This is a genomic window from uncultured Brachyspira sp., from assembly GCF_944388875.1.
In the GTDB taxonomy this organism is placed as follows: domain Bacteria; phylum Spirochaetota; class Brachyspiria; order Brachyspirales; family Brachyspiraceae; genus Brachyspira.
This window is the reverse complement of sequence record NZ_CALXKQ010000005.1, coordinates 57,672-115,342: the sequence shown is the minus strand read 5'-3', so window position 1 is coordinate 115,342 and position 57,671 is coordinate 57,672. Positions and strand designations below refer to the sequence as shown.

Below are 57,671 nucleotides of genomic sequence, written 5' to 3'. Positions count from 1 at the left end.
TAAAATAGCCTTTCCATTATCACGCTGCCTTATTAATTCTTTATGTATATACTCTATAGCCCCAACATCAAGTCCCCTTGTGGGCTGAACCGCTATAAGTAAGTCTGGATTTCTGTCTATCTCCCTTGCTATAATTACTTTCTGCTGATTTCCTCCAGACATGCTTCTTGCTATAGTTTTAGAGCCTTCAGCACTTCTTATATCAAATCTTTTTATTAATTCATCAGCATAATTACCTATTTCTTTAAACTTTAAAAATCCATTTTTTTGAAATCTATCTGTAAAATATGTTTGAAGTATAGTATTTTCAGCTAAAGTGTAATCAAGAACAAGTCCATGTTTATGTCTGTCCTCTGGAATATGTCCTATTCCGCTTAAAGTTTTTTTTCTTATAGATAAATTGGTAATATCTTTGCCGTTTAATGTAACAGTTCCGCTTGACATATCCATAAGTCCTGTAAGAGCATATATAAGCTCGCTTTGTCCGTTTCCGTCAATACCAGCAATGCATACTATCTCTCCAGCATGAACATCAAAAGAAACATTTTTTACTAAATTTTTTTCGCTTTTGTTATGATGAGATTTAACATTTAAATTCTTTACAGAAAGTATTATATCTTTAGGCTTAGCTTCAGTTTTTTCAACAATTAAAGAAACCTTCCTTCCCACCATCATTTCTGACATCTCTTCTTTGGTAGTGCTTTTTACATCAATAGTGCCTACATATTTTCCCTTACGAAGAACAGAACATCTATCCGCAGCTTCTTTTATTTCATTTAATTTATGCGTAATAAACAGTATAGATTTTCCTTCTTTTACTAATGACTTCATTATTTTTATAAGCTCTTCAATTTCATTTGGAGTAAGTACTGCAGTAGGCTCATCAAAAATAAGTATATCATTATTTCTATAAAGCATTTTTAATATTTCTACCCTCTGCTGCATGCCTACAGTTAAATCGCTTATAAGAGAGTCTGGATAAATTTCAAGCCCATAAGTTTTACTCAATTCCATTACTCTTTTTCTAGCATCATCAACTTGAAGTATTCCGTTTTTAACAGTTTCAACTCCAAGCATAATATTTTCCAAAGCAGTAAAATTATGAACAAGTTTAAAATGCTGATGAACCATTCCTATACCCAAAGCATTGGCAGTATTAGGATTATCAATATTTACCTCTTTTCCATTAACTTTAATGATTCCTTCTTCCTGCTTATAAAGTCCGAAAAGAACGCTCATCAAAGTAGATTTTCCAGCTCCATTTTCTCCAAGCAAAGCATGTATTTCACCTCGTTTTAACTGTATAGTGATATTATCATTAGCTGCTATACCTTTGAAGCGTTTTGTTATATTAAGCATTTCAACCACATATTGTGAGTTTTCCATAATTTAATTTAAGTCCTATTAAAAAATAGAGATACCGATTTTTATTCAGTATCTCTTTTATATAAAACAAATATTATTGTATAAAGTTAACTTTTACTATATCTAAAGGAAGATAAGTAACATCCTTAATTGTTTTTTCAGTAAGAACCTGTATTTCTCCTGCAACTAATTTTTGATATATAGTATCATAATCATTTTGATTAAATTTTTGGAATCTTGATGTTTCCATAGGAAGACCTATACCATTAACTTTAGCATCAAGTATTACAGATTTTCCTCCAGGGAACTTTCCATTATAAAAATCATCTATAGCATTATAAACAGATTCTCCAAGCATTTTCATAGCAGAAGTAATAACAGTTGAAGATTCAGTACTTTGATCTATATCAACACCAACAACTAAAGCATTATTTTGTTCAGCAGCACTCATAACAGAGTTTCCAGCTCCTCCTGCAGGGGCAAATATTACCTGTATTCCGCTTTGATACCAAGAATTAGCTAAAGTCTGATTTTCAGGAGTAGGATCAAAGTTTCCTAAATAAGTGTAATTTGCATTTATTGCTCCAACAGGCATATTCATCTCTTTAGCAGCATAATTAGCACCTTGTAAAAATCCGTATCCGAATCTCATAACAGCAGGTACAGCCATTCCAGCCATAACTCCTAAATTTGTATATCCTTCTTTTACTACAGCATATCCTGCTAAAAATCCAGCCTGTTCTTCAGCATAAAGCACAGAGTAAACATTAGTTTCTATTCTAAAATCGCTGTAAGTACCGTCCTGAGGAGTGCCGTCTAAAAGTACAAAACTAACATCTGGATGAGTGTCCTGTGCCTTATAGATTGCAGGCTCAAATAAATATCCTGGAGTTACTATTAATTTTGCACCTGCGGTAACTGCTAAATCTATAGCATCAATATAAGCATCTGTATTTTTTTGAGCAGGCTGATAGTATTTATGAGATATGCTTTTTTCTGATGCATATTTTGTTAATCCTTCCCAAGAACCTTGATTGAATGCTCTGTCATCTATAGTACTGACATCTGTAATCAATGCAAGCTCATATCCGCCAGATTTTTTATTTTTTAATCCGCATGATACAATAAATATCATAAAGATAGTAATTAAGATAAGAATTTTTTTCATTTTATCTCCTTTTTTAAATTATTTATTTTTTAATTAATATATTCAACTTTTACAATATTTAAAGGTAATTCTTTTACATCATTTACATCAGTATCTTTTAATATTTTTATTTTACCGCTTATAAGCTGATTATATATGTAATTATAGTCAGCTTCAGTAAAAGTATTGAACTTTGAAGTTTTTATCGGTAAGCCAACACCGTTTACTTTAGCATCCAATACAACATTTTTACCGCCGTAAAAATTATTATTATAATATGAAGCAACAGCGTTATAAACAGATTCCCTTATCATTTTTATAGCAGAAGTAATTACCGTAGGGGATTCAAAACTTTGATCTGCATCTACTCCCACAACTAATCCGTTATTATTTTCGGCAGCACTCATAACAGAATAGGCAGCAGCCCCAGCAGGTGCAAATATTACCTGCACTCCGCTTCTATACCAAGCTGTAGCCAAAGTTTGATTTTCAGGTGTAGCATCATAATTTCCAGTATAAGTATATTTTATATTTATGGAATCTTTAGGCATTTCCAATTCCATGGCTGCATAATCTGCTCCCTGAACAAATCCGTATCCGAATCTTACAACTGCAGGATGAGCAACACCGCCTATAACTCCTAAATTAGTGTAACCGTCTTTTACAACAGCATACCCTGCTAAAAATCCAGCTTCTTCCTCAGCATATAGAATTGCAATCGTATTATCTGCTGTTTTATAATTAGAATAAGTTCCGTCCTGAGGAGTACCGTCTATTAATATAAAATTTATATTAGTATACATATCCTGTGCCTTATAAACAACAGGTTCGAACATATATCCTGGAGTTACTATTAACTTAGCACCTCCTGTAACAGCAAGCTCAACAGTATTCATATATGAAGTTAAATCTTTGTCTGGAACTTTATAATATTTATGTGTTATTCCGTTTTTTTCTCCGTATTCTTTTGCTCCTTCCCAAGAACCCTGATTGAAAGATCGGTCATCAACAGGACCTAAATCTATTAAAACTGCTATTTCATAACCATTATCAGTTTCATCCTCACCATTGCCGCAGGAAAATAGAAATACTGACATTAAAAATAAAATAATAAGTTTTTTATTCATTATTTGCTCCTATTTTTATCATTATTTATTAAAATTTTAATAGTTTCTATTGTGAAATCTATAGCCTCTTCAATAGTACAGTTTTGATTATTGTTTTCTGATATTTTATGATTGTGCATAACAAAGAGAGCAGAACCAGTACGTACATTTTTAGAAGCTCCTACAGCAAAAATGGATGCAGATTCCATTTCTGATGCCAAAATATTATCTTTATATAATAGTTCTTTATCACTGTAAAGTGCATCCTTGCATTGAACAATACCAATATGAGTTTTTAATTTAGTTTTTTCACTTTCTTCTATCATTGCTTCAAGTATATCTATATTCGGCACGCAAGGAAATTCCTTAGGTATATAATTATCCATTGTACCTCCAATTTTTACAGCACCATTAACTATAATGATATCTCCTGCATGCACATTAATATTTGAAGTTCCGCATGTTCCTATTCTTATAAATGTATCTGCCCCCGCTTTTATGAGTTCTTCTAAAGCTATAGCAGCAGAAGGACCTCCTATTCCATGAGATACTACTGATATTTTTGTTTCGTTTATATATCCTGTATAGGTTATATATTCTCTGTAATCGGCTATTAGTTCAGCATTATCAAATTTATCAGCTATTTTTACGCATCTTTTAGGGTCCCCAGTGATTATAACATATTTACCTACATCGCCCTTTTTTATTTTAAGATGATGAACAAGATTTTCATTTTCCTGATAATAAGCCTTAGGAAACATCATTTATCCTTTTTGTTGTCTTTTTCATTCAATAATACTACAGCTTCTAATGCTGTTAATATCATATTTTCTATATTATCACTGTATTCTAAACGTGTACCCATTCTGTCTATCATAGTATTTTCAACAATATGCATTATTCCTCCAGCTCTGACTTTTCTTAATAAAGAGCATGAAAATATAGAAGCACATTCCATTTCAGATGCTATTGCACCGCATAATGTATAATATTTTAGATTGTTTTCAAATTTTTCTCTAAAAAATGAATTTTGAGGTTCAAGCTCTCCATAAAAACAATCTTTGCTATGAACCACTCCTATATGATAATTATGATTTCTTTTTCTAGCAGCATCTCTTAATGCAAACACTATATCTGTATTTGCAATTGCAGGATACTCTATAGGCATATACTCTCTTGAAGTTCCTTCATCTCTTATAGCAGCCTGTGCTATTGCCAAGTCATTAGGCTTTACTTTCAAACTTAATCCTCCTGCTGTACCTACACGTATAAAAGTATCAGCTCCAATTGTTATAAGCTCTTCAACGGCTATTGATGCAGAAGGTCCTCCTATTCCAGTAGAAGTTGCAGATACGCAGACATTTTTATATTTTCCCGTAGCTGTAACATATTCTCTGTAATCAGCTTTTAATTTAACATCATTTAAAAATTCAGCTATATATCCTACTCTTTTAGGATCTCCTGGAAGAAGCACATATCTTGCAGTATCGCCTTTTTTTAATTTTGTATGATATGTAAGCAGTCCTTTTCTTTCAGCTTCTTCATCATAAAATGCATTTGCCATAATATACTCCAAGCAGTTATAATTTATTGTTTTTCTGCTTTTACTATAGCAACGCCATTGCTTGTTCCAATTCTGTTTGCTCCTGCATTAATCATTTTTAGTGCATCATCATAAGTTTTTATTCCGCCTGAAGCCTTAACACCAAAGTCTTTGCCTACAGCCTCACGCATGATTTTTACATCATGTTCTTCAGCTCCTCCTTTAGAGAATCCTGTGGAAGTTTTAACAAAATCAGCACCGCATTCTTTAGCTATTTTGCATGCTAAAATTTTTTCTTCGTCTGTAAGAAGACATGTTTCTATTATAACTTTTAAAATGCTTGCAGAACATGCATCGCGTACTTTTTTTATATCACGTTCAAAAAGATCAATTTTTCTGCTTTTTAAAAATCCAATATTCATAACCATATCTATTTCATCAGCACCGCTGTCAACAGCAAATTTAGCCTCATAAGCCTTTGCCTCTTTCATCATAGCTCCCAAAGGAAAACCAACTACCGAGCATACTTTTACATTAGAATGAATTAGAAAATTATAAGCTACATTAACATAAGCAGAGTTTACGCATACTAAGTGAAACCCAAATTCTTTTGCCTCTATACATAATTTTCTTATTTCTTCTACTGAAGCCTCTGGTTTTAACATGGTATGATCAATTAATTTACTTATACTATTATTCATATATACACCTCATATTTTTATATGATATAAAAATATTTATAATTTGTCAAATTTATTTTTGAATTTGTGATTTTTTATCGTTTAATTAGGATTTTTTATGAAAATATGTTTTTACTAGATGGTATTTAATACCGTCTAGTAAAACAATTAAAAAGAATTATATGACTGTTTTTTATGCTATTAGATTAAATTTCTTTAAATCTTCATCAACGCTTCCTATTCCAGCAATTCCAAATTTTGAAACTAATATATTAACAACATTAGGTGATAAGAATCCTGGAACTGTAGGACCTAAATGTATATTTTTTACTCCCAAGTATAATAATGAGAGTAAAACTATAACAGCCTTCTGTTCATACCAAGCTATATTATAAACTATAGGCAAATCATTAATATCATCTAAACCGAATAAGTCTTTAAGTCCCAAAGCAATAACAGCTAATGAGTAGGAGTCATTACATTGTCCTGCATCTAATACTCTAGGTATGCCGTTAATATCTCCTAAATCTAATTTATTGTATCTGTATTTAGCACATCCTGCAGTTAATATTACAGTATCTTTAGGAAGTTTTTTTGCAAATTCAGTATAGTATTCTCTCTCTTTATGTCTTCCATCGCATCCGCCCATTACGATAAATCTTTTTATAGCACCAGATTTTACAGCTTCAGCAATTTTATCTTTAAGTGATAATACCTGATTATGAGCAAATCCTCCCACTATAAAACCGCTTTCTATTTCTTTAGGAGCTTCGCATTTTTTCGCATGCTCTATTATAGGAGTAAAATCTTTATCGCTTTCTTTTCCTGTATGGCTTTCTATATGTTTTAATCCTTCAAAACCTGCAGCTCCTGTTGTGTATACTCTGTCTTTATAACTTGCAAGAGGAGTTACTATACAGTTTGTAGTCATTAGTATAGGTCCGTTAAAACTTTCAAAATCTTTTCTTTGATCCCACCAAGCTCCGCCGTAATTGCCTACAAAATGCTTATATTTTTTTAATTCTGGGTAATAGTGAGCAGGAAGCATTTCAGAATGAGTATATACATCTACTCCTGTGCCTTCTGTTTGTTTTAATAATATTTCTATATCTTTTAAATCATGACCAGATACCAATATTCCAGGATTTTTTCCTACACCTATATTAACTTTTGTAATTTCAGGGTTACCGTAAGTAGAAGTATTAGCCTTATCAAGAAGTGCCATTCCATCAACACCGTTTTTGCCTGTTTCAAGTACCAAAGCTAAAAGTTCATCAGCGTTTATATCATTTCTTAATGTTTCATTCAAAGCTCTCTGTATAAAAGCATCAACCTCTTCATTCTCATAATCAAGCATATTAGCATGTCTGATATAAGCACTTAATCCTTTAATGCCGTATATAACAGTTTCTTTAAGGCTTCTTATATCTTCATTTTTCTCTTCTAATACGCCTACTGTTTTTGATTTAGCATCCATATCATCTTTGCTTTTAGGAGTCCATAAAGATTCTTCAATTATAAGCGATTTGTCTTTTACCTGATTTGCTAATTCATTACAAAGTTTTGAAGTGTATTCTATTCTTTTATAAAAAACTTCTTTATCAAAATTGGCATTTGTTATAGTAGTAAATAAATTGAATGTTACATCATGATTAACTTTTTTATCTACTTTACCGCCTTCTTTTCTTATAGCAGTTGTTATATTAGAAAGCCCTTTGGTTACATGAACTAGTAAGTCTTCTAAATAGGCTAAATCTGGTTTTTTACCGCATACGCCTGAAGTAACGCAGCCTGTATTATTCATTGTTTCCTGACATTGATAACAAAACATTTTATTGTCCATTTAATCCTCCATTTATTTTTTTTGTTTTGATTTTTTATCATCTGTTTTATTTATCTTGAAATCATCATCAAGCAGATAATGATCTTTGATTGTATGGCTTTCCATATAGTTTTTGAACTTTCTGTTTATATCATTAACTAAATCACCCATTATACAGTTTGAACAGTATTTATCGCATTTAGAATGAAATAAGCAGCTTCTTTGCCAATTTTTACCCTCTATAGTTTCATATATCTCCAAAAAAGAACTATTTTCTTTACCCTCAGCAATTTTAAATCCGCCTGCAGGTCCTTTTGATGAAGTAAGATATCCAGCCTTTACAAGTGCCTGAAGAACCTTTGATAAATGATTTGGTGATACTTCAAATCTTTCTGCTATATCTTTAAGAGAGGCAAACTCTTTAATAGATATATACACTGCAGAGTGAAGTGCTATAGCTGAGGCTTCTGATATTGGAATCATTTTTTATTCCTGTTATTACTAATTTAGTATATTGGTACTATAATACTAAATTAATTTTTTGTCAATAGTATTTTATTAAATATTTGTATCAATAATACTTTTTTATGATATAATTTTTTAATCATTTTTAGAAAATTAGGAGCGAAAAATGGATTATAATAAGCTGAATGATATTATAGTTTCTATGAGAAGAGATTTGCATAGAATACCAGAAGTTGGAACTGAGCTTCCTCAAACAAAAAATTATGTAATAAATAAATTAAAAGAGCTTGGACTTTCTTATAAAGAGTCATCTATAGATTCAGGACTTATTTGTGATATAGGAGATGCAGGCAGCGGAAATATAGTTGCTGTAAGGGCGGATATGGACGGACTTCCTATAGAGGAGGAAACGGGATTAGAATATGCTTCCAAAAATGGAAACATGCATGCATGCGGACATGATGCTCATACTGCATGTCTTTTAGGTGCTGCGTATTATTTGCTTGAAAATAGAGCAAAGATAAACGGATGTGTAAGATTAGTTTTTCAGGCTGCTGAAGAATTAGCTAGGGGGGCTCATAATATGCTTAATTCTGGATTACTTAATGGAGTTAAGGCTATAGTTGGTACTCATATAGGCACTTTAGCTTCAAATGTTCCAAGCGGTGAGTTTGTGCTTCAGGAGGGGGCTTTAATGGCTTCTAATGATAGAATTTTTATTAAGGTTATAGGGAAGGATGCACATGGAGCTTATCCTCATTTTTCAATAGACCCAATATTGACTGCAAGTCAGATAATACAGGGAATATATAATATAAAAAGCAGAGAGATACTTGCAACTGAACCTGTAATAATTTCAATATGCATGGTGCATGCAGGAAGTCAGTATAATATAATTCCTTCAGAGGTAAATATTGAAGGGACTTTCAGAACATTCAGCGAAAAAAATAGGGCATTTATAACAGAAAGAATAAAAGAAATAGCTCAGTCTATTGCTTGTGCTAATAGAGCAAAAGCAGAGGTTGTAATAAAAAGAAGAGGGGCACCTGTTATTAATGATAAAAAAATAGCTAAGCAGTTAAATGAAGTTTGTAGAGAACTTGGATTTAAAAAGCATGATAATCATGTTTTATCTATGGCTGGAGAAGATTTTGCTGATTATCTTGAAGAGATTAAAGGGGCATTTATATTATTTTCTACTATGACAGAGAAGAATATAGCTCATCATAACAGTAAATTTGAAATAGATGAATCTAAATTGTATCAGCCTTCTGTTTTAATGAGCGAATGGGCTATGAAATATTTGAATGAATTATAATTGTATTATTGCCTGAGTAATTTCAAGCATCATCGAAAATAGGTTTTTCAACTATTTCTATTGTCTTATTTAATTTGTCTGCCTTTCCGAAATAGGCATGCACATAAGGAATGGATACTATATTTCCGTTTTCTTTTAATTTTATATCAAATACATAATTTGATGGCAGACTGTAAACATCAACAATTTCTCCGTATAAATTATTATCTAAATCCATAACCTTATAGCCTATAATTTCTGCCTCATAAAAAGTATCATCATCAAGGTCTGGAAGATATGAAGAGTCAACAAATATATCTAAGCCTATCATCTCTTTTGCTTGTTCTATAGTGTTTATATTTTCAATAGCTAATACAAAAGCTTTATTTTTTTTCTTAACATTTGTAAGATTAAATGTTTTATTATTAATTATAATAGGTATATCTTTATTTAAAACAGGAAGAGAGGCAAAATAACTTTTATCAGCAAAAGCTATTTCAACCTCTCCTTTTAAACCATGTATACCTGTGATTTTTGCATAAAAAATAATCAATTGTCAATAATCTCAAGCATTACACGTTTACCACTTTTCATGGAAGCTGCAAAAAGAATAGTGCGTAATGCATGAGCAATACGACCTCTTTTACCTATAATTTTACCTATGTCGCTTTGGTTTACTTTCAATTCCAGAATCGTACTCTTCTCACCCTCAATAACCTTAACACTCACACCTTCAGGCTCATCAACCAATTTTTTAGCCAAATACTCAATAAGCTCTTTTTCTTCCGTCATAGCACACTCCTTTATATATTATAAGACGTAAATTAAGCCTCGCTTGCTTCAGGCTTAGCTTGTTTACGATGTTTGCGTCTTTTTTCAGGATTTTTTAATGCTTTTCTCTTTTTGCGTTCAAGAGGAGCACCTTTATCTTTCTCCATCAAACCTTCTTTCACAAGAATACTTTTTACTACATAAGTTGGCTGTGCTCCGTTAGAAAGCCATTTTTTTATACTGTCTACGTTTAACTTATATAGAACATCCTTAGCTTTAGGGTTAAACCAACCTAGCTCTTCAATAAAACGACCATCGCGTGGGAAACGAGCATCTGCTGCTACAATACGATAATGAGGCTCATGCTTGCGACCTATACGTTTTAATCTTAACTTTACCACCTTTTTTTTCCTCCAAACTTTTATTACATTAATTTATTTAAATCATCTATAGACATACCCATACCCTCTAGGGATTTTGCGAGCTTATCCATCTTTTTAGTGCTGCCCATCATGTTTTTCATCATAGTAAATTGTTTTATTAGCTGATTTACATCATAAACACTTTGACCGCTTCCTTTAGATATTCTCATTTTTCTTGAATTATTTAAAGGAAATAGGGCTAGTCTTTCTTTTTTAGTCATAGACTGTATAATGGCTTTATACTTTTTAAATTTTTCTTCTTCACGGCTTAATAATTCCGTATCTATATTAGCCATTCCTGGAATCATTGAAGTCATTTTAGTTATGCCGCCCATTTTGGCAGTAGCTTCTATTTGTTTGAGAAAATCATTATAGTCAAAATTATTTTCTATAACTTTTTGAAGCATTTCATGAGCTTCTTTTTCACTTATAGCAGCACGGGCTTTTTCTACAAGTTTTACAATATCTCCCATGCCTAGTATTTGACCTGCTACTCTTTTAGGATCAAATACATCTATATCATCCAAATGCTCACCGATACCCACAAATTTTACAGATGATCCTGTAGCATATCTAAGAGATAATGCAGCACCGCCTCTTGTACCTGAATCAAATTTAGTGAGTATTACTCCGTCTATTCCTATATTGCTTTGGAAATTTTTTGCAACATCATAAACGCTTTGACCTGCTGTAGAATCTACAACTAATAATTTTTCTGTAACATTAGCAGAGTTTACAACACGTCTAAGCTCAAGCATCATTTCATCGTCTATTTCCAAACGTCCTGCAGTATCAACAAGAATCATGTTGTACTGTTCTTTTTTGGCAATAGCAAGAGCTTTCTTGAGTATTTTATATGCTTTTTTTTCTTTGGTGTCTATATGATAAGGAACGCCTACCTCTTTAGCTAAAACGGCAAGCTGCTCCATAGCTGCAGGTCTGTGAACATCCAAACCTACCAACATAACGCGTCTTTTATCTTTATAGTATTTAGCTAATTTAGCAGAAGTTGTAGTTTTACCAGAACCTTGCAAACCAAAGAGGAGTGTGATAGTTGTTTTTTCTACAGGCTCTAATTTTAAGCCGCTTTCACCTTCGCCTATCATATTAACTAATGTATCATGTACATCTGCTATGAATTGATTGGCAGGGTCTACCCCTTCCAATTTTTCTTTTCCTATTGCTCTTTTTGTAGCTTCTTCTAGGAATTTATCAGCAGCTTCCAAAGATACATCAGCTGATAAAAGTGCTTCTTTAATAGTTATAAGACTGTCTGTTATATCTTTATCAGACAAAACTTTTTTATCACGTATTTTAGAGAATACATTAGATATAGATTTTGTTAAATTACCAAACACAATAAAAAAACAACCTTAAATATATTAATTCCAGACCATATTATACACAATATATTTAAAAAGTCAATATTTGCAAAATTATATTATTTATTTAACTTTTTATATAATATATCGAACTTTGTATTATTTAGTAGCACCTCCAGTCATGCCTCTAACCAGAAATTTTCTAAATATTATTGCAAGTAATGCAGGAGGGAATATAGCCAATAAACCTGCCGCTGTTGTTATGCCGTATTGTATACTGTCTTTAGAAACGAACTCAGATGCTACTATTGATATAGGCTTTGTAGCAGGAGAGCTTGCCAATATAAGCGGTATTTGAAATTGTCCCCAAGACATGAGAAAAACAAGCAGAAAAGCTGATAGAATAATAGGAGCTGATATAGGAAGCATTACTCTAAATAATACGTCCATTTCATTGCATCCGTCTATATAGGCGGCTTCTTCTATATCCACTGGTATTGTATCAAAATAATTTGATATCATCCAAGTATTGATAGGTAAAAATGATGTTACATATATTAAAGATAAGGAAAATAAATTATCAAGCAATGATAACAATGAGAACATTCTGTAAAGAGGTATAATTGTTGTAAATGCAGGTATTGCCATAGATACAAGTATTAAAGTTTTTACTATATTTCTGCCTTTAAATTTCATTTTTGATATTGCATAGGCACACATTACAGAACATGGTATGCATAAAAATATTGTTATGAATGCTGTTTTTATAGAGTTAATTATACCTATAAAAAACATTTTTGACTGTCTGTCAGATGCTGTAAATAGTTTGACATAATTATCTATTGTGGGATTTTTAGGCAGAAAAGTTGAAGTGTTTTTAAACATTTCATATTCTGGTGTAAAGCTTACAATTACAGCCCAAATGATAGGTCCTAAAATAATTATTACAAAAAATATTACTGATATGTAATACAAAAAATTTATTCTTTTGCTTCTTTTTTTATTTTTCATAATTTTATTACTTAACTTAATTTATTCTGTATTATCAATTTTATATATAATCAATCTTTTTGGACATAGCTCTTATATAAAGCATTCCCAAAGTTCCAGCTGCAAGCATAACTAAATATGTTAAAGAACTTCCCCTTCCAAAATCCAAAAATGAAAAAGTTATCATATAATCTTCAAGAAGTATAGTTTTTCCTAAATTACTGTATCCTGATATTGATACAACTTCATCAAATACATTAATAGCCGATATGGATGTAAATGTTAGTATTATACCGAATGCTGGCATTAATAGAGGCAATGTTATTCTCATAAACATTTGAAATCTATTAGCTCCGTCTATACTAGCGGCATCATATACAACATCAGGTATAGCTCTTATAGATGAAAGCAATACTATAGAACAAAAAGGTATATTACGCCATGCTATAACTATTCCTACAATAAGCATTAGAGAATATCTATTGGATAAGTATTGTATAGGCTCTTCTATAAGATTAAGATTATATAAAATTTTGTTCATAAAACCATATCCCGGATAAAATATCCATTTCCAAAGTATTCCATTTACAACAGGAGGTAATGCCCAAGGTATAACAGCAATAGCCATTAATATATTTTTTAATTTGCTGTCAGCATCTAAAATCACAGCTGAAAATAAGCCGAATAAAACACATACTACTATAACTATAATCATTATCATCATGCTGTTTTGAAGCGAATACCAAAAATCAAAAGATTTTAAAGTTGTGATATAATTATTAAATCCTATGAATGCTGTATCTTTTGGGGCGGTTAATTTCATTTTTCTTAAGCTGTAAAAAAATGTTACTATCACTGGATACAGCACGAAGACAGCCATAATAATAAATGCTGGCGATATTAGTATATAGGGTAAAATTTTACTCTTTTTCATAATCCAAAAATAATTTGTAATTGTCTATAAAATATAACTAAACTATTAAAATTTGTCAAATGAATTATTATTTTTATAAAATAGTTTTATTATACTTTTTTAAAATAGATTAATAAATATTTATACTATTTTATTTCTAGTATTTTTATAATTTTGTATTTCCAGCAAATTATTATTACATTCATAAATAACTAAGATTTGACAAAATAAAATTATATTAAATTAATTAAACAAAATATAAAAAGTTTCGAGAATTTTTACATAAAATGCATTTACGGACTTATTTATGAAAAAAGGTACTGTAAGAACTATACCAATGGTGTTTTTATTGAATATTGTTACTTGCGGTTGGTATTATATTTATTGGATATATCATACTTCATCTGAAATAAGAAATTTTACTGAAAGAGAAGATTTGAATCCAGCATTAGAAGTAATATTAGGTATAGTTACAGGAGGACTTTATTTTAAGTATTGGTATTATAAATATGGAAAGATAGTTTATAAAGAAATGCCTTTAAAAGTTGGTATGAATAATACTGAAGATAAAACAATGGTTCTTGTGATTATTGATATTTCAGTTGCTGTTATTTATTTTTTTAATATCTTCTTCAATATTATTATTTTATCATTAACATTAATCAGTTCTCCAGCAAAAATAGAAAATTTAATTATGCTTTTTACTCTTTTTCCAACTGGATTAATTTTTATAGTAAATATCTCTTCTCTTATAATGCAGGATAAACTTAATAATATTTGGAATAAAGCTCAGTAATTTTTATATATTAGACTTGTTTCAAAACTCAATTTCTTAATACTTACAGTTTTTTATTTAATATTTTTTTAATTATAGTTATGTCTTTTCCAAAACCCCACTGTAATTCTAGGAAGTGCATTTCGAAATGATTTGTAAGTTATGATTGGTATCAATCTATTTTATAACATAGCAGCTATGTTCTTTATCAATAACCTTTAATAAATTAAAGTCTAAAATATTAATAACTATAACCTGTTTAAAATCATTATATTTTTCATTATTTATCAAATTTGCAGTATAACATTTAGCTCAATAATATAAACTTCTATATACAAACGATTGATTTTCTACTCTTTGTATCTCATTTACAAATGCCAAAGTATAATTTTTGAAAATTATTTAGACTCCCGCCCTTTAAATTTTGATGCTTTATTTTGTATTTCTTATTTAATTTATTTTATTGCGTACAAAGAAAAATCACACCCGCCCAATGTTGTTTAAATTTAAAATCTTGATCACCGCACGCAGAATAGAATTTTGATATATAAACGAATTTGAATTCTAATTTTGATTGTATAAAAAAGCGTATTTTACGTGCGTTAAAATTAAAAAAATAAGGGCATTGCATTTTAGCAATACCCTTTTTTATATTTATTTGTTATCTAGCAGCTAATTCTTTTATTTTAGCATCCATTGCATCAAAAGCCTGTTCTGGAGTTTTTGCTCCAAGCACCATTTCATTAACCGCATTGAATATAGCAGTAGTCATTTCAGAATAATAGCTAGGAACACCTTTTGGGAATGGACTAGATATTAATTTTGACTCTTCAAGTAAAGCACCTGTATTTTTTAATTTGCCTTCATTAATAAGCTCTTCCATTACAGAAGTTCTTGTAGGCATAGTATTTTGTACATAGTTTAATTGTTTTTGTATTTCAGGAGAATTAAACCATTTTACGAATTTCATAGCTGCTTCTTTGTTTTTAGATAGTTTTATCACTCCTACACCTTCTGGTAAAGCAAAAGTTTTTGGAGAAGGTCCTGTAGCACCAGGAAGAAGTATAGGTATAACATCTCCTACAACTTGAGATTCATTAGTATCTTGTACTCTGCTTACAAATGAAGTAGGACCTACTATAAAACTAGCTTCTCCTGAGTTAATTCTTCTGTATGCATCCATACCAGTAGAAGTTTTGCATGCTGGGTCAATCAAATTATCAACATTAACCATTTGATTAATAAATTGTAATGCTCCAAGTACAGCATCTTTATTTAAAGTGCCGTCTTCATTAAATACTATTCCATATTTTGAATAAGTAAGCCATATTAAAGAAGTAGTGCATGACTCATCAGCATTCAAAGGCATAGAGAAAGGATATTTAGTTACTCCAGCAGCTTTAATCTTTTTTAAATCTTCATAAACATTGTCCCAAGATTTTGGAGCTTCAGTAATGCCGGCAGTTTCAAAATGTTTTTTATTGTAATAAGCCAAACGGAAATCATTAGCATACGGAAGAGCTAAAACTTTACCGTCTATTATGAAAGGCTGTATAGAAGGCATAGCATCAATTTCTTCCTGAGTTAATTCTATAGGTTCAAGCCAATCAGCACTGTAAAACTCTCCAACCCAAGACCAGTCAACTTCTACAACATCAGCAGCAGCAGTTCCTCCAGCAGCAGCTATTGATATTTTATCTCTTATATTTTCCCAAGCCATAGCATTCATATTAACAGTAATGCCAGTTTCCTTTGTAAAGGCATTAAGCATTTCATCAGAAGGTACAGCCCAATCTGGAACCATTACCGTTATGGAATTGCCTTGAGCCTCCTTATTACCATTACAAGAAACTATAAAAAGCACCGTTAATGACAATGCAATTAATAAAGTTATAATTTTTTTCATTTGTTTATACTCCTATATTTATTTTGTAATGAATATGAAAAAATATACTATATTAGATATTAAAGTCAAGTAATATTAAATAATTAAAATTAATAGTTTATTTAAACTTTTAATTTTTTTATATATACTTTATAATATTATATATTTTTTTAACTATGAATAGTATTTTGAGGTAAATTATGAATGATAATATTCTGTATATTGCAGCTGCAGTTTTATTTTTGGTTGTATTAATTGCAACTATTATTATGATAAGAAATATATTTTCTAAAGGCAAAAAAGCCCCTGTTAAAAAAACTTCAAAAAATATAAAGAAAAGAATGGAAGAGCTTAGAGATAATATTGCCTCTAATCTGAAAGATTTAGATTCTCTGTATGAACTTGCTTCATTAGAAGAGGAATATGGGGATTTAAAGAGTGCTTTAGAAAAATATGAGGCTCTTATAGAAGCCAGATATTTTTCTGATGATTATAATGAAGAAATAGAAATATACAAAAAGCTGGAGAGCGGATATAGTGAATTGAATGATAAAGAAAATAGCTTAAAATACATGCTTTTAATATCTAAAGCTGAGCCTAATAATATTTATTATTTAATTAAAATTGCCAGCATATTAGGCAAAGAAGGTAAATATCAGATAGCATGCGATTATTTTAATAGGGCTTTGCTTTCTAAAAATGAGTTTGAAATAGATGAATTAAAGATAGCCAGCTTATCATTTTTTATGGTTAAGGATTATAAAAAATCTATAGTATTTTTAGAGGAATTGTATAAAAAATCTTTTAATGAATTTAAAAGCAGTAAAGATAAGGATAAAAATAGAAATGATATTAATAATTTAGAAGACTTATTAATATCCATGTATATATCTGCCGATGAGCTTAATAATGGTATTTCATTTGTTGAAAAAATATTGACTGATGACTCAATAGAGCATGATCACAGAATGCATATAGATAAAATGTATATGTTTATGCTTTATAAATTATCGGATAATGATAAATTTAATAAATTATATAATGATTTGATTAATATTTACCAATTGGATAAAGGAAGCAGAAAATATGCCAGTCTTATATTTGACTTTGGTTTTTATTCTTATTTTTTAAAAGATATTAACAGATCTATAAAATATTTCAGTACTTTAAAATCATTCAATATGCTTGAGTTCAGTGTATATTATTTGGATCAGGTATTAAGTTATTTAACAGAGGTGAATAAGGCGTACTCTCAATTAAATAAATTAAGAAGTGCTATGGGATTGAATGATGAGAAATATAAAAATGAAAGATATGATAAATATGTTGATAAGGATGCTATAGATACTTGGGAGAAAGTTTTAGGTTTATGGGAGGCATCTTTTATTAATCTCGATTATATAACATCATTAACTGAAGTAGAAAAAACTATGGATATTGATAAGATATTATCAGACTTTAATGCTAATAAAAGTTCTTATGATAATGCTAAAACAGGAAATATAAATGAGATAGATAAGATATATAAATTAAGCTACAGCAACTTTAAAAAATTATGTCAGAATATTGTTCAGACAAAATTATCATATTCTATATTGCAGGAGTATTCTGATAATATTATTAATTATGAATATGGGGATGAAGTCAATTTTTTAGCTTATCATATAAATAAAAGCAAAAAGGATTTAACATTAATATCTTTTAAACGCTGGAAAAATACGGAAGTTGGAGAATTAATATTAAGAGATTTTATGCTTATGGTAAATGAAGCCGGAGCAAAAAATGGAATATTAGTTCTTCCTGTTAGATTATCAAATAGTGCTAAAAGCTATGCTTTGCATAATGATAAGATAACAGTTTATTCCAGAAGTCAATTTAATTCTTTTTTAAAGATTAAATTTGTTTAATTTTTTTATTTATAATTTAATTAGGGTAATTTATGATGGACACATATAGTTATATTTTTATAGTGCCTATATCTATTATAGTAGTAATAGGTATTATTATGTTTTTCAATTCTGTATTAAGACCGAATAATTATTATAAACCCAAAAATATAAAAAAGAAGATGGAAGAGCTTGAGAAAAAAATTAAGGCTAATCCATCAGATTATAACTCTATATATGAACTTGCCAATCTTGAAGAACAGCATAATTTTTTAGAAAATGCTTTGGAAAAATACAAAAAATTAATTGACAGTGGTTATTTTGAGGGTGAGGAAGTAAATATATATAAGAAGCTGGAAGATATATATGACAGGCTGGATAATAAGGAAGAAAGTTTTAAATGTACTTTGAAAATAGCTCAATTAGATGTTAAGGATAATTATTATTCATTAAAAGCGGCAGCTATATTGGGAAGGGAGGGCGCTTATAATTTGGCATGCGGATATTTTAATAGAGTTCTTAATAATAAGAGCGATTTTGAAATAGATGAATTAAAAATAGCCTCTTTATGTTATTTTGTAAGCCATGAATATAAAAAAATTATTATAATGCTTGAGGAGCTTCACAAAAGACTTAGCAGAAATATAAGCAATATTGAAGAAGATTATGATGAAATGATATTAGTAGAAAAAATATTATTATCATTATATATTGCTGCAGATGAAATAGATACTGCTAGAAATTTTGCTGAGCATGTTTTATCTTCAAGATATATTAATAGCGATCCTTTATACAAATTTTTCATTAATAGAATGTATCTTTATATATTATATAAATCCAGTGATAATGATGCTTTTGCAGATTTATATAATAAACTTTCCAGTCAATATAGAATAAATGAAATAGAAAAAGAGAAAGTTGATATTATTTTGGATTTTTCTTTTTATAGTTATTTTATCAAAGATATCAATAGTGCTTTAAGTTATTTTGAACATGTGAGGCTGTTTGATGCCCCTGAGTTTGATATGTATGATTTTAACGGTATTTTGAAGTATCTGATGGAAATATCAAAGGCTAATGAGCAGCTTAAAAAAGCAAGAACTTCTATGCAGCTTAATAATGATGAAAAGTATAAAGATGAAAATTATGAAAAATATGTTAATAAAAAATATATTGATATTTGGGAAAATAATGTAAAATTATGGGAAGATTCATTTAACAGTATTGATAATATATTTCAATTAATAGATATAGAATCCACTATGGATATTGCAAAAATATTATCAGAATTAGATTTAAATGAAAGTGCATCTGCTTCAGATAATGCAATTATAAAAAAGGTTGATAGGATATACGACATAACTTTAGCATCATTTAAAAGTATTTGTTTGGATATAATACAAAATAAATTATTGTATTCTGCTGTACAGGAGTATAATGATCATTTAATAAATTATGATTATGGAGATGAGGTTAACTATTTAGCATTTGCTTCAAATAAAAACAAAAAAGATTTAACATTAATATCTTTTAAACGCTGGAGAAATACGGAAGTTGGGGAATTGATAATAAGAGATTTTATAATGCTTATTGATGAAGCAGGTGCTAATAATGGCATATTGGTATTGCCTTTGGAACTTACAAGTACCGCAAGGAGCTATGCTTTGCATAATAACAAGATAAAAGTTTATACTAGAAATCAATTTAATTATATGCTTAGAGATAGTAGATTTTAATATTTATTTTGTTATATTTTAATATATTATTTATATTATAATAGCCATAATTGTATTTGGGCTTCTTTCTTTTTTCCTTATAAGGAATATTATAAAGAATCCTAAAAAGAACAAAAAAGTATCAAAAAATATTAAAAAGAAAGCTGATAAATTAAGAACGCAGTTGGAGGCAAATCCAAAAGATTATGTAACTATGTATCAATTAGCTTTGCTTGAAGATGAAATCGGTAATATGGAAACAGCTGTAAAGATGTATGAAGAGCTTTTAAATGCATCTTTCTTTGAGAGTAAAGAAGAAATTGATTTTTGCAAAAAAGTAGAGAATTACTATAATGACTTGGGCAATAAAGAAATGTCTTTTAAGTATACAATAAAAATCAGCAGATTAGATACTAATAATACTATTTATGCTATAAAAGTTGGAAATATACTTGGAAAAGAGGGCAATTATTTATTAGCTTGTGATTATTTTAATAAGGCTTTGCTTTCAAAGAATGATTTTAGTATAGAAGATATTAAGACGGCTATTTTCTGTTTCTTTAAAACAAAAGAGTATAAGAAATGTATTGTGTTTTTGGAGGAGTTGTATAAAAGAATATATAAAGATAAAGACTGCGATGATTATGCACAATTGTCTAATTTGCAGAAAAGTTTGATATCAATGTATATATTATCTGATGAGCTTAATATTGCTAGGAGTTTTGTTGAGCAGATTCTTATAGAAAAAAATAATGATGAAAACCATGTATTTTATATTGATAAAATATACTTATACATATTATATAAAGTTATTGATAATGAAAAGTTTAAGGAATGGTATGATAAGATATATATTAAATATAAGATTAATAATTATGATAAAAATTATTATACTTTGATATTGGACTATTGTTTTTATTCGTATTTTTTGAAAGATATGGGATTTTCTATAAGATCATTTGAGATTTTAAATAGTTTTAATTTACCTGAACTTAAAGTTTATAATATTGACAGTATACTTAAGTATTTGTCAGAAATAAATAACGCTACATCTCAGCTTAATAAACTTAGAAATGCAATGAAATTGGATAATTCTAAAAATGATAATTATGAAAAATATGTGGAAAAAGAAGATATTGAAAACTGGGAAGCTGCTATTGATTTTTGGGAGGGTTCATTCATTGATATAGATTATATAGTATCATTAGTAGATGTTGAAAAAACTATGGATATAGAAAAGATATTGGAGGAATTGAAAATAGATGATACTCATAATAATGAAATGGATTTAAGAATTGTCAAAAAGGTTGATAAAATATATAATCTGAATAAGGTGGATTTTAAGAAATTATGTCAGAATATAATACGTTCAAGATTAGCTTATTCTATAATACAGGAATATACCGATAATGTAGCAAATACTGATTACGGCGATGAAGTTAATTATTTAACTTATCATGTTAAAGGAAATAAGAAAGATATTACTTTGATATCATTTAAGCGTTGGAAAAAGGTTGAGATTGGAGAATTAATGATTAGAGATTTTCTTATGATGGTTAATGAAGCGGGGGCAAAAAATGGCATTTTAATAGTACCTGTCAAATTAAGTAAAAGTGCTAAAAGCTATGCATCGCATAATGATAAAATTACAGTTTATTCAAGAAATCAATTTAATAATTTGCTTAAGGATGAAAATTTATAAATAAAAAAACAGCAGTAGTATTAATTAAGTACTATTGCTGTTTTTATATTTATAATAAAATAAATATTTTTTATTTTAACATTTCTCTATCAACTAAATCATTAGCAGGAACATAATCATTAATAACTTGTGAGAACACTAAAGTATCAACAAATCCGCCTCTTTTTATTGATAAGAATAAATCATTGTATTCATTTTCAGGCATTCCTAATTTTTTCATTGTAACAGCCTTATAAAATACAGCATCATTAGCAAATCTTGTTCTAGGATATTCTGTAATAACTCTATCAAATAAAGATATAGCTTCTTTTAATTGATTTTCATCTGTAGAATATGTTTGATAAAGCATTCCATTCCATAATAATGAAAGAGGTTTGAATTTTTCTATTTTAGTTATTCCAGCAACTTGTTTAAAGCATTCATCTGCCAATGCTATATTTGATTTATTGCTTTTAGATAGAAAATAATAAACAATGCCTTTAAATTGATATAAATGCCCTACATCAACATCAGAAGGCAAATTATTAAAATCTAATTTATTTATATAGTTTAGAGCCTGAGTATATTCTTTATTTGCTATCATAACTCTTATTTCTCTAATTATCAAAGGATCATCTTTAGAAGTCCAAGGGCTGTAAAAAGTGTCTATAGTAGCTTTTATAGGTCTTCTTTTAGGAGTTGTATTATAATCGTATATCTGTGTCTGAGCAGTATTATAATTATTATTATTACTATTTACTTGTGTATTTTGAGTAGGTTTATTATTATTTTGTACTGTACTGCTATTATTATCTATTCCATTATTTGTTTCCACCACAACATCATTACTTGGAGAATTCTGATATTCTTTTTCTATTTCATTTATATAATTTTCTTCGATACTGTTCTGATCTGGTTTTTTACATGATATTGAAAAAACTAATAATATCGCTGTTAAAGTTAACAATGACTTCTTAATCATTTTCTGCTCCAAAACTATTTTTTATATTTTTCGGAAATTATAAAAAAAGCGTTAGAACATTAATATTAAGAATTGATATAATTTTCTATATTTTTATAGTATAATTTTTGTCTGTATTTATCTTCAGCATTATCGCTGTAATTATGTATTTTTTTATCAGCATCAGCAAAATATCTTTCATAAGCCTTTTTGCAGTAAGCATCATGTTTGCTTTTTACACCTGTAGGAGGATTTTCAAATTTATAAGCACCATTAACTCTCCAGCCATTAAGTATGCCTATAGTTATAGCATCAACAGGACATCTGAAAGCACAGCTTGTACACATTACACATTTATTTTTAAACTTAATATCTCCTTTTTCATCATTATAAATATTATTAACAGGACATTTCTTAACGCATAAATTACAATGTGTACATATTTTTTTTACTTTAAATAAATGTCCGTTAACTTTCATAGCTGGGTGTTCTATTCTAAATAAAAATGCTATAAATCTGCCGAAAGGAAATTTCTTTAAAAAACTTTCTCGTCCGTCTAAAACCTCATTAGCCTCTATAACGCATAAAGCCTTAGCTGTCTTCCACATCTTTGCAGCAAACTCATCGGTATGTCTGAATATTATATTATAAGGCATTACATAATGATATTCATTAGTAAGAATATAGCCTTTTGATTTAAGTCTTGCCATTAAAGGCTCTGAAGATATATTATTAATAGTTAGAGGCTCTCCTGAAGTTTTTATAATAAATATTTTTTTCTTCTCATTATCAAATTTAGGAAAAAGTTTTATCAAGTCAAAAATAGGGTAGGGAGCATTAAAACCATGAATAGGATAAGCAATACCAGCATAATCATAATCTCTAATATTAGGCATATTATCAAAATTATCGCTTACACTATAAAGTAAAGTTTCAATGCCGTTTTCTTCAAATATTTTTTTATACTCTCTAGCAACTTTCTCAGTATTTCCAGTACCAGAAAAACAATATATTACAGCCTTTTTATTTTCCATGTATCTAACTCCATTTTTAATTGTTTTATTATTTTATCATATTTGTTAAATCATTAATAAAATCAGAAAATAATTTGACTTTCTTACTTTCTTCCACATTATTTTCTGTAAGTATATAACATCCATCTGTATCTATCTCAGCAATAGCACGACCTTTTTTAGCAGGCTTCTTTTTAGATAAAGTTTCATCTTCATCTAAAGTGATGAATAATACTTTTATATGTTTTGTAACAGATGACTGCATGAGCTTTAATTTCCAATAACCAGTTTGTGCTATTCTTTCCCTTAAAGTAACCTTTATTGAAAGTACAGATATTATTTCAATAGTTTTTTCATCATAAATTATTATATCAATATCTGGCAAATGAAGTCTATACTCTCCATAATCTACACATAAATTTCTTTTTAGTAAATCTAAAGTTTTGTCTTCAAAAATTTTTTTTCTCTCTAATTTATTACCATTTATTATAGATAATCCAATTTTTTTTACTTCATCAGTAATAATATATTCTATCATTTTCTCAAGATTTTTACCTTTAAAAGCTCTCCATGATTGTTCTGTATCAGTTATGCCATTATGCAATGCAAATTGTTTATGTTTTTCTTTGGCTTCTTTTAAAATATCTGAAATATACTTATAAGTATTATCTCTATATATTTTTTTCTTGTCTTCGTAAAGATTTATCAAATCTTCAAATGTCATACTTTCTCCATAATTAAAATATACTCAGTAGGATAAACCAACTTATCCATAGATGAAGTTTTAGCAAATCTTCCTGTGGAAGAATCCCTAGTAGAAGGAAGCATTTTTGAAGGTATTTCTCTATGTATAATATCAAAAACTTTAAAGCCTATATTAAGCATTTGTTCGCAAAAAATTTCTGCATTCAATATATCAACATTTTTAAATTGAGTATTTCCTATTACAATAGCAGCCTTTCCTCCAGATTTCAATACCCTTTTCATTTCAATAAAACTTTCAAGCATATCAGCATAATAATTTTTTATTTCTCTTATCTTTTTTTTATTATTATTTGAAAATTTATTTATGGTTTCAATGATTATATTACTTTTTAAATCAATATTATCTATATCATCCCTATTTTTATAACTACTTCCTATAAACTTTTCTCTAAACTCTGGTAAAGTATCCAAATATCCAAACCATAATGAAGGAAGCTGATGCAAATCTGCGTATTCATAGCTAGTTACATAAGGAGGGCTTGTTACAATAAAATCAGCCTCTTCATCTTTTAAAGGCAAAAACCTAGAATCCCCACATTTTATTTTTCTATATTTATTTATATCAGAAATAAAATCTTTATCAAGCATGGTATTATATACTTCATGCCTTTTTATCATTCTTTTTGCCTGACATAAAAATAAATTATAACAATCTTGCTCTTTTTTCTTCATATCCCTTGTAGGCTTTATGCTTTTTTGAAGCCATATAGAAGCTGTTTTTAATATTTGAGCAAATGCCGCAAGATAAAAATCTCTTATATCTATATTTTCTATTTCAAATATAGAATAAAAAATTAGAGATAATTCTTCTTTTTGTTTGGGCTTAAACCAATAATCTATTCTATCATTTTCAGGTACAATATTTTTTGCTTTTACTAAAATATCTTTTTCTACTAATACACTATAATTTGTAAATTTTTCTTCTAATATTAGATATTCTTTTTTTAGCAATTCTATATCAAGCGGCGTAGTTTTCACTTTAGATATAAGATACGCTATTTCATTTATATCAACTCCGCATGCATATCTCTTATTTACAATACTTTCAATAATAGTGGTACCGCTTCCCATAAAAGGATCAACAACTAGTTCTTTTCCTTTTGTATAGGTATTTATAAGCCTTGAAACTAACTGCGGAATAAATTTAGCAGGATAAGTATAATAATTATGCGTAATATATGCTGTATCTTTTATAGTTTTATCGGAAAAAGACCAAGAATAGTCTAAAGAAATAGAACTAAAATCTTTTATATTGTAGGATATAACATCATTATACATTGTCAAATTAATCGACCTTTTTATAATGAGCCTTAAAATCCTCGTCAAAATAATAAAGCATATTCTCATCTTTTTCATGAGAATCATACCAAACCTGAGCAAAGAAAGGATTTTTTTTAGCAAGAATGTCAAAGTTCCAAGTATAGTCCGGCATGCATTCCATACACCAATGACCTGCTTTTATAACTGTAAATGGAGAAGCCTCAAATTCATGCCCTTCAGTACAAGCCCATCTTAATTTTGTATGCAAATCTCCTTTTGTCATACTAGTGCTTAAAAGTTTGCCTCCTCTAAACTCTGCTGCCTTTTTCAAATCATCTAAATCTATTTCGCTGTCTTTTTTGCTTTCATCATAGCCATGATTAAGAAGTTCGGCATTATTTATATCAAGCAAAGCCTTATAATCTATATAATTGCCTTTAGAATCTTTATTTTCAAAAAGCAGATTAAAATCTTCCCATTTTTTAGGCAAATTATCAAAAACCTCTTCGCTTCCGAAAGTCGCTATAACTTTTCCTTTCTCTCCGTTTTTTCTCCAATATGTAGGTGAATTAGGGTGAGATAAAAGCCTTTGTATAGCAAAAAATGATATTATAGAAGGAGGCACAAGTTTACCGAAAGCATAATACCAATGAGTTTTTCCTATTTCATTCCAATAATCTGTAACGGATTCCTTCTGATAAGAAAATAATTCTTCTAATTTGTATCCGTCATAATACCAAAGCCCATGAAAATTTCTTGTAGCATTCCAATTAGGCTTCATATATTTTTTTGTAGATCCCCCAATGAGTTTGAATCCATCATTAAAAGTATCGTATCCAACAAGTCTATTTTCAGCCTTGCTTCCCAAATTAAAACAGCCTTTCCAAAAATAATCATCTAATTTTCCTTTTATATCCTCTTCAATAATTCTCTTCATTAAAAGCCCACTATCTCTCGCAGTAGCCCATTCAAGAGGAGCATTATAGCAAGTATGAAACATAAGCCCATCACTCATATTGTCAGTAAGCATTCTATTATGAAGCATGGCAGTTTGTCTTATTATAGCTCTATTTTCTAATGATGAATCTAGAACATATCTTTCTCCTTTTAATTTTGAAAAAGAATATGCATCATAAGGACTTATTAATAAAGGATCACCAACTCTTCCCCAAGGGTGTTTTTCATTGCGGTTTCCATAAAGAGCTACCGTTGATATATGAACAAGTTTAGGACGATTTTCTTTAGACGTTTTTTCTATTATATCAACTATATGCTTAACACCTACAAAGTTAGTTAGATGTGCAAGTTTAGGATATTTATCAGAGTTAGGAGGTATAACTGCAGCGAGATTAAGTACATAATGACAGTCTTTTATTAGTTTTTCGCAGTCATCTCTTTCATATAAATATCCTATAATAATTTCGACTCTATCTCCATACTGTCTTTTGAATTTATCAGCTGCTTTTTGACTTTCTTTTCTTACAAGTACCTTTACTAATTTAATATCTTTTATCTCCATTAATTGTCTTAATGTTTCAAGACCCATATTTCCAGTTGCACCTGTTAATGCTATATTATATTTCATTTTTAATGCCTTTTTTATAAAAGTGATTATTGAATGCCTTTAGTTTCATCTATAAGTTTTATAAGTTCATTGCTTCTTGATGCTATACTTTCTTTAAGAGCTGATAATGTATCTCTTCCTGCTTTGCTGCTCGCTATTTCTCTTTTTAAAAGGTCTGCTATATTAAGACATGCCAGTATTGCTATAGTATCTCTTGGATAATTGCTGCCGTAATGCTCTGCTATATCATTCATGCTTTCATTTACGAAATCAGCAAGCTCTTTTAAATACTCAGAGTTTTCCTCATTAGATTTTATATTTAAAGTTCTGCCGTATATCGTAACCTCTAAAGAATTATTCATAATTATTTACCTATTTTAATATATTATTTTGATTCATTGTCAAAAAAGAAATCTTCTTCATCATCATCGCCGAACATATATTGATCGTCTTCGTTTATATCAAACTCATAATTATCTTCTTTGCTGTGATTTGATTCTGTTTCTTTATTATTTACTTCTTCTTGCTGCTTTTTTTCATCATCTTTTTTTATATCATTATCCCAGCTGGAATCGGAAGCATTTGAAAAAGGATCTTCATCTTCTGATACTTTAATATTAGAAGCAGTCTTAATTTCTTTTATAGTTTCTTCTTTTTTGATTTCTTTTACTTCTTTAATCTCTTTTACATCAGAAGCACTCTCTTTGTATTCCTCATATTCATTATCAAATATATTATTATCATTATCACTGAACGGATCAATATCTTCTTCTATTACTTCTGCTTTTTCTGATTTCTCCATACTATCTATATTCTCTATTGTTTTAACTTCTTTCTCTATTGTTTTAACTTCTTCTTTAATATTATTGATTTCTTCTTTTATTTCTTTTACTTGATTATTATTATTAACTATTTGACTATGAGTTCTTTTTATATCATTAATTTTTCTTACACTATCTATTTTTTCTATAAGAATACTTAGATTTTCTTTTAACTGCTCATTTTCTTTTGTTAGAGTTTCTATAGTTTTATTAGCATTTTCTAACGCTTTTTTTACATTATCATTTTCTTCTATTAATGTTTCAGAATCTTTTTCAATACTTTCCAAATTAGATTTTAATGTATCTCTTTCTATTCTTGTAGCTTCTAATTGTTTTATTAGATTATCTTTTTCTTCTTTTATGGAGTTATAATTATCAGTAACGTTTCTTTTATCAGCTTCAAGTATTGTTTTTTCTTCTTTTATAGAATTAAGAGTATCTTTAATATTATTTAGACTGATATTTAACTGTTCTTTTTCATTTTTAAGATTTTCTATTATCTGTAGTAACTCTTTATTATCTGATGATACGGTTTGATATTCATCTAAGAAATCTTTAATTTTTTCTTCTAAAATAGTGAACTCTTTCAATTTTTTCCCCCCAAAAAAGCTATTTAAAATTATATCACATATAAATTCAATTGTCAATTTTTTATTTATATGATAAAATTATAATATTAATAATAAAGTAACAATAAAATAAATAATTATGAAAAAGCTTTTTATAATAATATTTTCTGTATGTTATTCTTTAAACATAATATATGCCCAATCCCCATATACTGAAAAAGATCAGAAGATGCTTAAGAATATAGTAACTATTTGGCCTTATATAGGATTAGAGCCTGTAAGACCTACAGAGAGCTATATGCCTTTTGATTATATACATGAAAGCCATAAGAGGGAAAGCGTAGTAAAAACAGCATATTCATCAAGACTTCTATATGAGCTTTCAACTATAGAGATTCACATGAATACTTTAATAGGAGTGAATTTAAGAAGCGGACATTTCAGCATGCCTAATATGTATTTGTCTGTTGGCAAGAGTTTTCATTTTGACTGGATGTTTTCAGCTACTCCTTTTGTAACAATGACTTCTAAATTTGATGTTTTCAGTAAAAATAATGCTTCTGGAAGTATAGGGTTATATGATGCTGGTATAGAAACAGTAACATTAACTAGAATATTATTATCATTTAGGATGAAGGCAGTTAATGATATTAACGGCTCTACATTCATGCTTCTTCCTTCTGTTGTAGACAGCGAGTCAGCAGCATTTGCTCCGCATTGGTATTTGCCTAGAGTTAAAAATGAAATGGGTTTTAGGGCTGGTTTTATAGGGTATTATTATGAGATATCATATTCTCAAGGGTATTCAGAAGATTCTAATCCTTTAGCTGTTTTACTAAAAATAAACGGTGATTATTTTAGAGCCCAGTTCTTGTATCAGTACAATAAAAATAATTCTCTTTCTCCAGAAAACTACGAAAATTTCTACTACAATGATTATACTCATCATTTGGTTCAATTATCAGCTATGGGAAGGCTTCCTTTACTTGACAGGCAGTTATGGGTTAATATGCTTGGAGAGTATACTTGGAGAGATAATGATGCTCATTATTTAAGGTTTGAACTTGGGCTTGAATGGAAAATGCTTAATCTTGCTATCAGACCTTTATTTTATATACCTGTTAATTATGATGATGATAATCATTACGGCAGGAGATTTGATAAGAGCAAAGATTTATTTTGTCTTGAGTACAGTGCTTATGTTAAATTTGATCCTGTGTATTTTGGTTTTCAGGGTTCTACTGACGGAAGGTATTATATAGCTATGAAGGCTGTATTTTAATTAAACGCACGTTAAATAAATTTTTAAAATCTAATAATCACTTGGGTGGGTATGCTTTTTCTAATTAGGCAGTAAAATAATAAGAATTAGAATTTCAAGATAAAGCAGTAAAGAATAAAGGGTGGGGTATGTATTTTAAGTTTTAAAACTATATTACATTTGCCCACCCTGATAGTCTTTTAATTTCATTTTGTCATTTTTGTTTTATTATTCTTTATAATTTCTATTGTAATTATAATGCCCGCCCTAGAGTTTTTTTAAATTTATAATGTATTAGTCCGCACGCAGAGAGAAATTAAAATATATGCATATTGTGAATTTTAGTTTTTGCTGTATATGAAATTTAGTTTAACGTGCGTAATTTTGACATTATTTATTATGGTATTAAATTATTTTTTGTATTATAATATAATAAATTTACACTAGGAATTTTATATGTCAGTTATTAACTACTTTTTTGAAAAACATATAGAGAGATGTAAAAAAGAATTAGAAGATTTTGAGAAAAATAGATTCAAAGATGTAAGAGAAGATTTGAGAACAGAAACCAAACAATATATAAATGGTGCTAAAACTTTTTTAGACGGCATTGATGCAGGGGGGTATTCTAACTTTAATCAATTTAACGGCATGATAAAAACTTTAAATGATGAGCTTAACAGAATAATGAAATTTAGTGCCAATATATCTTCTTTAGTTTATGTTATGCCTGATGTAAATGAAGAAGATTATTATACATATACAGATTTTATCAGCTATTTTTCTTATGATGAGAATAAGTTTAATAATGCAGATGAAAGAGATATAAAATATTTAAAATTACTAGATAAGTATTTAGAAAAAATAAACGATGATTTTGAAGTTTATAAGGAAAGAGGCGATTTAAGAGCTGAGCTTGGACTTTATAATGAAGCTATAGATGATTATAAAAAATCTATAGAATTAAATACGGATTATGGAGAAGCTAAACAAGCATTGGAAGAAATTAATAAAAAACTAACAAATACAAAAACTATTAATACAGAAATCAAAACTAACTCTAATATAGAAATGGTAAATACAGAATATGAAATAAATCAAAATATAAAAACTATAAATATATTAAATAAATATAGCGAAGAATTTTATAAAGAAGGTATTAATTATAATAATGCCAAAAAACATAATGAAGCATTAAAATCTTTTGATAAAGCTATAGAGTTAAATCCTAATAATAGTTTGGCTTATATTGCCAAAGGAAATATTAAAGATTATTTAGGACAATATGAAGAAGCTATTAAAGATTATGATAAGGCTATAGAGCTAGACCCTAATAATAGTGTCACTTATAATAGTAGAGGAAATGCTAAAAATTATTTAGGGAAAGATTTTGAAGCTATCAAAGACTATGATAAAGCTATAGAGTTAGACCCTAATTATAGTTTGGCTTATAATAATAGAGGAGTGTCTAAAAAGAATTTAGGGCAGTATCAAGAGGCATTGAAAGATTATGAAAAGGCATTAGAATTAGATCCAAACAATAAATTATTTAAAAAAAATATAAAAAATATTCAATATTAATTTAATAAACTTACAAACACATAATAATATCTTATAATCAAAACAATTATAAACTGAATTTTAATTATAGAAAAAGTTCTATACTGTATTATTCTAGTATTTAACTAAGTTTTGTATTATAATATAAATAATTTTATACTAGGAATTTTATATGTCTGTTATTAACTACTTTTTTGAAAAACATGTAGAGAGATGTAAAAAAGAATTAGAAGATTTTGAGAAAAATAGATTCAAAGATGTAAGAGAAGATTTGAGAGCGGAAACCAAACAATATGTAAATGGTGCTAAAACTTTTTTAGACGGCATTGATGCAGGGGGGTATTCTAACTTTAATCAATTTAACGGCATGATAAAAACTTTAAATGATGAGCTTAACAGAATAATGAAATTTAGTGCCAATATATCTTCTTTAGTTTATGTTATGCCTGATGTAAATGAAGAAGATTATTATACATATACAGATTTTATCAGCTATTTTTCTTATGATGAGAATAAGTTTAATAATGCAGATGAAAGAGATATAAAACAATTAAAAAGATTTGATAAACTAATTGAAAAATCAGATGATGATTTTGAGCTTTATAAGGAAAGAGGCGATTTAAGAGCTGAGCTTGGACTTTATAATGAGGCAATAGATGATTATAAAAAGGCTATAGAATTAAACCCAAATTATAATGAAGCCAAGCAGGCATTAAAAAGAACTGAAAACGATTTAGATATTCATAATTTTATTAATAATAATTCATTAATAGAAAATGACTCTGGCAAAGATTCAGGATATTATTTTGATAAGGCATATAAATTTTATGAGGAAGGAAAATATAAAGAATCTATAGTATATTACAGTAAAACTATAGAGCTAGACCCTAATAATAGTGCCGCTTATAATAACAGAGGACTTGCTAAATATGGTTTAGGACAGTATGAAGAAGCTATTAAAGACTATGATAAGGCTATAGAGATAGATCCTAATAATAGTACCGCTTATAATAACAGAGGAAATGCTAAGGGTAATTTAGGACAGTATAAAGAAGCTATTAAAGACTATGATAAGGCTATAGAGATAGACCCTAATTATAGAAACGCTTATTATAGCAGAGGAAATGCTAAAGATGATTTAGGACAGTATGAAGAAGCTATAAAAGACTATGATAAGGCTATAGAGCTAGACCCTAATGATAGTGCCGCTTATAATAATAGAGGAAATGCTAAAAAATATTTAGGACAGTATGAAGAAGCTATTAAAGACTATGATAAGGCTATAGAGCTAGACCCTAATTATAGTTATGCTTATAATAACAGAGGAAATGCTAAAGATGATTTAGGACAGTATGAAGAAGCTATAAAAGACTATGATAAGGCTATAGAGCTAGACCCTAATTATAGTGCCGCTTATAATAACAGAGGAATATCTAAAGAAAATCTAGGACAGTATGAAGATGCCTTAAAAGACTATGATAAGTTTATAGAGCTAGACCCTAATGATAGTGATGCTTATTATAATAGAGGAAATGCTAAGGGTAATTTAGGGCAGTATGAAGAAGCTATAAAAGACTATGATAAGGCTATAGAGCTAGACCCTAATTATAGTGCCGCTTATAATAACAGAGGAATATCTAAAGAAAATCTAGGACAGTATGAAGAAGCTATAAAAGACTATGATAAAGCTATAGAGATAGACCCTAATTATAGTGCCGCTTATAATAATAGAGGGGTGTCTAAAAAGAATTTAGGGCAGTATCAAGAGGCATTGAAAGATTATAAAAAGGCTTTAGAATTAGACCCTAACAACGATACAGCTAGAGAAAATATAAAAAATATTCAAAATGAATATGGATTGAGATAAATACAGCATCGCTGGTAATTTATGCTAATTATTGTTATAATATGCTTATTAACAAGAGGCTAAACTTATGAATAAAAAATTCTTTGCATATATAGAGTACGATAAAGAAACCGATGTATATGTCGGATATATTCCTTCAATAGCAGGGGCTCATACTTTGGAAGAATTATATATAAAGTTAAAAGAAGTTTTAGATTTATGTCTTGAAGAAATGGATAGTGATGAAATCAATACTATACCTGAATTTGTCAAAATTGAAGAAATAGAATTAGTATGAGCAAACTTATATTAAAAGATGCTAAAACTGTTGAAAAACTTTTATTGCTATTAGGTTTCATGAAGGATAGGCAAAAAGGAAGTCATGTATTCTATAAACATAAAGACGGAAGATGTACAGTACTTCCTTTTCATTCAAGTAAAGTGATATCAAGACCTTTAATGCGTAAAATACTAATGAAATCAATTTAGATATAGATAAATATAATGATTTAATAATCAAGTTATAATTAAATCAGCTTAAAATAAACTTTTTACACAATGTGAACAAAATTATAAATTATAAAGCATTTGGGCGGGTATGCTTTTTCTAATTAGGCAGTAAAATAATAAGAATTAGAATTTCAAAATAAAGCAGTAAAGAATAAAGGGCGGGGTATGTATTTTTAGTTTTAAAACTATATTACATTTGCCCGCCCTATAGACTTTTAATTTCATTTTATTATTTTTGTTTTATTATTCTTTATAATTTCTATTGTAATGATAACGCCCGCCCAAGCGGTTTTTAAATTTAGAACTTCTAGCCCGCACGCAAAATTTAAATCAAATATGTAAATTAATTATAAATACAATTTAAATTATATATATAAGTTTATTGTACGTGCGTGCTGTATTGACATTAAAATTAACTAATATATCATTCAAGTAAAATATTAGGAGAATATACTTGAGAAGTTTAAATCTTGATGATGAAATATTAAGCAAATATTTACTGGATGAATTTAATACAGAAGATAAAAGCATCATATCTGAGGAATTATTAAAAAGAACTTCTGATTATAAAACAAAAGAACTTGAAATAGGTTCAGGCAACGGCAAATTTATAGTGGAACTTGCTATGAATAATAAAGATACATATTTTATCGGACTTGAATATTCTTATAAGGCTGCTAAAAAGGCGGTTTCAAAGGCTTATAAAAGAGATATAAAAAATCTTACTATTATATTCGGAGAAGCTAATAAGGTTATAGATGAATATTTAAAAGATAAGTATTTTTTTGATAAAATATATTTAAACTTCCCAGATCCATGGCCTAAGAAAAAACATGCCCATAGAAGAATTTTTAATAAAGAGTTTCTTAATAAAATGCATCCGCTTCTTAAAGATGACGGTATATTTTATTCTGTTACAGATGATGATAATTATGCATTGGAAATAATGAATCCAATATATAAAGAATCTAATAATTTTAATAATATTTTGGATAATGATTATGTTCATAAACTTGATGGGTATGGAGTTACATTGTATGAGGAGAAAATGAGGGCTATTGGACATAATATATATTTCTTTGCACATTGTAAAAAATAAGAAAAAGAAATGAGAAATAAAAATATTTTTTAGGTTTGAGTTTGATGAACATATTTATTAAATCTATATTTTTTTTGATGGCATCTTTAATTTTTGTATCATGTACTGATGAAGAGTCATTCGGCGATAAAGTTATAATAAGTATAATTAAGGAAAATAATACAAGAAAATTCGATTCTATAGAAAAAGGCTTTCTTGATCAGATACATTTAGATAATCTGGATGTTCATATGAATTTTTATACATCAAATGGAGATGATTTATCTATTATAGAAATAGCCAACAAGGTTAGAGATGATAATTCAACTATAGCTATAGTAATGGGTGAAAATGCTGCTTTGGTATCTATGAATGTAATAGTTCCGCAGTCTATTATATTTGCAGGATGTTTAGATCCTCATTCATTGGAATCTATAAAAAAGAGTAAGATTCAAAATAATAATATAACTGGAGTTTATGGGGTTTTGGATATTACTAAATATTTGGATATAATATCAACGAAAAAAGTAAGCAGTTTTGCATATTTATATTCAAAGCATTCAAGGATTTCTCCGCATGTATCTGATGAACTTATGAATTATTGTTCAAACAGTAATATTAATTATTATCCCTTAATAATTGAAGAAGATGATGATATTAATGATGTAGAAAGAATGATTACTTCAAAAAATATAGATTATTTATATTTGGCACGTGAAAAATACATAAATGATAATATATATAATATAGATTTTATATGTGATAAATATGCAATACCAATGATAAATACCGATTTGGAGTCAGCTTTGAATGTTGGTATTTTATTTTCTTTGGATTTTAATTATTATTATTTAGGCCGACAATTAGCTTTATTACTTTCTAAAGTTATTGATAATAACGGCAGTACAGATGGTATAGATTTTGTTAAAGTAGAAGATGCTTACAGACTGCTTCTTAATACAGATGCAGCCAAGTTATGTAATATAAATTTTACAGAAGAAATATTAGAAAAAAGATATATTATGATAAGCAACGGTAATATATTAAGGAAATAGAATCTTTGTATTATGTTAATTTAGCTTGACAAAATTGATACTTTATAGTATGATAGCTTAAACTTTATATTGTACAATAGCGACAATTATATTAATTTTTTATAATTGTCTGTAATAAATTTTTAAGGAGAGAATAAATATGGCAGTACCAAAGCATAGAAAGTCGAAAGCGAAAAAAAGATCAAGACAAGCAGCTAATGATAAAAGATTTTTAGGTTCTTTGTCAATATGTCCTCAATGCGGAGCAGAAAGAATGCCGCATAGAATATGTCCTGAATGCGGATTTTATAAAGATAGAGTAGTAAAGGCACCAAAAACTCAAAATGCAGGATAATTAGGAATTATTATGAATTTAGCCATAGATGTAGCCAGCGGAGAAAAACCTGTTGAAGAATTGGTATTAGGAGCAGTCAGTGCTTTACCTGAAAATAATGATATTAATTTAATATTGGTAGGTAATGAAAGATATATAGCAAAGGCTTTATCAGGAGCTAAATATGATCGTAATCGAGTGGATGTTAAACATACAGATGAGATCATAGATATGAATGAAAGTCCTGCTAATGGAATAAAACATAAGAAAAATGCTTCGGTTTTATTAGCGGCACGTTTAGTTTCGGATAAAACAGCTGATGGTTTCTTTTCTCCTGGTAATACAGGTGCTACTTTGGCAGCGGCATTAACAGAAATAGGACGTTTGAAAGGTGTTATGCGTCCGCCTTTAATATCTACTTTGCCTAAATTTAATGGTGAGTTTTGTATGCTTGATATGGGTGCTAATGTAGATTGTACGCCTGATTATATGGTTCAATTTGCTGTTATGGGCAGAGTATTTGCTAAAAGGTATTTACAAATAAATAATCCTAGAGTAGGTCTTCTTAATATAGGGGAGGAAGATTCTAAAGGCAATGCTGCCAGTAAAAAAACATTTGAGCGTCTGCAGAAAATGAAAAAGATAAATTTTATAGGTAATATAGAGCCTAATGATATGCTTAAATCAGACGCTGTTGATGTTGTTATAGCAGACGGATTCGATGGAAATATAGTATTAAAGACTATAGAAGGAACAGCATCTATGGTTGTTAATGCATTAAAAACAGAAATAAAGAAAAATCCTGTTAGTGTAATGGGCGGGCTTATGATGAAGCCTGTATTTAATAATTTAAAAACTAAATTGAGTTCTGATTCTTATGGTTCTGCTATACTGTTGGGGTTGAACGGCGGAGCATTTGTGGGACATGGAAAAACCAGCGGAGTAGGGGTAAAAAACGCTGTACTTAATATGTATAGATTTTTAGATGCTAAAATTAATGAGAAGATATCCAAAGAACTTTATGATTCAGGAGTTAAGAGAAGAATATTCTAATTTTTAATATAAAGGAATTTTATAATGGTATACATTAAATCTTGTAAAGGCACTTATAAGAATCAAAAGACTAATATGGCAGCATCAGATTTGGCTTTGATTCCAATAAATGAAGTAATAAATGGGTTTGATACTAATAAAATAGATGCTATTATATGTGCTACTGTTACTAAAGATTATGTTTATCCTTCAACAGCATGTATATTGGCTGGAAAAATTAAAGCAGCCAATGCTTTTTGTTTTGATATAGAAAGCGATTTTACAGGTTTTTTGTCAGCATTAAGATTAGCTTATGCTTTTATAAAAAGTAATAGATATAAAAATATTTTAGTTGTTGCTTCAGAGTCATTTTATATATGTGATGATGAAAATAGATTTGATGATGCTAGTGTAGCCGCACTTGTTACTAATGAAAAATCAGATATTCAAATAGATTTTATTGATTCTGAAACTGATGGAAATGCTTTAGAGAATTGTTATATTCCTATGGGAGGAACGGCTAAGCCTTATACGAAAGAAGGGGTATTAAATAAGGAGCATTTTATATCTATAAAAAACAGCAGTGTTTTTGAGGATGAGGCTAAAAAGGCAGCTTTATATGTTAAGGATGTATTATCTGCTAATCATATAGAGCCTAATATTTATATACCTTCTTATTCTACTCAGGAAGCTTATAATATTTTCGTAGATGCTTTATCAGTTAATAAGGATATTGTGTATTCTAAAATGGAGAATGCTCATTCATCTTTAAGTGCTTCATCAGGGGTAGCATTATCTATGGCTTTGGAAGATGGTTTTATAAAGAAAAATAGTAAAGTTGCTTTATGCAGCTATGGAAGTGGTTATACTAGGTCTGTAGCGGTTATTTCTATAAATTAATTATAATAGTGTAGTAATTTACATTAATTTTATTAAATGAAGGATTAGTAACATGAAATTAGGTAAATTTCGTTTTGGCGGGGTTCATCCGCATGACAGTAAGGATACTGCCGATATTGTTTCATCAAATCTTTCACAAGCACCTAAAACAGTATTAATATCTATGGCACAGCATATAGGTGCTCCTGCTAAGATGTTAAAAAATAAGGGTGATAAGGTTGAAAGAGGCGAGCTTATTGGAGAGGCTGGCGGATATGTATCAGGCAATGTTTATTCATCTGTTACTGGAACTGTGGCTTCTGTAGAGATAGCAGCTCCTCCTCTTGGAAGGGGTGCTAATGCTTTGCTTATTAATGTTGATTCCAGTGCTGCTAATTTAGCTTATTCAGAAGATACTAACTATATGTCTTTATCGGCTGAAGAAATGTCTAAAAAGATTCAAAAAGCTGGTATAGTTGGTATGGGAGGAGCAACATTTCCTACTAGTGTTAAAGTTGATGGTGCTGCTAAGGGCGGCGGAGATACTTTAATCATTAATGGTGTTGAATGTGAGCCGTACATCACAAGCGATTATAGGCTTATGGTTGAATATACTCAGGACTTGTTTAAAGGAATTGAAATTTTAAGAAAGATTATACCTTCTGTAAAAAGAACTGTTATTGGAATAGAAGCAAATAAGCCTTTAGCTATAGAAGAGATGACTAAAATTGGAAAAACATGCAATGTAGAAGTTATGCCTCTAAGATTAAGATATCCTCAGGGGGCTGAAAAAATGCTTATTGATGCTACTACAGGCAGAACAGTACCAGTAAGCAAGCTGCCTATGGATGTAGGAGTTTTGGTTATAAATATAGCTACACTTTATGCTATATATGAGGCTGTTGCTAAGGATAAGCCTCTTATGGAAAGACTTGTTACAGTATCAGGAGATGCCATAAAAGAACATAAAAATTTATGGCTTCCTTTAGGTACGCCTATTTCTCATGTTGTAGAAGAATGCGGCGGAATTATCTCTGAAAATGTACTTGTACTTGCAGGCGGTCCTATGATGGGAGCCAGTGTTCCTAGTTTGGATCAATGTGTTAATAAAGGTACTAACTCTCTTCTTTTCTTGGATAAAGATAAAATGCCTAAAGAAGTAGAATATCCATGCATAAAATGCGGCAGATGTTCTCATGCTTGTCCGCTTAAATTATCTCCTACTGAGATAGCACATACTGCTAAAGCTAAGATTAAAGATAAATTGAATGATTTAGATATAGTAACTTGTTTTGAATGCGGCTGCTGTTCTTATATATGTCCTTCAAAAATACCTTTGGCTCAGTGGATTAGATTTGGTAAAGATTTATTAAGAAGATGATTTAAGGAGATAATAATGAAATTTTATACAGAATCTTCTCCGCATATAAAAGATGGAGATACTACTAATAAGATAATGCTAAGAGTTATTATAGCTCTTTTGCCTGCTGTTATATATAGTATAGTTTTATTTGGAGCTAGAGTTATAACTCTATATTTAGCAGCAATTATAACTTGCGTACTTTGTACTGTAATAGTAAAAAAAGTTAGAAAAAAACCTTTACTTCCTGATTATGCAGTATGTGTAACTGCGATACTTCTTGTTATGACTCTTCCTCCAGCATCAAGTATAACTATGGTTGTTATAGGAAGCGTTGTTGCTATAGTATTTGCTAAAGAAGTTTTTGGAGGTTTAGGTTCTAATATATTCAACCCTGCTTTAGTTGGAAGGGCTTTTTTACAGGTTGCTTTTCCTGCTCAAATGAGTATGTATTCAGCTCCTACAAATGTGCCTTTTTTAGGTGTATTTGAAAATATAGTAAAAGATTTAACTTTAACTGTTTCAGGAGCTACTCAGTCTTTGGATGCTGTAAGTGCTTTAACTTCTGCAACTCCTTTGACTTTCCTTAAATATAATGCTATTGATTTCGGAGGTTCTTTAGCTTCGCAAATACAAATAGAATCTCATTATTACTTGCAAATGCTTTTAGGAAGTACAGCAGGTGCTATAGGAGAAACTTCTTTTCTTCTCCTTTTAATAGGCGGAATATTCCTGCTTGTTACTAAAACTATAGATTGGAGAATACCTCTAGGAATGTTTATTTCTTTAGTTGTAGTAAGTTTCTTTTTATGTTTAGCTATGCCTGGTAAAATAGGTTCTCCTATTTATCAAGTATTGGCAGGAGGTTTTGGTTTAGGTGCTTTCTTTATGGCTACTGATATGGTTACTTGTCCTTCAAGTCATTTAGGTGCTTGGATATATGCTCTTTTAATAGGTGCTGTACTTGCTGTATTAAGAGCATTTGGTTCTTCACCTGAATATATGATGTATTCTATACTTATAGGAAATATGTTTATGCCTTTGATTTCTATACTTACACGTCCTATGCCTGTTGGTAAAAAAGAATTAATTGCTATAAATAAAGCTAATCTCCAAAAAGAAGGAGGAAAATAATAATGAAAAAAGAAGTTGGTTATACTGCGGTTATATCTGTTACTATTACAGCATTGCTTGCTGGTTTTTTGCTTTCTTTTGTATATTCTTCTTTTGAGAAAGATATTTTAGCCAACAATGAAAAAACAGTATTAAATGGTGTTAAGGCTGTTATAAATGGTGCTGATGAATTGGAAGGTCCTTTAACAGAAAACTCAACATATCCTTATTACATAGGAAAAAAATCTGACGGTACAGTTGTTGGTTATGCAATGCTTTCTTCAGCTGGCGGATATAATGGACAGAATAAGGTATTAGTTGGTTTTGATGCTGATGTTACTAAAATTACAGCTATAGTTGTTACAGAACAGGCTGAAACTCCTGGGCTTGGTGATAAAATTACAGAGGCTAGTTTCAGAGATCAGTTTAAAGATAAAAGTTCTGTCATTGCTTTAACTGTTGCTAAGGGCATAAAACCTGAAGAAGCAGGAGAATCTGAAATCGCTGCTATAAGCGGAGCTACAATATCATCTACTTCTGTAGTTACAGCTGTTAATAGTGCTAAAGATGAGGCAGTTAGTTTATTTAAATCTGAATAATTAAAGTTATTATATAATTTAATTTTATAGGCTTATAAGATTTGTATATTCGTATCTTATAAGCCTTTTTATATTTAAATAATCAAATATTATATTCTAAATAATGTAAAAGACAAATTTTATATATAAAAAAATATAATTATTACTAAAATATATTGAATTTTTTATATTATATAGTATAATTACATAAAATTATATTATATTTAAGGGGATTACGATGAAAAAAGTATTCTTAATTATTTCTATATTCATATTTACAAGTTTATCTGTTTTTGCCAAAGGTTTTTTTGAGTATGGTTTTTCTTTACCTATTGGATTTTCTACAGGATTTCCTATGGGAATGACAGATAAAAATAATTCTTTCGCTTTAGAAGGAGGATTTAATCTTTTGCTTGGATATAGAACTTCATTTAATGATGTTGTAGGCATGGGTTTTTATGCTGATTTAGGATACAGCTATGATACTTTTAGAGTTGCAGGAGCGACTGCAGGAAATAATATAAGACAAATAGACGGTTTAAATTTACATAGTATTAAAATAGGATTTCTACCTAAAGTAAATTTATACGATAAATATTCTATAGGTCTTGGTATAGGAGTAAAACTTCCTTTAGGCGGAACTTTATATTCAAGAGCATTAGATGGATCTGCAGGAGCTTTAGTGAGTACAACTACAACAACTAGATTGTTTTTGAGAGATTTGCAAAATAATTATTCAACTCTCAGTGTAATTCCTTATATAAGATTAACTTTTGATTATACTATGTTTAATACAGCTAAATCTTCAGCTGATTTGGGATTATATTTAGGTTATGATATAGGACTTAGAGAGGCAGGATCAGGAATTGACAGCGTGGATTTTGGCTTCCAATTATCATTAAGATTCAGACCTTATAATAAAGAACAATAATTTCAATATTAGAAAGTTAAATGCCTCATCATTAGCAATAATGCTGGGGCTTTTTTAATTAATTTTATTTTTAATACAAAACTCTAAAGCAGTCTTTATATTCTCTTTTGAAAGCGATATAAGACATTTTACTATTAATTTTTTATCTTCTTTATTAGATAAGTTATACGCTTTTTCAAAATATTTGTATGCTTCATCATTTATAATGTCATAAATATTATTCATTTTGTCAAATTGTATATCAATATAAGCTAAACTATTATGAGCTAAAGCATGAGTATTATTTAATTCTATTGACTTATAAAAACATTCCCTCGCTTTATTATAATATTCTACGGCATTATACTTATCATTAATAGATGAATATATATTAGCTAATTTTGTAATTGAGTAGCCCATACTGTTATATATAGAAGAATTTGTTAAATTATCATTTATATTTAAATCTAATCCTATTTTATAATATTCTAATGCTTCATTAAGAAGTTTAATAGCTTTATCAGTATTTCCTTTTTTGAACTCATCATTTGAATATTTAGTTTTTGAAAACCCTATACCATTATAAGCATTTATATATTGAGGATTTATCTCCAATAATTTTTTATAATCTTCAAAAGCATCATCGTAAAGTTTTAGTTCTGCTTTGCTTAATCCTCTATTATAGTAAGCATCGAGAGAAGAATTATCAATCTCAATAACTTTTGTATAATAATTAATAGCTTTTTTATATTCTTTTAAATAATCATAACATATTGCTATATTAAAATAAGAATCAGGATTATTGTTATTTAAATTTAATACTTTATTAAAATCATCTATTGCTTCATAATATAAATCTATCTCCATTTCACTTAAAGCTTTATTATAGTATGCATCCAAAAAAGACGGATCTATTTCAACAACTTTTGAATAATATTTTACAGCCTCTTCATATTGTTCTAAAGCATCATAAGATAAAGCTATATTATAATAAGCATACATATTATCATTATCAAGTTCTATTACTTTTTTTAAATTATTTACAGCAGTATCATAATCTCCAAGTCTGTAATATATTAATCCTCTTTCATTATATGCATTAATATAATCATTATCCAGTTCAATAGCTTTATCAAGATATTTTATAGCCTCTTCATATTCATTCAAATTAGAATTAGTAATAGCCCTAAAATAATAAAACTCACTGTCAGCATCATATAATTCTATAGCCTTATCAAAGTCTTCCAAAGCTTCTTTATATAAATGCATTCTTCCTTTTAATAAAGCTCTGTTATTGTATATATAAGCATCTTTTTTCTCTAGTTCTATAGCCTTATTATAATCTTCTAATGCCTCCTCATACATCTGCTTTTCATTTTCTATAAGTGCTCCGTTATTATAAGAATAAGTATCACTTGGATTTAATTCTATAGCCTTATTATAATCTTCCAAAGCCTCATCATATAAATCTAAAGCCTCTTTAGCTAAAGCTCTATTATAATATGCATAATAAATACCATCATCATTTTCTAACATCTTTGTATAATAATTAATTGCTTCCTTATAGTTGCCTAATTTATATTCAAGAAGTCCTAAATCATTATAAATACTTATTATATTATCCTGTCCGAATTCTATAGCCTTCTTATAATCTTCCTTAGCTTCATCATATAATTCTAAACTGTTTTTTGAAAGCCCTCTAAAATAATAAGCATTAGAAGAATTTGAATCTAAATTAATTGATGTATCAAAATCATTTACAGCCTCTTCATATAAACCTAAATAAAACTCAGTTAATGCCTTAAAATAAAAAGCCTCGCTGTCATCTTCTCTTAATTCTATAAGTTTTTTAAAATCAGACAGAGCCTCTTCATCTCTTCCCAAATAAGATTTTGAACGCCCTCTATAATAGTATGCATCTTCTATTTCATTATCCAGCAATATTGCTTTATCAAAATGATTTAAAGCCTCTTCATAGTTTTCTAAATAAAAATAACCCAAACCAACATAATATACAGCTTCAGCATCATCTTCGCTAAGTTCTAAAACCTTTTTAAAATCTTCAATACCTTCTTTATATCTTCCTAAATAGGATTTTGAATGTCCTCTGTTGTAATAAGCATTAATTTTATCAGGGGATAATTCTATTACCTTATCAAAATCCTTAATTGCTTCTTCATAATTTTTTAAATTTAATTTTGATAAGCCTCTATTATAATAGGAATCAACTAATGTATTATGAGTACTATCTATTTCTTCATTATATGTATTTCTCTCTTCATCTTCATTATCATTAACATCGCTGTATATGATAAACTCTCCGTCAGAATATGCAATAATATATTTATTATAAATATCTATAATCTCATCTAAGTACTCTATAGCTTTTTCATAATCATTATTATTAAAAGCATCATGCCCTAAATTAAATAATCTTTCAATATTCGTTCTAGCATCATTATTATTATTCATACTGTATAACTCTTATTATAACCATTCATTTTTTATTATTATATAATAAATGATAATAATTACTATATACAATATAAATTTTATTATTAATGTAACATAAAAATCAATTTTAGATAGTTATTACTATACATTATAGTTAGTATTATTCATTGACAAAGATACTTTTTTTAATATAATTTATAATGTACGGTTAGTACTAATTTTAAGGAGGAAATTATGGCAGGAAAAGGTAGAGTTGAAATAGATTCTGAAGCATGCAAAGGCTGTTCAAATTGCATATCCGTTTGCCCAACCAAAATACTATATTTAGATAAAGAGAATATGAATTCATGGGGTTATTATCCAGCAGCTGTTACTGATATGGAAAAATGTATAGGCTGTGCTAATTGTGCTATGATGTGTCCTGATATATGTATAAAAGTAGAAAGATTGGACAGAGAGGAGGGCGGTAAATAATGGCTAGAAAGTTGATGAAAGGAAATGAAGCTATGGCTACTGCGGCAATTGCGGCAGGATGTAAATGTTTTTTTGGCTATCCAATTACGCCTCAGAATGAGATACCTGAGTTTATGTCTAAAGCTATGTATGAATCAGGCGGATCTTTTGTTCAGGCAGAAAGTGAGGTAGCTGCTATTAATATGGTTTATGGGGCTGGCGGAGCAGGAGTGAGGGCTATGACTTCTTCTTCTTCACCGGGAATTGCTTTAAAGCAGGAGGGAATATCATATTTGGCTGGAGCTGAAGTGCCTGCAGTTATACTTAATGTTATGCGTGGAGGACCTGGGCTAGGAAGCATACAGCCTGCTCAAAGCGATTACAGTATGATGACTAGAGGCGGAGGTGATGGAGATTATAACTGTCCTGTTTTAGCACCTGCTAATTTACAGGAAGCAGCTGATATGATAATGGAGGCTTTTGATATTGCTGATCATTACAGAACACCTGTTTATGTTGCTGCTGACGGATTTATAGGTCAGATGATGGAGCCTGTAGAGATAATTTATAAACCTAAATATGAGATAAAAGAGAAAACTTGGGCTTCAAACGGCACAAGAGGAAAGAGAGAAAAAAATGTTGTAAACTCTCTTTATTTAGAGCCTGAATTACTGCATGAACATAATGTGCATTTGCAGGAAAAATATGCTGAGATAAAAGAAAAAGAGGCTAGAGCTGAAAAATATCATACAGATGATGCTGAATTAATATTTGTTTCTTACGGAACTATGTCTAGGGTTGTAAGGGGAGTAGTTGATAAACTTAGAGAGGAAGGAAAAAAAGCTGGGATGATACGTCCATTAACTTTATGGCCTTTCCCAGTAAAAGCATTTGATAATCCTAATTGCAAAATGTATGTAAGTATAGAAATGAGTATGGGACAGATGATTGATGATATAAGGCTTGCTTCTGAATGCAAAGTACCTGTTAAGTTTTACGGTAAAGCTGGAGGAATAGTACCTTCTGCTCATGAGATAATAGATAATGTTAGAAATTTCGCTGGAGGTATTATATGATAGTATTTGAAAAGTCTAAAGGATTAACTGATACAAGAACGCATTATTGTCCTGGATGTATGCATGGGACTTCACAAAGAATAGTTGCAGAATGTTTAGAGGAGCTTGGAGTATTGGATAGAACAGTAGGTATAGCTTCTGTGGGATGTTCTGTACTTGCTTATAAATATTTTAGCTGCGATATGCAGCAGGCAGCACATGGAAGAGCACCTGCAGTTGCTACTGGAGTTAAGAGGGCAGTTCCAGACAGTATTGTATTTACTCTTCAAGGTGATGGAGATTTAGCTGCTATTGGTACTGCAGAAATAATACATGCTGCAGCAAGAGGTGAAAATATTACTGTTATATTTTTAAATAATGCAATTTATGGTATGACAGGCGGTCAGATGGCTCCTACAACATTAGAGGGACAGAGAACAACAACAACTCAGGCAGGAAGAGATTTTCACAAAGCTGGAAAGCCTATAAGAGTATGCGAAATGCTTGCTACTATAGAGGGAGCTACATTTGTTGAGAGAGTATCTTTAGACAGTCCTGCTAATATTAGAAAGGCTAAAATGGCTACTAAAAAGGCTTTTGAACATCAGATTGCAGGAAAAGGTTTTTCTATAGTAGAGATGCTTACAAGCTGCACTACAAACTGGGGGATATCTCCTACAGATTCGCATAAATGGATAAGAGATTATATGATACTTCATTATCCTTTAGGCAATTTTAGAAATGACGCTTAAAAAGGAGTATTTATGAGTACGGAAAGAATAATTTTTGCTGGATTTGGAGGTCAGGGAGTTATGTCTATGGGACAGATGATAGCTTATGCTGGCATGATTGAAAATAAGCATGTTACTTGGTGTCCTTCTTATGGTCCTGAAATGAGAGGAGGTACTGCCAACTGTTCTGTTGTAGTAAGCGATGAGCTTGTAGGTTCTCCTATTATTTCACATGATGCTAATGCTGCTGTTATAATGAATCTTCCTTCGCTTTCTAAATTTGAAAAAGATATTGTACCTAATGGAATACTTCTTATAAACTCATCTCTTATAGATAAAAAGGCTTCAAGAGATGACATAAAAGTAGCTTATGTTGAAGCTAATAAAATAGCTGGTGATATAGGCAATCCAAAATCAGCAAACATGGTAATGCTTGGGGCTTTGCTTACACTTCATAATATAGTATCATTTGATAGTGTTCAGCAGGCATTTTTAAAAGTATTTGGTGAACGTAAGAAAGATTTTCTACCCAGCAATGAAAAAGCATTAAATGCAGGACGAGATGCTGTTAAAAATTTAGTTTCTTAAATTTATATAGTATTAAAACAATAAAAAAGTTATAACCTCTGTACTTATAAAAGTGCAGAGGTTTTTATATTTATTTCAATCATTAAAAATTCCGAAAATATTATTGTATTAAAATAGTAAATTATGTGTTATAATATAGTTATAATGAATAAGGAGTAAGAATGAAAAAAATTATATTAATGACAATGCTATTTATAACTACAATAAGCGGAAGTCTTATGGCTAAAAGCGGATGGGGTGTTGATTTAACAGTACCTCTTGGTGCAGGCATAGGTTTTTATCTAGAAGAGGGAAAACAAAGCGAAACTATAAAACCTGACGGAGCTTTTGAATTCGGTGTTTATTTAAAACCTAATTATTATTTTGATTTGAGTATTTTATCTCTTGGAATATCTTTAGATTTAGGATATCAAAGAGATGTTTTTGCATATAAGTCAGATTTAAGCAAAGGAAGTGTTACTTTTGATAGTTTAAGTATAGGTTTGATGCCTAAAATTGATATTTTGTTTATGTCTATAGGGGTAGGTGCTGGTGTTAAATTTCCTCTTGGCGGAAGCAGCCGTTCTAAAGAAAATAATGGAAGTGAATATATGTTTCAATATAATTTAAAAGAGCTTCAAAATCAATTTTATAATCTTTATATACCTTATCTTAGAGCGAGTATAGATTTTCTTCTTCTCTATAATTTTACTTTGGGAGTTTATGTTTCTTATGATTTCCCTTTAATGGAATATAAAGATTCTATTCCTAAAGTAAGTTTCGGAGGACTTGATATAGGCGGACAATTAGGAGTTAGATTCTAATATAAAAATAAATAAAAAACATGCTTAAATAATTTAAGCATGTTTTTTTAATCTATTATTCCATAGGCTCTTACTGGAGAGCCTTCTGAATTTCTTATTTTTAAAGGTGCTGCACTAAAAAAGAAACTCTTATCTATTACTTTATCTAAATTCACTAAAGATTCTATAATGCATATATCATTTGAAAACAGAATTTTATGAATCAAATTATTATTCTCAAGAGAATCAACTGAAGGAGTATCTATCCCTACAGTTTTTATTTTAATTCAGCTAATTTTTTAGCCGTATTTTCTTCTATATAAGGCCATAAATTAAAATACTCCTCAGTACCAATTTTTTCTTCCCAGCCTGTTCTAAATATAATGATATCATTTCCATTTAATTTATTAAATTCAAAGTTTTCAGGAAATTTTATAGCTTCATTTTTTTAGTAGGGGTATCTATGCAGTATGCCCTTCCTACATAATATGATAAATCAATATTTTCTGTGCTTGGCTTTCCATTAATACAATGCAATGGCGTATCAACATGTGTGCCTGTATGAACACTCATGGAAATACTAGTTACATAAAATCCGCATACCTTTATATAATCTTTGTTTTTTACAGATACTTCAGGATCACTTGGAAAAGGCAGAATTTTATCGTATATAGAAGCGGAAAAATCTATTATCATAATAATGTAGCCTATTATTTATTGCTGTGATCATGCCTTTTTTTATTGTTTGTATTATTATTTTTATTCGCTCCAGCAAGAGAAGCAAATATAACTCTTCCAGCCTCTTTAGGAAGCACATTATCTATTTCTATATCAACATTTTTTCCTATTAGGTGTTTAGCATTATCAACAACTATCATAGTACCGTCTTCTAAATATCCAAGTGCCTGTTTATCCTTACCTTCTCTTATAAGATCTATTTTTATAGTTTCACCCGGAAGAACAACAACATGAAGAGAATTAGCTAAATCGTTTATATTTAATATATCTACTTCATGTATAGATGCAACCTTCATTAAATTAAAATCATTAGTTATTACTTTGGCATCCATTTTTTTAGCAAGCTCTATAAGTTTTAAATCGACTTCTTTTATATTTGGAAAATCTATATCTGTTATTGATAGAAGTATATTTTTAGAAGATTTCATTTTATTTAATATTTCTAAAGCCCTTCTTCCTCTTATTCTTTTTTGAGGATCTCTTGCATCGCTTAGGAATTGAACTTCTTTTATAACAAATTCAGGAAGTATTAAAAGTCCGTCAAAAAATTTTTTTTCTGCTATATCATATATTCTTCCATCAACTATAACAGATGTATCCAGTATTTTAGCTGTTTTAGTTTTATCTGGTTTTGTCAGCTTAAGCATATTTGATATATTTGGTATAAATGCTGTGATAATACCAAAAGTTAAATATCCTTCTATAAAAAGTATAATTAATTTTTCATTTAAAGATAATGCTATTCCTATTATATTAATAGCAGTTAAAGTAAGCACTACCGTTACCATAGTTAGAAAAAATGATATAAAAAATGCCAGCGTAATTTTAGATGATTTTTTCCTAATAAATAAAAATTCAAATAAAAATATTAAAGCAGAACTTAATAAAAATATAAATAAAGTTCCTTTATTAAAAGATTTAAGCTGAAAATAATCTATTAAAGCAATTAAAAAAGACACAACAAAGTATACTATTCTCCACATAATTCCTCCTCAATTTATACACTGATATATATATTATTTTTTAATGGAATAAAAACTAATTAAGATGAATACAGCTATTCTTCATCAGTATCCTTTTTCTTCTTTTTACTATTTTTGGTGCTTTCCTTTACAATTTTTTCTTTTTCTAAAGGCTTAGTTTTAAATTTTTTAGCAGATTTTTCCAAAGCATTGGATACTATATCTTCAATTTCATCTTTATCTTTTTTAAGTGCTATACTAATTTCATTAACAATAAACATATAAGCTTTTTCATATAATCTTTTTTCACTAGCAGAAAGTTCTTTAAGCTTATTTCTTGTGAACAAACTTCTAGCAACTTCTATCGTATATTTAATATCACCGCTTCTTAGTTTTTCCTCATTTTCCTGATATCTTATTTTCCAATTATTCTCTATATCATTTATTTTTGTCTGCAAAACATTCAAAAGATTTTCCGCTTCAGCTTTTGATATTATTTTACGTATACGATATTCTTTGACTCTATTTATAGGAACCTTTAATGTGATATTTTCTCCTTCACATTCTAAAACATAACATTCTACTAGGTTGGAATTTACTTTATTATCAGATATACCTATAACTTTACATATTCCGTACATAGGATATACCACATAAGTATTTACTTTATACATATAACCCTTTTTAAACTAAGTCAAATTCTTTTATTCTAAAAAAATATAATAATATACCTCCATACATTATATACTAACAAACCAAAAAATCAAGTATAAAAATTGGTATAAACTTTATTAAAAGTTTATACCAAATATAGAACATTTTCTTACATTTTTCTGATAGCTATACTTAAAAAGAATGCAAATCCTCCCCATATAACAAGCAGACTAAGTCCCATAAATATAGCAGAATCTATTCCCATAATTTCTATCTCCTTTTTTGTAAATATTATTGATTACTTATTTCCAGTAGGTATATTAGGCTCTCTGTCTTTGAACTTAGCAAACAATATACCAACTATGAATGCTATAACAGGCATAGACCATCCTAAAGCAACTAAAGCCCAAGTAGGATAACCGCCATAAGGAGTTTTGAAATCATTTATTAGCTTTAATGATAACATTACAGCTAAGAATATAGGAGTTAAGAATTTCAAGCAGAAATCCCACCAAACACCTACTTTAAACTCACTTACAGTATTGATAGTTTCTTTAAATGAACCAAGTTTATATACCCAAGCAACCAATATAATCTCTATAAGTCCGCTTACTACAATATTATAATTGTTTACAAAAGCGTCCACTATATCAAGTATAGAAAGTCCGCTTCCAGTAGCATATACCATAGATATAGCACCTTGTATTACAATAATAATAATACTTACTTTCTTTCTATTGAAGTGGAATTTATCTATAAATGAAGATATAACAACTTCAGCAAGCGATATAGCAGAAGTAAGACCTGCAAATGCAAGAACTAAGAAAAATACTAATCCAAATATTCCATTTAAACCAGGAAGAGAGTTTATAGCTTCAGGGAATACCATAAATGCCAAACCTATACCGCCGTTTCCAGCTACTTCAGCAACCTCTTTTCCCTGAGAATGAGCCATATAACCTATTATACTAAATACTGTAATACCTGCAAATAAACTAAAACTAGTATCAGCAAAACCAGTCATAAATGCATTATTTGCTATATCAGAATCATCTGGAAGATAGCTTGAATATGTTATCATTATACCAAAAGCTACAGACATACTGTAAAATACCTGACCATAGGCATCTATCCAAATTTTTGGATTAGTAAGTTTAGAAAAATCAGGTTTAAACATATAATCAAGCCCAGCCAAAGCACCAGGTAAAGTGATTCCTCTTATAAGAATAATTACTACTAAAATGGCTAATAAAGGCATAAATATTTTATTAGCTTTTTCTATACCATCTTTAACACCGCCAATAACAGAAATAAGTATTATAGCCCAAACAATAATTAAAGGTATAGCAACACCAATATTAAAATTACTTAGTGAAAAACCGCTTTGAAGTTTTAAATATTCGTTAGTAAAAAATCCCGCTGTATCAGTTCCCCATTTTAAGCCTTGAATAGAAAATAGTCCATAAGATAATGACCAAGCAATAATGACAGAATAATAAACAACTATTGCAAAACATGTAAATACCTGAAGCCAGCCTAACCATTCCCAAGAAGGATTCAAAGCTTTTAAAGCACCTGGTGCACTTTTATGTGTTTTATGACCTATAGAGAATTCCAATATCATTATAGGTATTCCTGCTGTAAGCATAGCCAAAAGGAATACTATCATAAAAGCTCCGCCTCCATTGGATGCTACCATATATGGGAAACGCCATATATTACCTAAACCTACAGCAGAGCCAATAGCAGCTAATATAAAGCCTGCTCTTGTTCCCCACTGTCCCCTGTGATGATGATGACTCATCTTTCATCTCCTCTTTTTGATTTTCTATTTGTTAATCTTGCATAATATATGAAAAAATAAAAATATCAATACTTTGTATAGAATTTTTTTTATACTTTTTTCACATAAATAAATTAAATAATAAAAGAAAATAGAACTTTATTTTAAAAATAAAAAAAGGATATGATTATACATATCCTTTCTTAATTTATAAATATAATTAAAACTTAAAGAAACTCATAGCTTCCTGTAAAGAATGAGCCTGAACTACTAAATCTTTTGAAGCAGTTTCTGCATCATTTACTAAAGCATTATTTAACTGAGTAGCACCATCCATTTCTGATACGGCTTTATTAACCTGTTCTACTCCAGCCTGCTGTTCTACTGCTGCTGAACTTATGCCTTTCATTATATTAGCTGTTTCATCTATTTTTCCTCTTAATTCAACAAATATCTCCTGCGACTGATGAGCTGTTTCTGTTGCTTTGTTAATTTTTTTATAAGCATTGTCCACCAAATCTGTAATGTCTTTAACTGATGACTGAGTAGTTTGAGCCAAATTTCTAACCTCGCTTGCAACCACAGCAAAACCTTTACCCATATCTCCTGCACGTGCAGCTTCAACGGCAGCATTAAGAGCAAGTATATTTGTTTGAAAAGCTATATCTTCAATAATCTTAGTAATATTTTTTATTTTTGTGCTTGCCTGATAAACTTCTTCTATATTTTCTGTTGTCTGTATGATTATATCTCCTGCATCATCTATTGATTCTTTAGAAGCTATCATCATATTATTTCCATTAATAGAATATTCTGTAGATGATTTTATCGTAGAAGCCATTTGCTCCATAGATGCAGCTGTCTGCTGTAAGCTAGCAGCCTGAGCTTCTGTTCTTCTTGATAATTCTACATTTCCTTTAGCTAATTTTTGCGAAGCATTCATAATACATATAGAAGCATCATTAACTTCTTTTATAGTTTCTACTAATTTATTTCTCATGTTCATAAATGAATTGGATAATATTCCTATTTCATCGTTTCTATTTTTTATTTTATTTTCGCTTGAAGTTAAATCTCCTTTTTCTATTTTTTGTGCCTCATGAACAACTATAGATAAAGGTTTTGTTATAGAGCGTATAAATATATTTATGAATATTGCTATAGATATTATAGTTATTATTCCTAGTATTATGCCGCTTAAAACAGCTTTTCTATTTTCAGCATATATTTCTTCTGAAGTCATAGTCATAGAAGTAATCCAAGGAACATATTTCATTTTAGTATAAGACCCCATCATTTTATGATTGTTAGCCATATAAGCAACAACACCTTTAGATAAATTTTTATCAAATGCTTCTTTGTATGCTAGAGGAGCATCGCTATTAACTTTATTATAATCTGTGTTCATAAGTACTTTCAAATTAGGAGCAATTACATCCAATCCTCCTGTTTTTCCTAACTGTATGCCTTCTATATAGTTTTTATAAAATTCTCTCCAATTAAAAACAGTATATAAATACCCAAATTCTTTATTGCCGTATTTTACTGGTGTAGCAAACATAAATGATAATTCCCCATTAACAGATGAAGTACTAAGACCATCTCCGTAGCTCACACTTCCATAACCATATTCTTTGTTTTTAAGCTTGCTCCATATATATGGATTGCTTTCATTAAATTTTGTACCTATAGCCTGAGGATAATCACTGTCTGTAATTATAATTCCATTTTTATCAACCATTCCTACATGTATGGCACATGCATTTTTTTCTCTGAAGGTTTTTAATGTTGTATTTACTCTTGCTGTTCTAGTTGGGTCTTGATTTACTAGATATTCTCCTACTATAGGTATAGAAGCATAAGTTTCAAGTATATAAGACTGCGTTCTAAACCAAGCATCAAATACGGATGAGTATCCTCTTACTGTTGTTTCAAATCCTTCAAATCTGCTTTTTGATATTCCGTTTCCAGCTATGGTAAGAGAAATTATTAGAAGTATTGTTATTAATATAGTTGTAACAATGCATAGAATAACTGGTACCTTCACTGCTAAGCTGTTAAAATGTTTCATAAGTCAATCCGCTCCCATATTCAATATTTTCATATTTATCGAACTATAATCTAATAATTATTTTTATATTTTCAATAACTTTTTTATATTGTCTGAATTTTGACTAATATTTGTAAAAAAACTATAGCAGGTTATATGTTTTTGTATAAAAAAATGTAATGTATATTAAGTTTAGTAAAGTTAATTTTTATTTTTATATTCTTTAATTTCTTATATAAATTTAAAAATAATTATTGATAAGTTTAAAAAATCCGAAATTTATTATGATAAAAAAATTTAATTTTATGGTACCAAGATGAAAATATTTATAAACGGCAAAGAATTATCAGTAATGTTAGAAAATGAAGAAAATGCTTATGAAATATTAAAGCCAATAGAAGAATGGTGTAATTCTAATGATTTTCTTATTAACAAGGTTATTATAGATGAAAGGGAGCTTCAGCCATATATAGATGAAGAATATGAAACAATACCTATAGATGGAATAGAAAAAATAGAAGTTGAAGCATTAAGTCATGCTGAGTATTCTCTTTATTCTATTATGTCAATAATGGAATATATTGAAAATGTATGCAATACAGCGGGCGAGTCTTTAACTCAGAAAGATATTGAAGCATTAAAAGACGGAATATCTTGGATACTTGATTCAGTGCCTAGAGCCATATTCTTATTTAATATGAGTTTGGAGTCTTACGGAATTATACATTTAATAAAAATGCTTGAAGTGAAATTGGAAAGATTTAATTCTTTATCTGATAATTTAGAAAAAAACATAGAGTTCTTTAATGAGGAGTTCAAGCCGTTTTTGAAAGAAAAAATGATTCCTGCTATGGAGCTTGTTATAGAAGAGGCTAAAATAAATACTATAGCTTTATTTGCAAGCAATATTACAAGCAGCAATGCATTATATAAAATTGGAAGTCTTCCTAAATTTCTTCCTTTGATATTGGATATATTAGAATCTATTGTTAATAAACTTCAGTCTGGAAATGATAAGGATGCCTTTATATATGCAGAAAAATTTTCACGTATAGTAAGTTTTTCATTCAGCATACTTTCAACAGCAGCTGCTATCTATTCAATAGATTATTCTCAGATTTCTTTGAATTCTGTTACTCTTTCTGATGCTATAAGTGATTTTAATGATATGATGAATAATGTTTTAGAAGCATTTGCTAATGAAGATTATATATCAATAGCAGATTTACTTGAATATGAAATAAAAGAAAGAATAGAAAATATAATGAATTATATACCGCTTGTAGAGGAACATATTGAAAAACTCAATGTTTGATTTTGAAGAAAGCGATAATTCTTTTAAGCCTATGGCTGAGAGAATGCGTCCTCTTTCAATAGAAGAAGTTTTCGGTCAGAAACATATATTAGCTCCTGATAAAACTTTAAGGAAAATGATAGATAAAGATAAAATTACATCTATGGTTTTCTTCGGTCCTCCAGGTGTAGGGAAATCAACTGTAGCTTCAATAATAGCAAAAAAAACTAAAAGCGAATATATAAAACTTAATGCTGTGCTTTCAAATGTATCTGAAATAAGAGAGGCTATTAAAAAGGCAGAAAAGAATTTAGAAAATAGAAAAAAGACCATTCTTTTTATAGATGAGATACACAGATTTAATAAGAGTCAGCAGGATGCTCTTCTTCCAGCTGTTGAAAATGGTTCTGTAATACTTATAGGAAGCACAACTCAAAACCCGTATTTTTATCTTAATAATGCTCTGCTTTCACGTATAATGCTTTTCGAGTTTAAAAATTTGGATGATAATGATATTAGAGAAGCCATAGAAAAAGCTGTTAAAGATAAAAGAGGGTTAGGGGAGTCGGATGTTGATATTGAAGAGGAAGCTGTAAATTTAATAGTACGCTATTCTCATGGGGATGTTAGAAAGGCTTTTACATATCTTGAGGCTTCATATTTAGCAACTCAGATAGATGAAACCAAAGAAAGACTTACTATTACTGAAGAGATAGTAAAAGATGTTACAAGCAAGCAGTCATTAACATTTGATGAGGATGAGCATTATAATACGATAAGTGCTTTTATAAAAAGTGTAAGGGGAAGCGATGTTAATGCTGCCGTTTATTATTTGGCTAGAATGCTTGAATCAGGAGAAGACCCTAGATATATAGCAAGACGTTTATGCATATTAGCTTCGGAAGATATAGGTTTGGCTGAACCTAATGCTATGAATATTGCTGCTTCTCTTGTGAGCATTATTGATTTTATAGGAATGCCTGAAGGAAGAATACCTCTGGCAGAAGTTACAATATATTTGGCATTATGCCCAAAATCAAACTCTGCTTATAATGCTATTAATAAGGCTATGAGAGATATAAGAAATGGTGAGTTATATTCTATTCCAAATTATTTAAAGGATAATCATTCGGCATCATTCGATAAAAAAAGCGATGAAGAATATAAATATCCTCATGATTTTCCTTATCATATAGTAAAGCAGGATTATTTAGAAAAAGGCATAAAGAAAAATTATTATGATCCTGTTGATATAGGCGAGGAGCGTGAGCTTAAAAAACGATATGAATGGATTGAAAAGCATATATGAAAATTAATTAAGCTTTAATTTTTTAGTTAATTTATTGCTTATATCTTTAGTTCCTGATTCGCCTACTGATGTTAAAAAGAATTTTTTATCTGATAATTTTTCATCTATAACTTCATTAACCAATTTTAGATTTACACTGTCTATATATTTATAAATATCTTTAAATGAAATATATTTAGAAGCGTACAATTCATTTCTGGCATTTTTATTCATTATAGATTCTGCATTAAATTTGCTAAATGCCATAGAACTTTTATAGCTTTCTTTAGCCTCTTCAAGTTCTTCTTCTGATATTCTTTCACTAAGAAGTTTTTCTACCTCATAATAAATGCTTTCTATAGTTTCTTTGTATCTGTCTAAGCTGGTAGAGCCATGTATCTCAAAAGTACCGCCATTTATGAAGCTTGAATTATAGCTGTATATACTGTAGCATAGACCTTTATTTTCCCTTATAGCCTGAAACAGTCTTGAATAAGCACTTCCTCCAAATATATCATTAACTATGTTCATGGCATATCTTTTTTTGCTATCGCATGCATTGTATGAAGGCTTTACCAATGAAAAATAAACCTGATGAAGCTCTTT

55 protein-coding genes and 3 pseudogenes (2 of these 58 cut by a window edge) are annotated in these 57,671 nt (G+C 29.1%); 26 read left to right on the top strand and 32 right to left on the bottom strand.

Translation table 11 applies throughout. The features are described from left to right. From Q0J69_RS05800 to Q0J69_RS05765, 8 genes are all read right to left on the bottom strand, one after another. Positions 1 to 1,386: the 5' portion of an ABC transporter ATP-binding protein gene (locus Q0J69_RS05800; protein WP_297205044.1), read on the bottom strand. The gene continues 150 nt to the left of window position 1, outside the view; 1,386 of the gene's 1,536 nt are visible here — the first part of the coding sequence; the start codon lies at positions 1,384 to 1,386; the stop codon falls past the left edge of the window. Positions 1,387 to 1,459: 73 nt separating this feature from the next. After that, the gene (locus Q0J69_RS05795; RefSeq protein ID WP_297205043.1) at positions 1,460 to 2,533 is read right to left on the bottom strand and encodes a BMP family ABC transporter substrate-binding protein; all 1,074 of its coding nucleotides are present in this window, start codon (positions 2,531 to 2,533) and stop codon (positions 1,460 to 1,462) included. 29 nt (positions 2,534 to 2,562) lie between these two features. After that, on the bottom strand, positions 2,563 to 3,639 hold the full coding sequence (locus Q0J69_RS05790) for a BMP family ABC transporter substrate-binding protein (protein ID WP_297205042.1): 1,077 nt from the start codon (positions 3,637 to 3,639) through the stop codon (positions 2,563 to 2,565). Further along, a complete protein-coding gene (locus tag Q0J69_RS05785) occupies positions 3,639 to 4,379 on the bottom strand; it encodes a nucleoside phosphorylase (RefSeq protein WP_366030304.1) in 741 nt (246 codons plus the stop codon). The genes Q0J69_RS05790 and Q0J69_RS05785 overlap by 1 nt, the downstream gene beginning before the upstream one ends. After that, entirely contained in the window at positions 4,379 to 5,182 is an 804-nt protein-coding gene (locus Q0J69_RS05780; RefSeq protein WP_297205040.1) for a nucleoside phosphorylase, read from the bottom strand. The genes Q0J69_RS05785 and Q0J69_RS05780 overlap by 1 nt, the downstream gene beginning before the upstream one ends. A 23-nt stretch (positions 5,183 to 5,205) precedes the next feature. Then, complete coding sequence (gene deoC, locus Q0J69_RS05775; RefSeq protein WP_297205038.1) at positions 5,206 to 5,862, bottom strand: deoxyribose-phosphate aldolase; 657 nt, start codon at positions 5,860 to 5,862, stop codon at positions 5,206 to 5,208. A gap of 172 nt (positions 5,863 to 6,034) precedes the next feature. Then, positions 6,035 to 7,684: a hydroxylamine reductase gene (gene hcp / locus Q0J69_RS05770; RefSeq protein ID WP_297205036.1), complete on the bottom strand. Its 1,650-nt coding sequence runs from the start codon at positions 7,682 to 7,684 to the stop codon at positions 6,035 to 6,037. 12 nt (positions 7,685 to 7,696) lie between these two features. After that, positions 7,697 to 8,146 carry an Rrf2 family transcriptional regulator gene (locus tag Q0J69_RS05765; protein ID WP_297205035.1) on the bottom strand — a complete coding sequence of 150 codons (450 nt, stop codon included), beginning with the start codon at positions 8,144 to 8,146 and terminating at the stop codon, positions 7,697 to 7,699. Positions 8,147 to 8,294: 148 nt separating this feature from the next. On the opposite strand from Q0J69_RS05765, the gene Q0J69_RS05760 reads away from it, so the two are divergent. Beyond that, complete coding sequence (locus Q0J69_RS05760) at positions 8,295 to 9,446, top strand: M20 family metallopeptidase (protein WP_297205034.1); 1,152 nt, start codon at positions 8,295 to 8,297, stop codon at positions 9,444 to 9,446. A gap of 22 nt (positions 9,447 to 9,468) precedes the next feature. Here the strand turns inward: Q0J69_RS05760 and rimM are convergent, their stop codons facing one another. The 6 genes and pseudogenes from rimM to Q0J69_RS05730 form a co-directional block, all read right to left on the bottom strand. Continuing rightward, complete coding sequence (gene rimM / locus Q0J69_RS05755) at positions 9,469 to 9,978, bottom strand: ribosome maturation factor RimM (RefSeq protein WP_297205033.1); 510 nt, start codon at positions 9,976 to 9,978, stop codon at positions 9,469 to 9,471. Continuing rightward, positions 9,975 to 10,217, bottom strand: coding sequence for a KH domain-containing protein (locus Q0J69_RS05750; RefSeq protein WP_008726607.1), 243 nt, complete (start codon positions 10,215 to 10,217; stop codon positions 9,975 to 9,977). Before Q0J69_RS05750 ends, rimM begins: the two co-directional genes overlap by 4 nt. A gap of 137 nt (positions 10,218 to 10,354) precedes the next feature. Beyond that, a pseudogene (gene rpsP, locus Q0J69_RS05745) lies at positions 10,355 to 10,597 on the bottom strand (30S ribosomal protein S16); the annotation flags it as partial. 23 nt (positions 10,598 to 10,620) lie between these two features. Next, complete coding sequence (locus Q0J69_RS05740; RefSeq protein WP_297205030.1) at positions 10,621 to 11,976, bottom strand: signal recognition particle receptor subunit alpha; 1,356 nt, start codon at positions 11,974 to 11,976, stop codon at positions 10,621 to 10,623. Between the two features lie 123 nt (positions 11,977 to 12,099). Continuing rightward, complete coding sequence (locus tag Q0J69_RS05735) at positions 12,100 to 12,951, bottom strand: carbohydrate ABC transporter permease (protein WP_297205027.1); 852 nt, start codon at positions 12,949 to 12,951, stop codon at positions 12,100 to 12,102. Positions 12,952 to 12,991: 40 nt separating this feature from the next. Then, positions 12,992 to 13,810, bottom strand: coding sequence for a sugar ABC transporter permease (locus tag Q0J69_RS05730; RefSeq protein ID WP_297205025.1), 819 nt, complete (start codon positions 13,808 to 13,810; stop codon positions 12,992 to 12,994). 340 nt (positions 13,811 to 14,150) lie between these two features. On the opposite strand from Q0J69_RS05730, the gene Q0J69_RS05725 reads away from it, so the two are divergent. Continuing rightward, on the top strand, positions 14,151 to 14,639 hold the full coding sequence (locus Q0J69_RS05725) for a DUF4234 domain-containing protein (protein WP_297205023.1): 489 nt from the start codon (positions 14,151 to 14,153) through the stop codon (positions 14,637 to 14,639). A 159-nt stretch (positions 14,640 to 14,798) separates the two neighbouring features. Here Q0J69_RS05725 and Q0J69_RS05720 read toward each other — a convergent pair. Together Q0J69_RS05720 and Q0J69_RS05715 are read right to left on the bottom strand one after the other, a co-directional pair. Next, positions 14,799 to 15,020: pseudogene (locus Q0J69_RS05720) on the bottom strand (PD-(D/E)XK nuclease family transposase); the annotation flags it as partial. A 259-nt stretch (positions 15,021 to 15,279) separates the two neighbouring features. Next, positions 15,280 to 16,524, bottom strand: a complete 1,245-nt coding sequence (locus tag Q0J69_RS05715) for an extracellular solute-binding protein (RefSeq protein ID WP_297205021.1) — start codon at positions 16,522 to 16,524, stop codon at positions 15,280 to 15,282. 179 nt (positions 16,525 to 16,703) lie between these two features. Between Q0J69_RS05715 and Q0J69_RS05710 the strand changes: the two genes are divergently transcribed. The 3 genes from Q0J69_RS05710 (at position 16,704) to Q0J69_RS05700 (ending at position 21,806) form a co-directional block, all read left to right on the top strand. Then, complete coding sequence (locus Q0J69_RS05710) at positions 16,704 to 18,410, top strand: restriction endonuclease (protein WP_297205019.1); 1,707 nt, start codon at positions 16,704 to 16,706, stop codon at positions 18,408 to 18,410. A gap of 32 nt (positions 18,411 to 18,442) precedes the next feature. Further along, the gene (locus Q0J69_RS05705) at positions 18,443 to 20,125 is read left to right on the top strand and encodes a restriction endonuclease (RefSeq protein ID WP_297205018.1); all 1,683 of its coding nucleotides are present in this window, start codon (positions 18,443 to 18,445) and stop codon (positions 20,123 to 20,125) included. 163 nt (positions 20,126 to 20,288) lie between these two features. After that, positions 20,289 to 21,806 carry a restriction endonuclease gene (locus tag Q0J69_RS05700; protein WP_366030294.1) on the top strand — a complete coding sequence of 506 codons (1,518 nt, stop codon included), beginning with the start codon at positions 20,289 to 20,291 and terminating at the stop codon, positions 21,804 to 21,806. Positions 21,807 to 21,876: 70 nt separating this feature from the next. Here the strand turns inward: Q0J69_RS05700 and Q0J69_RS05695 are convergent, their stop codons facing one another. From Q0J69_RS05695 to Q0J69_RS05665, 7 genes are all read right to left on the bottom strand, one after another. Further along, a complete protein-coding gene (locus tag Q0J69_RS05695; protein WP_297205015.1) occupies positions 21,877 to 22,767 on the bottom strand; it encodes a hypothetical protein in 891 nt (296 codons plus the stop codon). 65 nt (positions 22,768 to 22,832) lie between these two features. Continuing rightward, complete coding sequence (locus Q0J69_RS05690; protein WP_297205014.1) at positions 22,833 to 23,780, bottom strand: EFR1 family ferrodoxin; 948 nt, start codon at positions 23,778 to 23,780, stop codon at positions 22,833 to 22,835. A gap of 28 nt (positions 23,781 to 23,808) precedes the next feature. Beyond that, positions 23,809 to 24,483: a BsaWI family type II restriction enzyme gene (locus Q0J69_RS05685; RefSeq protein WP_297205013.1), complete on the bottom strand. Its 675-nt coding sequence runs from the start codon at positions 24,481 to 24,483 to the stop codon at positions 23,809 to 23,811. Then, a complete protein-coding gene (locus Q0J69_RS05680) occupies positions 24,480 to 25,802 on the bottom strand; it encodes a DNA methyltransferase (RefSeq protein WP_297205012.1) in 1,323 nt (440 codons plus the stop codon). Before Q0J69_RS05680 ends, Q0J69_RS05685 begins: the two co-directional genes overlap by 4 nt. Before the next feature lie 7 nt (positions 25,803 to 25,809). Then, positions 25,810 to 27,369, bottom strand: a complete 1,560-nt coding sequence (locus Q0J69_RS05675; protein ID WP_297205011.1) for an NAD(P)-dependent oxidoreductase — start codon at positions 27,367 to 27,369, stop codon at positions 25,810 to 25,812. 26 nt (positions 27,370 to 27,395) lie between these two features. Then, positions 27,396 to 27,710, bottom strand: coding sequence for a cell division protein ZapA (locus tag Q0J69_RS05670; protein WP_297205010.1), 315 nt, complete (start codon positions 27,708 to 27,710; stop codon positions 27,396 to 27,398). A 23-nt stretch (positions 27,711 to 27,733) separates the two neighbouring features. Continuing rightward, entirely contained in the window at positions 27,734 to 28,759 is a 1,026-nt protein-coding gene (locus Q0J69_RS05665) for a hypothetical protein (RefSeq protein ID WP_297205009.1), read from the bottom strand. A gap of 118 nt (positions 28,760 to 28,877) precedes the next feature. On the opposite strand from Q0J69_RS05665, the gene Q0J69_RS05660 reads away from it, so the two are divergent. From Q0J69_RS05660 to Q0J69_RS05595, 14 genes and pseudogenes are all read left to right on the top strand, one after another. Then, the gene (locus tag Q0J69_RS05660) at positions 28,878 to 30,020 is read left to right on the top strand and encodes a hypothetical protein (RefSeq protein ID WP_297205008.1); all 1,143 of its coding nucleotides are present in this window, start codon (positions 28,878 to 28,880) and stop codon (positions 30,018 to 30,020) included. A 435-nt stretch (positions 30,021 to 30,455) separates the two neighbouring features. Continuing rightward, the gene (locus tag Q0J69_RS05655) at positions 30,456 to 31,580 is read left to right on the top strand and encodes a tetratricopeptide repeat protein (protein WP_297205006.1); all 1,125 of its coding nucleotides are present in this window, start codon (positions 30,456 to 30,458) and stop codon (positions 31,578 to 31,580) included. 151 nt (positions 31,581 to 31,731) lie between these two features. Then, a complete protein-coding gene (locus Q0J69_RS05650; RefSeq protein ID WP_297205005.1) occupies positions 31,732 to 33,426 on the top strand; it encodes a tetratricopeptide repeat protein in 1,695 nt (564 codons plus the stop codon). A gap of 67 nt (positions 33,427 to 33,493) precedes the next feature. Beyond that, on the top strand, positions 33,494 to 33,703 hold the full coding sequence (locus Q0J69_RS05645; protein WP_297205004.1) for a type II toxin-antitoxin system HicB family antitoxin: 210 nt from the start codon (positions 33,494 to 33,496) through the stop codon (positions 33,701 to 33,703). Beyond that, positions 33,700 to 33,932: pseudogene (locus Q0J69_RS05640) on the top strand (type II toxin-antitoxin system HicA family toxin). The gene Q0J69_RS05645 and the pseudogene Q0J69_RS05640 overlap by 4 nt, the downstream one beginning before the upstream one ends. A gap of 437 nt (positions 33,933 to 34,369) precedes the next feature. Beyond that, positions 34,370 to 35,014 carry a tRNA (guanosine(46)-N7)-methyltransferase TrmB gene (gene trmB / locus Q0J69_RS05635; protein ID WP_297205002.1) on the top strand — a complete coding sequence of 215 codons (645 nt, stop codon included), beginning with the start codon at positions 34,370 to 34,372 and terminating at the stop codon, positions 35,012 to 35,014. Positions 35,015 to 35,058: 44 nt separating this feature from the next. Then, positions 35,059 to 36,048, top strand: a complete 990-nt coding sequence (locus Q0J69_RS05630) for an ABC transporter substrate binding protein (RefSeq protein WP_297205000.1) — start codon at positions 35,059 to 35,061, stop codon at positions 36,046 to 36,048. Between the two features lie 139 nt (positions 36,049 to 36,187). Beyond that, positions 36,188 to 36,382 carry a 50S ribosomal protein L32 gene (gene rpmF / locus Q0J69_RS05625; RefSeq protein WP_014489261.1) on the top strand — a complete coding sequence of 65 codons (195 nt, stop codon included), beginning with the start codon at positions 36,188 to 36,190 and terminating at the stop codon, positions 36,380 to 36,382. Positions 36,383 to 36,394: 12 nt separating this feature from the next. Next, positions 36,395 to 37,414: a phosphate acyltransferase PlsX gene (gene plsX, locus Q0J69_RS05620; RefSeq protein WP_297204999.1), complete on the top strand. Its 1,020-nt coding sequence runs from the start codon at positions 36,395 to 36,397 to the stop codon at positions 37,412 to 37,414. Positions 37,415 to 37,438: 24 nt separating this feature from the next. After that, the gene (locus Q0J69_RS05615) at positions 37,439 to 38,293 is read left to right on the top strand and encodes a 3-oxoacyl-[acyl-carrier-protein] synthase III C-terminal domain-containing protein (protein WP_297204998.1); all 855 of its coding nucleotides are present in this window, start codon (positions 37,439 to 37,441) and stop codon (positions 38,291 to 38,293) included. Positions 38,294 to 38,345: 52 nt separating this feature from the next. Continuing rightward, positions 38,346 to 39,653 (top strand): electron transport complex subunit RsxC, encoded by a 1,308-nt coding sequence (gene rsxC, locus Q0J69_RS05610; RefSeq protein ID WP_297204997.1) that lies wholly within the window; start codon positions 38,346 to 38,348, stop codon positions 39,651 to 39,653. Between the two features lie 15 nt (positions 39,654 to 39,668). After that, on the top strand, positions 39,669 to 40,766 hold the full coding sequence (locus Q0J69_RS05605) for an RnfABCDGE type electron transport complex subunit D (protein WP_297204996.1): 1,098 nt from the start codon (positions 39,669 to 39,671) through the stop codon (positions 40,764 to 40,766). 2 nt (positions 40,767 to 40,768) lie between these two features. Further along, positions 40,769 to 41,344 (top strand): FMN-binding protein, encoded by a 576-nt coding sequence (locus tag Q0J69_RS05600; RefSeq protein WP_297204995.1) that lies wholly within the window; start codon positions 40,769 to 40,771, stop codon positions 41,342 to 41,344. A gap of 217 nt (positions 41,345 to 41,561) precedes the next feature. Beyond that, a complete protein-coding gene (locus tag Q0J69_RS05595; protein WP_297204994.1) occupies positions 41,562 to 42,254 on the top strand; it encodes a hypothetical protein in 693 nt (230 codons plus the stop codon). A 54-nt stretch (positions 42,255 to 42,308) separates the two neighbouring features. Here Q0J69_RS05595 and Q0J69_RS05590 read toward each other — a convergent pair whose 3' ends face one another. After that, a complete protein-coding gene (locus tag Q0J69_RS05590) occupies positions 42,309 to 44,705 on the bottom strand; it encodes a tetratricopeptide repeat protein (protein ID WP_297204993.1) in 2,397 nt (798 codons plus the stop codon). 216 nt (positions 44,706 to 44,921) lie between these two features. Between Q0J69_RS05590 and Q0J69_RS05585 the strand changes: the two genes are divergently transcribed. The 5 genes from Q0J69_RS05585 to Q0J69_RS05565 all read left to right on the top strand — a co-directional run bounded on the left by Q0J69_RS05585 (position 44,922) and on the right by Q0J69_RS05565 (position 48,317). Next, positions 44,922 to 45,161 carry a 4Fe-4S dicluster domain-containing protein gene (locus tag Q0J69_RS05585; protein ID WP_297204990.1) on the top strand — a complete coding sequence of 80 codons (240 nt, stop codon included), beginning with the start codon at positions 44,922 to 44,924 and terminating at the stop codon, positions 45,159 to 45,161. Further along, positions 45,161 to 46,216 (top strand): 3-methyl-2-oxobutanoate dehydrogenase subunit VorB, encoded by a 1,056-nt coding sequence (vorB, locus tag Q0J69_RS05580; protein WP_297204989.1) that lies wholly within the window; start codon positions 45,161 to 45,163, stop codon positions 46,214 to 46,216. Before Q0J69_RS05585 ends, vorB begins: the two co-directional genes overlap by 1 nt. Further along, a complete protein-coding gene (locus Q0J69_RS05575) occupies positions 46,213 to 46,947 on the top strand; it encodes a thiamine pyrophosphate-dependent enzyme (RefSeq protein ID WP_297204987.1) in 735 nt (244 codons plus the stop codon). The genes vorB and Q0J69_RS05575 overlap by 4 nt, the downstream gene beginning before the upstream one ends. 12 nt (positions 46,948 to 46,959) lie before the next feature. After that, positions 46,960 to 47,514 carry a 2-oxoacid:acceptor oxidoreductase family protein gene (locus tag Q0J69_RS05570; protein ID WP_297204986.1) on the top strand — a complete coding sequence of 185 codons (555 nt, stop codon included), beginning with the start codon at positions 46,960 to 46,962 and terminating at the stop codon, positions 47,512 to 47,514. 161 nt (positions 47,515 to 47,675) lie between these two features. After that, complete coding sequence (locus tag Q0J69_RS05565) at positions 47,676 to 48,317, top strand: hypothetical protein (protein ID WP_297204984.1); 642 nt, start codon at positions 47,676 to 47,678, stop codon at positions 48,315 to 48,317. A 47-nt stretch (positions 48,318 to 48,364) separates the two neighbouring features. Here the strand turns inward: Q0J69_RS05565 and Q0J69_RS05560 are convergent, their stop codons facing one another. From Q0J69_RS05560 to Q0J69_RS05530, 7 genes are all read right to left on the bottom strand, one after another. Further along, positions 48,365 to 48,523: a hypothetical protein gene (locus Q0J69_RS05560; protein WP_297204982.1), complete on the bottom strand. Its 159-nt coding sequence runs from the start codon at positions 48,521 to 48,523 to the stop codon at positions 48,365 to 48,367. Between the two features lie 205 nt (positions 48,524 to 48,728). Continuing rightward, the gene (locus Q0J69_RS05555) at positions 48,729 to 48,992 is read right to left on the bottom strand and encodes a cyclase family protein (protein WP_297204981.1); all 264 of its coding nucleotides are present in this window, start codon (positions 48,990 to 48,992) and stop codon (positions 48,729 to 48,731) included. A 14-nt stretch (positions 48,993 to 49,006) separates the two neighbouring features. Next, positions 49,007 to 50,017, bottom strand: coding sequence for a PIN domain-containing protein (locus Q0J69_RS05550; protein ID WP_297204978.1), 1,011 nt, complete (start codon positions 50,015 to 50,017; stop codon positions 49,007 to 49,009). Between the two features lie 74 nt (positions 50,018 to 50,091). Next, a complete protein-coding gene (locus tag Q0J69_RS05545; protein WP_297204976.1) occupies positions 50,092 to 50,670 on the bottom strand; it encodes a CarD family transcriptional regulator in 579 nt (192 codons plus the stop codon). 149 nt (positions 50,671 to 50,819) lie between these two features. Further along, the gene (locus Q0J69_RS05540; protein WP_297204975.1) at positions 50,820 to 50,915 is read right to left on the bottom strand and encodes a MetS family NSS transporter small subunit; all 96 of its coding nucleotides are present in this window, start codon (positions 50,913 to 50,915) and stop codon (positions 50,820 to 50,822) included. A 33-nt stretch (positions 50,916 to 50,948) separates the two neighbouring features. Further along, entirely contained in the window at positions 50,949 to 52,454 is a 1,506-nt protein-coding gene (locus tag Q0J69_RS05535; protein ID WP_297204974.1) for a sodium-dependent transporter, read from the bottom strand. A gap of 199 nt (positions 52,455 to 52,653) precedes the next feature. Beyond that, positions 52,654 to 54,504, bottom strand: a complete 1,851-nt coding sequence (locus Q0J69_RS05530; protein ID WP_297204973.1) for a methyl-accepting chemotaxis protein — start codon at positions 54,502 to 54,504, stop codon at positions 52,654 to 52,656. A gap of 295 nt (positions 54,505 to 54,799) precedes the next feature. On the opposite strand from Q0J69_RS05530, the gene Q0J69_RS05525 reads away from it, so the two are divergent. Together Q0J69_RS05525 and Q0J69_RS05520 are read left to right on the top strand one after the other, a co-directional pair. Continuing rightward, positions 54,800 to 55,798 (top strand): hypothetical protein, encoded by a 999-nt coding sequence (locus tag Q0J69_RS05525; protein WP_297204972.1) that lies wholly within the window; start codon positions 54,800 to 54,802, stop codon positions 55,796 to 55,798. Next, a complete protein-coding gene (locus tag Q0J69_RS05520; protein WP_366030302.1) occupies positions 55,791 to 57,086 on the top strand; it encodes a replication-associated recombination protein A in 1,296 nt (431 codons plus the stop codon). Before Q0J69_RS05525 ends, Q0J69_RS05520 begins: the two co-directional genes overlap by 8 nt. A gap of 3 nt (positions 57,087 to 57,089) precedes the next feature. Here Q0J69_RS05520 and Q0J69_RS05515 read toward each other — a convergent pair whose 3' ends face one another. Further along, a protein-coding gene (locus Q0J69_RS05515) for a pitrilysin family protein (protein ID WP_297204970.1) crosses the window boundary here: on the bottom strand, positions 57,090 to 57,671 show its final stretch. Its footprint extends 684 nt past the window's final position; the window shows 582 of its 1,266 coding nt (coding positions 685–1,266); its start codon lies beyond the right edge, outside the window; its stop codon occupies positions 57,090 to 57,092.

Bases quoted from the DNA above. Each gene is read 5' to 3' on its own strand.
- Q0J69_RS05730 (WP_297205025.1), bottom strand. From the start codon at position 13,810: ATGGCTGTCTTCGTGCTGTATCCAGTGATAGTAACATTTTTTTACAGC.
- Q0J69_RS05520 (WP_366030302.1), top strand. From the start codon at position 55,791: ATGTTTGATTTTGAAGAAAGCGATAATTCTTTTAAGCCTATGGCTGAG.
- Q0J69_RS05680 (WP_297205012.1), bottom strand. From the start codon at position 25,802: ATGTATAATGATGTTATATCCTACAATATAAAAGATTTTAGTTCTATT.
- Q0J69_RS05790 (WP_297205042.1), bottom strand. From the start codon at position 3,639: ATGAATAAAAAACTTATTATTTTATTTTTAATGTCAGTATTTCTATTT.
- Q0J69_RS05535 (WP_297204974.1), bottom strand. From the start codon at position 52,454: ATGAGTCATCATCATCACAGGGGACAGTGGGGAACAAGAGCAGGCTTT.
- Q0J69_RS05690 (WP_297205014.1), bottom strand. From the start codon at position 23,780: ATGGAAAATAAAAAGGCTGTAATATATTGTTTTTCTGGTACTGGAAAT.
- Q0J69_RS05555 (WP_297204981.1), bottom strand. From the start codon at position 48,992: ATGATAATAGATTTTTCCGCTTCTATATACGATAAAATTCTGCCTTTT.
- Q0J69_RS05530 (WP_297204973.1), bottom strand. From the start codon at position 54,504: ATGAAACATTTTAACAGCTTAGCAGTGAAGGTACCAGTTATTCTATGC.
- Q0J69_RS05595 (WP_297204994.1), top strand. From the start codon at position 41,562: ATGAAAAAAGTATTCTTAATTATTTCTATATTCATATTTACAAGTTTA.
- Q0J69_RS05540 (WP_297204975.1), bottom strand. From the start codon at position 50,915: ATGGGAATAGATTCTGCTATATTTATGGGACTTAGTCTGCTTGTTATA.
- Q0J69_RS05615 (WP_297204998.1), top strand. From the start codon at position 37,439: ATGGTATACATTAAATCTTGTAAAGGCACTTATAAGAATCAAAAGACT.
- rsxC (WP_297204997.1), top strand. From the start codon at position 38,346: ATGAAATTAGGTAAATTTCGTTTTGGCGGGGTTCATCCGCATGACAGT.
- Q0J69_RS05645 (WP_297205004.1), top strand. From the start codon at position 33,494: ATGAATAAAAAATTCTTTGCATATATAGAGTACGATAAAGAAACCGAT.
- Q0J69_RS05655 (WP_297205006.1), top strand. From the start codon at position 30,456: ATGTCAGTTATTAACTACTTTTTTGAAAAACATATAGAGAGATGTAAA.
- rpmF (WP_014489261.1), top strand. From the start codon at position 36,188: ATGGCAGTACCAAAGCATAGAAAGTCGAAAGCGAAAAAAAGATCAAGA.
- Q0J69_RS05715 (WP_297205021.1), bottom strand. From the start codon at position 16,524: ATGAAAAAAATTATAACTTTATTAATTGCATTGTCATTAACGGTGCTT.
- Q0J69_RS05750 (WP_008726607.1), bottom strand. From the start codon at position 10,217: ATGACGGAAGAAAAAGAGCTTATTGAGTATTTGGCTAAAAAATTGGTT.
- Q0J69_RS05710 (WP_297205019.1), top strand. From the start codon at position 16,704: ATGAATGATAATATTCTGTATATTGCAGCTGCAGTTTTATTTTTGGTT.
- Q0J69_RS05735 (WP_297205027.1), bottom strand. From the start codon at position 12,951: ATGAAAAATAAAAAAAGAAGCAAAAGAATAAATTTTTTGTATTACATA.
- vorB (WP_297204989.1), top strand. From the start codon at position 45,161: ATGGCTAGAAAGTTGATGAAAGGAAATGAAGCTATGGCTACTGCGGCA.
- Q0J69_RS05760 (WP_297205034.1), top strand. From the start codon at position 8,295: ATGGATTATAATAAGCTGAATGATATTATAGTTTCTATGAGAAGAGAT.
- hcp (WP_297205036.1), bottom strand. From the start codon at position 7,684: ATGGACAATAAAATGTTTTGTTATCAATGTCAGGAAACAATGAATAAT.
- Q0J69_RS05525 (WP_297204972.1), top strand. From the start codon at position 54,800: ATGAAAATATTTATAAACGGCAAAGAATTATCAGTAATGTTAGAAAAT.
- plsX (WP_297204999.1), top strand. From the start codon at position 36,395: ATGAATTTAGCCATAGATGTAGCCAGCGGAGAAAAACCTGTTGAAGAA.
- Q0J69_RS05765 (WP_297205035.1), bottom strand. From the start codon at position 8,146: ATGATTCCAATATCAGAAGCCTCAGCTATAGCACTTCACTCTGCAGTG.
- Q0J69_RS05785 (WP_366030304.1), bottom strand. From the start codon at position 4,379: ATGTTTCCTAAGGCTTATTATCAGGAAAATGAAAATCTTGTTCATCAT.
- Q0J69_RS05575 (WP_297204987.1), top strand. From the start codon at position 46,213: ATGATAGTATTTGAAAAGTCTAAAGGATTAACTGATACAAGAACGCAT.
- Q0J69_RS05670 (WP_297205010.1), bottom strand. From the start codon at position 27,710: ATGAATAATTCTTTAGAGGTTACGATATACGGCAGAACTTTAAATATA.
- Q0J69_RS05585 (WP_297204990.1), top strand. From the start codon at position 44,922: ATGGCAGGAAAAGGTAGAGTTGAAATAGATTCTGAAGCATGCAAAGGC.
- Q0J69_RS05650 (WP_297205005.1), top strand. From the start codon at position 31,732: ATGTCTGTTATTAACTACTTTTTTGAAAAACATGTAGAGAGATGTAAA.
- Q0J69_RS05675 (WP_297205011.1), bottom strand. From the start codon at position 27,369: ATGAAATATAATATAGCATTAACAGGTGCAACTGGAAATATGGGTCTT.
- Q0J69_RS05630 (WP_297205000.1), top strand. From the start codon at position 35,059: ATGAACATATTTATTAAATCTATATTTTTTTTGATGGCATCTTTAATT.
- Q0J69_RS05695 (WP_297205015.1), bottom strand. From the start codon at position 22,767: ATGATTAAGAAGTCATTGTTAACTTTAACAGCGATATTATTAGTTTTT.
- Q0J69_RS05545 (WP_297204976.1), bottom strand. From the start codon at position 50,670: ATGTATAAAGTAAATACTTATGTGGTATATCCTATGTACGGAATATGT.
- Q0J69_RS05780 (WP_297205040.1), bottom strand. From the start codon at position 5,182: ATGGCAAATGCATTTTATGATGAAGAAGCTGAAAGAAAAGGACTGCTT.
- Q0J69_RS05685 (WP_297205013.1), bottom strand. From the start codon at position 24,483: ATGACATTTGAAGATTTGATAAATCTTTACGAAGACAAGAAAAAAATA.
- Q0J69_RS05570 (WP_297204986.1), top strand. From the start codon at position 46,960: ATGAGTACGGAAAGAATAATTTTTGCTGGATTTGGAGGTCAGGGAGTT.
- Q0J69_RS05550 (WP_297204978.1), bottom strand. From the start codon at position 50,017: ATGTGGAGAATAGTATACTTTGTTGTGTCTTTTTTAATTGCTTTAATA.
- Q0J69_RS05705 (WP_297205018.1), top strand. From the start codon at position 18,443: ATGATGGACACATATAGTTATATTTTTATAGTGCCTATATCTATTATA.
- Q0J69_RS05660 (WP_297205008.1), top strand. From the start codon at position 28,878: ATGAAAAAGCTTTTTATAATAATATTTTCTGTATGTTATTCTTTAAAC.
- deoC (WP_297205038.1), bottom strand. From the start codon at position 5,862: ATGAATAATAGTATAAGTAAATTAATTGATCATACCATGTTAAAACCA.
- Q0J69_RS05565 (WP_297204984.1), top strand. From the start codon at position 47,676: ATGAAAAAAATTATATTAATGACAATGCTATTTATAACTACAATAAGC.
- Q0J69_RS05600 (WP_297204995.1), top strand. From the start codon at position 40,769: ATGAAAAAAGAAGTTGGTTATACTGCGGTTATATCTGTTACTATTACA.
- Q0J69_RS05605 (WP_297204996.1), top strand. From the start codon at position 39,669: ATGAAATTTTATACAGAATCTTCTCCGCATATAAAAGATGGAGATACT.
- Q0J69_RS05795 (WP_297205043.1), bottom strand. From the start codon at position 2,533: ATGAAAAAAATTCTTATCTTAATTACTATCTTTATGATATTTATTGTA.
- Q0J69_RS05590 (WP_297204993.1), bottom strand. From the start codon at position 44,705: ATGAATAATAATAATGATGCTAGAACGAATATTGAAAGATTATTTAAT.
- Q0J69_RS05725 (WP_297205023.1), top strand. From the start codon at position 14,151: ATGAAAAAAGGTACTGTAAGAACTATACCAATGGTGTTTTTATTGAAT.